General features: G+C 62.6%; 53 protein-coding genes (2 of these 53 running past the window's edge). 21 read left to right on the forward strand and 32 right to left on the reverse strand.

Going from position 1 to position 56784, the window contains the following annotated elements; genetic code table 11:
- On the reverse strand, positions 1–1917 hold the 5' portion of the coding sequence (locus NCHOL11_RS14080; protein WP_255254846.1) for a flavin-containing monooxygenase. It extends 30 nt beyond the left edge of the window; 1917 of the gene's 1947 nt are visible here — the first part of the coding sequence; the start codon lies at positions 1915–1917; its stop codon lies off the left edge, out of view.
- 88 nt (positions 1918–2005) lie between these two features.
- Entirely contained in the window at positions 2006–2149 is a 144-nt protein-coding gene (locus NCHOL11_RS18240) for a hypothetical protein (protein ID WP_176502289.1), read from the reverse strand.
- 192 nt (positions 2150–2341) lie between these two features.
- Here NCHOL11_RS18240 and NCHOL11_RS14085 point away from each other — a divergent pair, with 192 nt between their 5' ends.
- Positions 2342–3088, forward strand: a complete 747-nt coding sequence (locus NCHOL11_RS14085) for an SDR family oxidoreductase (RefSeq protein WP_097093185.1) — start codon at positions 2342–2344, stop codon at positions 3086–3088.
- Between the two features lie 100 nt (positions 3089–3188).
- On the opposite strand, the gene NCHOL11_RS14090 is transcribed toward NCHOL11_RS14085, so the two are convergent.
- Positions 3189–4484 carry a family 1 glycosylhydrolase gene (locus NCHOL11_RS14090; RefSeq protein ID WP_097093186.1) on the reverse strand — a complete coding sequence of 432 codons (1296 nt, stop codon included), beginning with the start codon at positions 4482–4484 and terminating at the stop codon, positions 3189–3191.
- 243 nt (positions 4485–4727) lie between these two features.
- Positions 4728–5051: a hypothetical protein gene (locus NCHOL11_RS14095; RefSeq protein ID WP_097093187.1), complete on the reverse strand. Its 324-nt coding sequence runs from the start codon at positions 5049–5051 to the stop codon at positions 4728–4730.
- A 142-nt stretch (positions 5052–5193) separates the two neighbouring features.
- On the opposite strand from NCHOL11_RS14095, the gene NCHOL11_RS14100 reads away from it, so the two are divergent.
- Complete coding sequence (locus NCHOL11_RS14100; RefSeq protein WP_255254847.1) at positions 5194–5775, forward strand: DNA-3-methyladenine glycosylase; 582 nt, start codon at positions 5194–5196, stop codon at positions 5773–5775.
- A 6-nt stretch (positions 5776–5781) separates the two neighbouring features.
- Here the strand turns inward: NCHOL11_RS14100 and NCHOL11_RS14105 are convergent, their stop codons facing one another.
- The 5 genes from NCHOL11_RS14105 to NCHOL11_RS14125 all read right to left on the reverse strand — a co-directional run bounded on the left by NCHOL11_RS14105 (position 5782) and on the right by NCHOL11_RS14125 (position 12002).
- A complete protein-coding gene (locus NCHOL11_RS14105) occupies positions 5782–5976 on the reverse strand; it encodes a hypothetical protein (RefSeq protein WP_097093189.1) in 195 nt (64 codons plus the stop codon).
- Positions 5977–6022: 46 nt separating this feature from the next.
- Positions 6023–9181: a DEAD/DEAH box helicase gene (locus NCHOL11_RS14110; protein ID WP_097093190.1), complete on the reverse strand. Its 3159-nt coding sequence runs from the start codon at positions 9179–9181 to the stop codon at positions 6023–6025.
- Positions 9178–9735, reverse strand: coding sequence for a PRC-barrel domain-containing protein (locus NCHOL11_RS14115; protein ID WP_097093191.1), 558 nt, complete (start codon positions 9733–9735; stop codon positions 9178–9180). The genes NCHOL11_RS14110 and NCHOL11_RS14115 overlap by 4 nt, the downstream gene beginning before the upstream one ends.
- A 189-nt stretch (positions 9736–9924) precedes the next feature.
- The gene (locus tag NCHOL11_RS14120; protein WP_097093192.1) at positions 9925–10338 is read right to left on the reverse strand and encodes a GlcG/HbpS family heme-binding protein; all 414 of its coding nucleotides are present in this window, start codon (positions 10336–10338) and stop codon (positions 9925–9927) included.
- Between the two features lie 80 nt (positions 10339–10418).
- Complete coding sequence (locus NCHOL11_RS14125; RefSeq protein WP_097093193.1) at positions 10419–12002, reverse strand: hypothetical protein; 1584 nt, start codon at positions 12000–12002, stop codon at positions 10419–10421.
- Positions 12003–12183: 181 nt separating this feature from the next.
- On the opposite strand from NCHOL11_RS14125, the gene NCHOL11_RS14130 reads away from it, so the two are divergent.
- Complete coding sequence (locus tag NCHOL11_RS14130) at positions 12184–13794, forward strand: PAS domain S-box protein (RefSeq protein WP_097093194.1); 1611 nt, start codon at positions 12184–12186, stop codon at positions 13792–13794.
- A gap of 36 nt (positions 13795–13830) precedes the next feature.
- Positions 13831–14226 (forward strand): polyketide cyclase, encoded by a 396-nt coding sequence (locus NCHOL11_RS14135; RefSeq protein ID WP_097093195.1) that lies wholly within the window; start codon positions 13831–13833, stop codon positions 14224–14226.
- Positions 14227–14240: 14 nt separating this feature from the next.
- Here the strand turns inward: NCHOL11_RS14135 and NCHOL11_RS14140 are convergent, their stop codons facing one another.
- A complete protein-coding gene (locus NCHOL11_RS14140; protein ID WP_176502290.1) occupies positions 14241–14780 on the reverse strand; it encodes a pseudouridine synthase in 540 nt (179 codons plus the stop codon).
- A gap of 4 nt (positions 14781–14784) precedes the next feature.
- The gene (locus tag NCHOL11_RS14145) at positions 14785–15933 is read right to left on the reverse strand and encodes a cupin domain-containing protein (protein ID WP_097093197.1); all 1149 of its coding nucleotides are present in this window, start codon (positions 15931–15933) and stop codon (positions 14785–14787) included.
- Between the two features lie 121 nt (positions 15934–16054).
- Here NCHOL11_RS14145 and NCHOL11_RS14150 point away from each other — a divergent pair, with 121 nt between their 5' ends.
- The gene (locus NCHOL11_RS14150) at positions 16055–18112 is read left to right on the forward strand and encodes a TonB-dependent siderophore receptor (protein WP_176502291.1); all 2058 of its coding nucleotides are present in this window, start codon (positions 16055–16057) and stop codon (positions 18110–18112) included.
- A 217-nt stretch (positions 18113–18329) separates the two neighbouring features.
- Positions 18330–19139, forward strand: a complete 810-nt coding sequence (locus NCHOL11_RS14155; RefSeq protein ID WP_097093198.1) for an SDR family NAD(P)-dependent oxidoreductase — start codon at positions 18330–18332, stop codon at positions 19137–19139.
- Between the two features lie 280 nt (positions 19140–19419).
- On the opposite strand, the gene NCHOL11_RS14160 is transcribed toward NCHOL11_RS14155, so the two are convergent.
- Positions 19420–20088 (reverse strand): TetR/AcrR family transcriptional regulator, encoded by a 669-nt coding sequence (locus NCHOL11_RS14160; RefSeq protein WP_097093199.1) that lies wholly within the window; start codon positions 20086–20088, stop codon positions 19420–19422.
- Positions 20089–20417: 329 nt separating this feature from the next.
- Between NCHOL11_RS14160 and phhA the strand changes: the two genes are divergently transcribed.
- Together phhA and maiA are read left to right on the forward strand one after the other, a co-directional pair.
- Positions 20418–21275, forward strand: a complete 858-nt coding sequence (gene phhA / locus NCHOL11_RS14165) for a phenylalanine 4-monooxygenase (RefSeq protein WP_097093200.1) — start codon at positions 20418–20420, stop codon at positions 21273–21275.
- Between the two features lie 16 nt (positions 21276–21291).
- Positions 21292–21930: a maleylacetoacetate isomerase gene (maiA, locus tag NCHOL11_RS14170; RefSeq protein WP_097093201.1), complete on the forward strand. Its 639-nt coding sequence runs from the start codon at positions 21292–21294 to the stop codon at positions 21928–21930.
- Here the strand turns inward: maiA and NCHOL11_RS14175 are convergent.
- Positions 21927–22580 (reverse strand): glutathione S-transferase family protein, encoded by a 654-nt coding sequence (locus NCHOL11_RS14175; protein ID WP_097093202.1) that lies wholly within the window; start codon positions 22578–22580, stop codon positions 21927–21929. The two genes, maiA and NCHOL11_RS14175, sit on opposite strands and share 4 nt — an antisense overlap.
- Here NCHOL11_RS14175 and NCHOL11_RS14180 point away from each other — a divergent pair.
- Positions 22570–23484, forward strand: coding sequence for a ZIP family metal transporter (locus NCHOL11_RS14180; RefSeq protein ID WP_441339507.1), 915 nt, complete (start codon positions 22570–22572; stop codon positions 23482–23484). The genes NCHOL11_RS14175 and NCHOL11_RS14180 overlap by 11 nt on opposite strands.
- A 120-nt stretch (positions 23485–23604) precedes the next feature.
- Here the strand turns inward: NCHOL11_RS14180 and NCHOL11_RS14185 are convergent, their stop codons facing one another.
- The 3 genes from NCHOL11_RS14185 to NCHOL11_RS14195 form a co-directional block, all read right to left on the reverse strand.
- Entirely contained in the window at positions 23605–24138 is a 534-nt protein-coding gene (locus NCHOL11_RS14185) for a hemerythrin domain-containing protein (protein WP_097093203.1), read from the reverse strand.
- A 148-nt stretch (positions 24139–24286) separates the two neighbouring features.
- The gene (locus tag NCHOL11_RS14190; protein WP_097093204.1) at positions 24287–25354 is read right to left on the reverse strand and encodes a cellulase family glycosylhydrolase; all 1068 of its coding nucleotides are present in this window, start codon (positions 25352–25354) and stop codon (positions 24287–24289) included.
- A 134-nt stretch (positions 25355–25488) separates the two neighbouring features.
- Positions 25489–27678: a sugar nucleotide-binding protein gene (locus NCHOL11_RS14195; RefSeq protein WP_097093205.1), complete on the reverse strand. Its 2190-nt coding sequence runs from the start codon at positions 27676–27678 to the stop codon at positions 25489–25491.
- A gap of 319 nt (positions 27679–27997) precedes the next feature.
- On the opposite strand from NCHOL11_RS14195, the gene glf reads away from it, so the two are divergent.
- Both glf and NCHOL11_RS14205 read left to right on the forward strand, forming a co-directional pair.
- Positions 27998–30238, forward strand: coding sequence for a UDP-galactopyranose mutase (glf, locus tag NCHOL11_RS14200; RefSeq protein ID WP_097093206.1), 2241 nt, complete (start codon positions 27998–28000; stop codon positions 30236–30238).
- A gap of 111 nt (positions 30239–30349) precedes the next feature.
- A complete protein-coding gene (locus NCHOL11_RS14205; RefSeq protein WP_097093334.1) occupies positions 30350–31201 on the forward strand; it encodes an MBL fold metallo-hydrolase in 852 nt (283 codons plus the stop codon).
- On the opposite strand, the gene NCHOL11_RS14210 is transcribed toward NCHOL11_RS14205, so the two are convergent.
- Positions 31198–32478 (reverse strand): L,D-transpeptidase family protein, encoded by a 1281-nt coding sequence (locus NCHOL11_RS14210; RefSeq protein WP_097093207.1) that lies wholly within the window; start codon positions 32476–32478, stop codon positions 31198–31200. The two genes, NCHOL11_RS14205 and NCHOL11_RS14210, sit on opposite strands and share 4 nt — an antisense overlap.
- 89 nt (positions 32479–32567) lie before the next feature.
- On the reverse strand, positions 32568–32933 hold the full coding sequence (locus NCHOL11_RS18090; protein WP_141397876.1) for a hypothetical protein: 366 nt from the start codon (positions 32931–32933) through the stop codon (positions 32568–32570).
- Positions 32934–33142: 209 nt separating this feature from the next.
- On the opposite strand from NCHOL11_RS18090, the gene NCHOL11_RS14220 reads away from it, so the two are divergent.
- Positions 33143–33832 carry a S8 family peptidase gene (locus NCHOL11_RS14220; RefSeq protein WP_217991092.1) on the forward strand — a complete coding sequence of 230 codons (690 nt, stop codon included), beginning with the start codon at positions 33143–33145 and terminating at the stop codon, positions 33830–33832.
- Between the two features lie 224 nt (positions 33833–34056).
- Complete coding sequence (locus tag NCHOL11_RS14225) at positions 34057–34617, forward strand: CC0125/CC1285 family lipoprotein (protein WP_236575222.1); 561 nt, start codon at positions 34057–34059, stop codon at positions 34615–34617.
- 110 nt (positions 34618–34727) lie between these two features.
- Here the strand turns inward: NCHOL11_RS14225 and NCHOL11_RS14230 are convergent, their stop codons facing one another.
- On the reverse strand, positions 34728–34997 hold the full coding sequence (locus NCHOL11_RS14230; RefSeq protein ID WP_255254848.1) for a hypothetical protein: 270 nt from the start codon (positions 34995–34997) through the stop codon (positions 34728–34730).
- Between the two features lie 97 nt (positions 34998–35094).
- Entirely contained in the window at positions 35095–36399 is a 1305-nt protein-coding gene (gene pncB, locus NCHOL11_RS14235) for a nicotinate phosphoribosyltransferase (protein ID WP_097093212.1), read from the reverse strand.
- 112 nt (positions 36400–36511) lie between these two features.
- Between pncB and NCHOL11_RS14240 the strand changes: the two genes are divergently transcribed.
- From NCHOL11_RS14240 to NCHOL11_RS14250, 3 genes are all read left to right on the forward strand, one after another.
- Positions 36512–37150, forward strand: a complete 639-nt coding sequence (locus NCHOL11_RS14240; RefSeq protein WP_097093213.1) for a TetR/AcrR family transcriptional regulator — start codon at positions 36512–36514, stop codon at positions 37148–37150.
- Between the two features lie 77 nt (positions 37151–37227).
- A complete protein-coding gene (locus NCHOL11_RS14245) occupies positions 37228–38352 on the forward strand; it encodes a Gfo/Idh/MocA family protein (RefSeq protein ID WP_176502292.1) in 1125 nt (374 codons plus the stop codon).
- On the forward strand, positions 38349–39257 hold the full coding sequence (locus NCHOL11_RS14250) for a hypothetical protein (protein WP_097093215.1): 909 nt from the start codon (positions 38349–38351) through the stop codon (positions 39255–39257). The genes NCHOL11_RS14245 and NCHOL11_RS14250 overlap by 4 nt, the downstream gene beginning before the upstream one ends.
- A gap of 118 nt (positions 39258–39375) precedes the next feature.
- Here NCHOL11_RS14250 and hsh3 read toward each other — a convergent pair whose 3' ends face one another.
- Genes hsh3 through NCHOL11_RS14265 form a run of 3 tightly spaced genes read right to left on the reverse strand, consistent with a single transcriptional unit; the run spans position 39376 to position 41707 of the window.
- Entirely contained in the window at positions 39376–40095 is a 720-nt protein-coding gene (gene hsh3, locus NCHOL11_RS14255; protein WP_097093216.1) for a 7-beta-hydroxysteroid dehydratase Hsh3, read from the reverse strand.
- Positions 40096–40121: 26 nt separating this feature from the next.
- A complete protein-coding gene (locus NCHOL11_RS14260; RefSeq protein WP_097093335.1) occupies positions 40122–40883 on the reverse strand; it encodes an SDR family NAD(P)-dependent oxidoreductase in 762 nt (253 codons plus the stop codon).
- Between the two features lie 59 nt (positions 40884–40942).
- Positions 40943–41707, reverse strand: coding sequence for an SDR family oxidoreductase (locus tag NCHOL11_RS14265; protein ID WP_097093217.1), 765 nt, complete (start codon positions 41705–41707; stop codon positions 40943–40945).
- 103 nt (positions 41708–41810) lie between these two features.
- Here NCHOL11_RS14265 and NCHOL11_RS14270 point away from each other — a divergent pair, with 103 nt between their 5' ends.
- Positions 41811–42698 (forward strand): helix-turn-helix transcriptional regulator, encoded by an 888-nt coding sequence (locus NCHOL11_RS14270; RefSeq protein ID WP_141397877.1) that lies wholly within the window; start codon positions 41811–41813, stop codon positions 42696–42698.
- A gap of 41 nt (positions 42699–42739) precedes the next feature.
- On the opposite strand, the gene NCHOL11_RS14275 is transcribed toward NCHOL11_RS14270, so the two are convergent.
- From NCHOL11_RS14275 to NCHOL11_RS14285, 3 genes are read right to left on the reverse strand one after another with little or no spacing between them, the layout of a single operon-like run.
- The gene (locus NCHOL11_RS14275; protein WP_097093219.1) at positions 42740–43681 is read right to left on the reverse strand and encodes a haloalkane dehalogenase; all 942 of its coding nucleotides are present in this window, start codon (positions 43679–43681) and stop codon (positions 42740–42742) included.
- Between the two features lie 2 nt (positions 43682–43683).
- Positions 43684–44859 carry a sulfotransferase family protein gene (locus NCHOL11_RS14280; RefSeq protein WP_097093220.1) on the reverse strand — a complete coding sequence of 392 codons (1176 nt, stop codon included), beginning with the start codon at positions 44857–44859 and terminating at the stop codon, positions 43684–43686.
- 40 nt (positions 44860–44899) lie between these two features.
- Positions 44900–45646 (reverse strand): SDR family NAD(P)-dependent oxidoreductase, encoded by a 747-nt coding sequence (locus NCHOL11_RS14285; protein ID WP_097093221.1) that lies wholly within the window; start codon positions 45644–45646, stop codon positions 44900–44902.
- Between the two features lie 141 nt (positions 45647–45787).
- Between NCHOL11_RS14285 and NCHOL11_RS14290 the strand changes: the two genes are divergently transcribed.
- Both NCHOL11_RS14290 and NCHOL11_RS14295 read left to right on the forward strand, forming a co-directional pair.
- Positions 45788–46246, forward strand: coding sequence for a nuclear transport factor 2 family protein (locus NCHOL11_RS14290; RefSeq protein ID WP_097093222.1), 459 nt, complete (start codon positions 45788–45790; stop codon positions 46244–46246).
- Between the two features lie 139 nt (positions 46247–46385).
- Positions 46386–47054 (forward strand): TetR/AcrR family transcriptional regulator, encoded by a 669-nt coding sequence (locus NCHOL11_RS14295; RefSeq protein ID WP_176502293.1) that lies wholly within the window; start codon positions 46386–46388, stop codon positions 47052–47054.
- Between the two features lie 17 nt (positions 47055–47071).
- Here NCHOL11_RS14295 and NCHOL11_RS14300 read toward each other — a convergent pair whose 3' ends face one another.
- Positions 47072–48073, reverse strand: coding sequence for a cyclase family protein (locus NCHOL11_RS14300; protein WP_097093224.1), 1002 nt, complete (start codon positions 48071–48073; stop codon positions 47072–47074).
- A 21-nt stretch (positions 48074–48094) separates the two neighbouring features.
- A complete protein-coding gene (locus NCHOL11_RS14305) occupies positions 48095–49051 on the reverse strand; it encodes an NAD-dependent epimerase/dehydratase family protein (RefSeq protein WP_097093225.1) in 957 nt (318 codons plus the stop codon).
- Positions 49052–49502: 451 nt separating this feature from the next.
- On the opposite strand from NCHOL11_RS14305, the gene NCHOL11_RS14310 reads away from it, so the two are divergent.
- Both NCHOL11_RS14310 and NCHOL11_RS14315 read left to right on the forward strand, forming a co-directional pair.
- Positions 49503–52073, forward strand: coding sequence for a TonB-dependent receptor (locus NCHOL11_RS14310; protein ID WP_097093226.1), 2571 nt, complete (start codon positions 49503–49505; stop codon positions 52071–52073).
- A 96-nt stretch (positions 52074–52169) separates the two neighbouring features.
- Positions 52170–52673, forward strand: a complete 504-nt coding sequence (locus tag NCHOL11_RS14315; protein ID WP_097093227.1) for a lipocalin-like domain-containing protein — start codon at positions 52170–52172, stop codon at positions 52671–52673.
- 16 nt (positions 52674–52689) lie between these two features.
- Here NCHOL11_RS14315 and NCHOL11_RS14320 read toward each other — a convergent pair whose 3' ends face one another.
- From NCHOL11_RS14320 to NCHOL11_RS14335, 4 genes are all read right to left on the reverse strand, one after another.
- A complete protein-coding gene (locus tag NCHOL11_RS14320) occupies positions 52690–53169 on the reverse strand; it encodes a nuclear transport factor 2 family protein (RefSeq protein WP_176502294.1) in 480 nt (159 codons plus the stop codon).
- A 27-nt stretch (positions 53170–53196) separates the two neighbouring features.
- Positions 53197–54885, reverse strand: coding sequence for an FAD-binding protein (locus NCHOL11_RS14325; protein WP_097093229.1), 1689 nt, complete (start codon positions 54883–54885; stop codon positions 53197–53199).
- 177 nt (positions 54886–55062) lie between these two features.
- On the reverse strand, positions 55063–55737 hold the full coding sequence (locus tag NCHOL11_RS14330; protein WP_097093230.1) for an SDR family NAD(P)-dependent oxidoreductase: 675 nt from the start codon (positions 55735–55737) through the stop codon (positions 55063–55065).
- Positions 55738–55772: 35 nt separating this feature from the next.
- On the reverse strand, positions 55773–56784 hold the 3' portion of the coding sequence (locus NCHOL11_RS14335; protein WP_176502295.1) for a spinster family MFS transporter. The gene runs 338 nt beyond the window's last position; only the last 1012 of its 1350 coding nucleotides appear in the window; its start codon lies beyond the right edge, outside the window — the gene reads right to left on this strand; its stop codon occupies positions 55773–55775.

Genomic DNA, 56784 nt, shown 5'->3' on the forward strand with positions numbered 1-56784 from the left:
CTTTTGCAGCTCGTTCCACATGTCGACGAGGCGGAACGGCCAGGGACCGACCGGGCGGCCCTTGCTGTTCTGATAATAGCTCTTCGACTTGGGGTGGGTCCAGATCATGTGTTTCATCTGGTCGTCGATCCGCTTGTTGTGGCGAAGGAAGGCTTCCTCCGTCACTTCAACCGTGCGCGCGCCACGGGCGATCATCTCATCGAGGCATTCGATCAGATAATGGACCTGCGACTCGCTGACGATGTTGAGGCCGCCTGCGTGGTTCGGGCCGATATTGGGGCCGGTCGACAGGAAGTAGTTGGGATAGCCGGGGATGGTCGTGCCCATATAGGCGCGTTCTTCCTCGTCTGCCCAGTCCACCGCGATATCGTGACCGTCGCGGCCCTTGATCTCCAGATCCTGCACCAGCGACGACGCGTTGAAGCCGGTCGCGCAGATGATGATGTCCAGTTCGTAGACCTTGCCGTCATTCGTGCGGATGCCGTTGGGCAGGATTTCCGCGATGCCCGCCGTTTCCAGCGTCGTGTGCGGCTGCACCAGCGCATCGTACCAGCCCGCGTCCATCACCACGCGCTTGGAAAATATCGGGAAATCGGGCGTCAGCTTCTCGATCAGGTCCGGGCGGCCCGCCAGCTTGTGATGCATGTGCGACAAGGCATATTGGCGCATGCCTTCGTTGAGCGCCGACACCGCGATGCCGTCTTCGGGGTAGGACGGGTCCTTCACCACATTGGGGTAGAGGCCATCGGCCGCGAACCAGAACACCCGGAAACGGAACCATTCCTTGTAATAGGGGATGTGCCGCATCGCCCACTTCACGGGCTCGGGCACTTCCGCCTTCACTTCGGGATTGTTGATCATCCAGTGCTTGGTGCGCATGAAGACGACCAGTTCGTCGACTTCCTTGACGATCGTGGACACGATCTGCGCGGAGCTGGCGCCGGTGCCGATGACGGCGACCTTCTTGCCCTTGAGGTCGATATTCTCGTCATAGTCGGCCGAGTGGGTGATGATGCCCTGGAAGCTTTCGATGCCCTTGATGTCGGGCAGCACCCAGCGGTCGGTGGTGCCGAACGCGTTGAACACGGCATTGGCCTTGATGACTTCGCGCTTGCCGCTGTTCAGGTCTTCGACCGTGACGTTCCACACGGCTTCGTCCTGATCGAAGACCAGGCTGTGCACCATGGTCTTGAAGCGGATGTTGCGGCGGACGTCATATTTGTCGGCCACGGCGCGGAAATATTCGCGCATGTCCGCGCCATGGGGGTGGTAGTGGTTCCACTCCGGGCTGATTTCGAAGGAATAGGAATAGAAGTGGCTGGGCGTATCCACGCCGACGCCCGGATAGCGGTTCTTCCACCAGGTGCCGCCGACTTCTTCATTCTTCTCGATGATCACATGCTCGTAACCGGCACGCTCCAGCTCGATCCCGGCGAGGATGCCGGTCAGGCCCGCGCCGATCACCAGCACCTTGAATCCAGCCGGGGGAGGGGTGCGCTCCGACAGTTCCTTGCGCACGGGGCTGCGGTGGAATCCGCCCTGTTCCATGACCATGGGAACGAACTCGTCAGTCACCGGCTCGCCGACGCCGACGCTCATCATCTTCTGCATCAGTTCGATCGGCGGATCTTCCGACTTCGCCGCGCCCGGCGTCGTCAGCACATGGACCAGCTTTTCATGCAGGTCGTCGATGCAGTCCTGCGGCATCACATAGTCGGGATTGGTGTAGGGCGGGTGAATGTGGACCTTGAAGGTTTCCAGCATCGATTCATCATGCGTCAGGTGCACATAGACCATCAGCAGCGTCTGGAGATTGGCCGCCTTCAGCGCCTCCCGCAGTTCCGGACCGTCTGCGAGGGGAAGGGGGCGGCTGCCACTGTCAAGCATGTTCGGCAAAGTCGTCGTTCTCATATCCATATGTCTCTCCATGAGAGCTGCGGGTCTTCCGGGGACGCGGGGGCCGTGCTGCCCTGCCGTTATCGCGCCGTCATCTCCACATTCTCGCTCAACCGTCCTTCAGTTCGCTGACGAACAGGACGCGCACGTCCGGTTCGGGCATTTGCGAATCGGGCTCGACATGCTTGCCGCCATGCGCCAGGACGCATTCGGCCAGCGCGTCGGGCTCCTTGGCGGTAAAGCCAGCGATCATTCCCGTTCGCAGGAAGCAGGCCTATCCAAAAAGTTGATCATCGTCAACGATTTGAATCGGTGGCTTCACCTGTTTCCAGTGCCCGCATATCCTTGTTGATCAAGGGCGCAACTGCGTCCACCTTCGCCGCCAGCTTTTCCGCCAGGCGGACGAGCCACGGATCAGAACAGTTAGCCGAACGGAGAAAAGGGCATGCAAAGGTTCAAGGATAAGGCCATCGTCATCACCGGCGGTTCCAGCGGCATCGGCCTCGCGGCGGCGCAGCGGATCATGGAGGAAGGCGGATCGGTCCTGATCACCGGATCGAACAGCGAAAGGCTGGAAAGCGCCGCCGCCGCGCTTCCCGGCGTGCATGTCCTGCAGAATGACGCCGCCCGGCCCGAAGCCGCCGAGGCCTTGGCGCAGGAAGCCGCCCGGCTGTTCGGCCAGGTCGATGGCCTTTTCCTGAACGCAGGCGTCGGCGCGGGCGCGCCGCTCGGCCATATCAGCGCGGACCTCTACCGCAACCTCATGGACCTCAACGTCGGTGGCCCCGTCTTCGGCACCCAGGCGATGGCGCCGCTGATCCGCGACGGCGGCTCTATCCTGATCACGGCCTCGGTCGCCAAGGACAAGGGGCTGCCGGCAAGCGCCCTCTATGCCGCCACCAAAGGCGCTGTCCGCTCGCTGGCCCGCGGCTTCGCCCAGGAACTCGCCCCGCGCCGCATTCGCGTGAACACCTTGAGCCCCGGGCCGATCGCCACCGACTTTTTCAACCGCCTCGGCCTGCCCCCGGAACATCTGGGCGCCATCGAACAGCAGATGGCGGGCAACAACCCCCTCGGCCGCCTTGGAACCGCGCAAGAGGCGGCGGCTGTCGCCCTGTTCCTGCTCTCGGATGAAGCAAGCTATGTGACGGGTTCTGACTATTTCGTCGACGGCGGCGAAGCGCAGATCTAGCCGCTCTCCCTTGCCCGGGGGCCGTCAGCAGCCTGGCTCCCGGGCCAATTCGCGTGCCTGCGCCTGACGATCAAGGGCTAGCCCGCGAACCGCCGTTCCATCACTCGCCATCCTGTACTGCCGGGCTTGCCGACGGCGACCTGATCATATGCTTGGCCCGCGCACGCTGCTCGACCGCATAGGCGCGCTCGGCATCGCTCGGCATCACCAGCGGCACCGCCAGGCACATGCTCTGCGTCGGCAGCACGTCGCGCCACTGCTGGATCAGCCGCTTGTACGCCTTGCCCACCGGCCGGATCTTGCGGTCGAGATCGAACAGGCCGAGCGGATTGACGTTGCCATTCTTCTCACGAAGCGCGCTGTCCCAATCCACCTGATCCGTCAGCGAATACCAGGTAAATCCGACGATCGGCACGCCGTCATTACGCACCCTCAGCACATTGGCCCATTGTTTCCACATCCAATCGACCGCTTCCGTGCCCAGCGGACCTTCGGACAGGTTGGTTTCGGTGTGCATCACCGGCAAATGATAGCGCTGATGATATTGGCGCGTGATCTCGCTATAGCCGAAAATCTCTCCCGACGCCCGCGTGGCCCCGTCCGCCGCGACGCGATGCTCGTTGGTTACATAATAGTCGTTACCCATGATGCAGTGCTGCTTCAGGCGATTGTCGAGGAAGAAATGATATTCCTCCCGCGTCATCCCGTGATCCATCAGATATTCGTACATCTCCGAATCCACGCGCCGCCCGTAATTCAGGTCCAGCGAAAGGAAGCGCTGCGAATTCATGATTTCCGCGGGCTTGATGGCGGACGGAGATTCCGCGTGAAAATATTCCGAAGACTCGCTCTGGATGAAGATCGCGTCGGGCCGCACTTCCAATATCTGCCGCATCGCCATCACATTGGCGCGCACGATGTGCTTCAGCGCCGTGACGAACGCCACGTCGCTGCTCAGCTGCTCGTTCCACCAGCCATAGCGCGCTGAAAAGGTGGCGCAGATAAACATTTCATTGACCGGCGTATAAAGCTGAACCCAGGGAAAGCGCTCCGCAAAGGCGCGGGCATAGACGCCGAACAGGTCGCAAAAATCCGGGTTCTGGAAATTGCCGATCCAATCGGGGACGCCGAAATGGCACAGGTCGACGATCGGCACGATGTTGAGCCGCTTCAGCTCGGCAAATGTCTCGTCGGCAAAATCCCAGTCGTAACGGCCGGGCCCCATCCACGTCCGGTGGATCGGCGGGCCATAGCGGAGGTAGCCGATCTCCATTTCCTGCACGAGCGCGAAGTCCTCGCGCCATCGCTCATAATGGTGGCAACTCTCCATCTCGTCGACGCGCACCCGGCCATTGTCGATGGTGGGCACACTATTCTCGACACCCGTCGCGAACATGAAATTGGCGATCGGCTCTCTCCCGGCAGCATCTGCCTGTCGAAACGCCGGGGCGGGCCATGGTTTCCCTCGATTGGCAGGGAAGCGGTCGCGGCTCTCATCCGAGCGGGTCAGCGTCGAGCTCAGGTAAAGCTTGGCTGCCCACTCTCCACCCCGTCATCCCGGCGCAGGCCGGGATCTCAGGCCGCTTTTTCAGGACCGCCGACTAGCTTCCAAAAAGATAGCCGGACCCACCGGCGCGCCTCAATTATCGCAATATTCCCAGCGCCCCGCATTGCAGGCAGCAACCGCGCGCCGCCAGGACGCCATCTTGCGCTCATAGTCCGCGCGCGCATCGGCATAGCCCGAACCACCGCTCTGCGCGCGGCGATAGCCCCGCATGATCCGTGCATCGCGGTCCCGGACATAGGCGAGCTGCTGCTGGTTCATCCGCCGGATTATCGCACGGTCCCGCTCGCGCGCCGCCGCACTGCGCATCGTCGGATCACGGGGATCATCGGCCAGCGCCACAGCCGGAAGCATCGCGGCGCCCAGCATGGCAACGCATGCGAAAATTTTGACCTTCATGGATCCTTGCCCCCTTACATTCCCTTGTCTCTGCTATTCGCGATCCGTTTCGTCCAAGGCAACGGATTTGCGACGAACGGCGGGCTGCGTCCGTAACCGGGATCGTGGGAGAGTGGCCGATGGCGGCAGGAGAGGCAGGGATTTGAACAGCTTGTCAGGCGCGAAGAGAGCCTTTCCCCCGGACTTTTTCCGTCAGGACATCGAAGCGGTAGCGCGCGGCCTGATCGGTGCGACGCTGCTGGTGAACGGCGTCGGCGGCCGCATCGTCGAAACCGAAGCCTATGACAGCGGCGACCCCGCCTCGCACAGCTTCCGGGGGCAGACGGCAGGCAATGGAGCGATGTTCGGCCCGATCGCCCACGCCTATGTCTATCGCATCTACGGCCTGCACTGGTGCCTCAATATCGTGGCCGGGCCGCCGGGCAGTGCCGTCCTCATCCGGGCGCTGGAGCCGTTGGAGGGCGTCGACCAGATGATCGTCCGGCGCGGCATCACCAATCCATTGAAGCTCTGCTCAGGCCCCGGACGCCTGTGCCAGGCGCTCTCCGTCGATGGCTCGCTGAACGGCGCCTCCTTGCACGCGCCACCTTTTGCGCTCCATCCACCGGCAGGTCCGGCGCCGATCGTCAACGGCCAACGCATCGGCATCAGCCGGGGCGTGGAAACGCCGTGGCGCTTCGGCGCAAGCGGCTCTCCATATGTGAGCCGCCCCTTTCCGGCATAGCGCCCGTCAGTCTTCGTCGGGCTCGACACCCAATGCGTCTTCTTCGTCACGGTCGAGCTGCGCATCGATCGCCTCGGCAATCAGGTCCAGCTGCTCATAGGATGCGCTCAGTTCCAGCCGTGGCCCATCCTCGGTTTCAAAGCTGATGAGATATTCCTCACCGGAGCGTGTGATTTCGAAACCGGAAATCTTGTCAGCCATGAAGGTCCTCCTGCGGGGGTCTGCCGAGCTTTTGGGGTGAGTGCCGTCAAGCGCTGGCGAGCGCCAAGGTTCCACGTGCTTCAGGCGGCGGCGCTGATCGCGCGACGGTTTCCAGCAGATCGGTAACGCAGGTGATGCGTTCCTCATCGCTTGTCTGCTGTTTCAGCAGCCAGCGCCCATCCTTTTCGGCCAATTCCGCGTCGCCCGGATCGAACGCGGCTTTGTCGCGAGGGGTGAGGGCGATCGCCGCTGGCCCTGCATCCACCCGCGCGACATGCGCCGCCCGCGCCAATATCGCGATCCTGGCGCTGGCGACCAGCGCCTCCGCCATGGGCGGCATGGGCCCGAAACGGTCGATGATCTCCTCTTCGAACCCCTGCAATTCCGTCTCATCGCTGATACGGGCCAGCCGTACGTAAAGGCCCAGCCGGATATCGTCCTCGGGTATCCATTCCGGCGGGAAAGCGCCTGCCGCGCCGATATTGACCTCCGGCAGCCACAGGCCCGGATCTTCGCCGCGCGCCTGCCGGAGCGCCGCCTCGAACAGATGCTGGTACAGGTCGACGCCGATCAGCTTCATATGCCCGGCCTGCGCATCGCTCAGCAGGTCGCCCGCGCCCCGCTGGTCGAGATCGGCGGCACTGATCTCGAACCCCGCGCCCAACTGGTCGTAGGTCGAAAGGGTGCGCAGCCGTTTCATCGTCCGTTCCGCGATGCCGGGGCCGTCCGTCACCAGCATCACCTGCCCACGCCGGTTGCCGCGCCCAACCCGGCCGCGCAGCTGGTGCAGCTGGGCCAGGCCGAAACGGTCCGCGCGCCAGACGATCATGCTGTTGGCTCTCGGCACGTCCAGCCCGGCCTCGATGATGTTGGTGGCGAGCAGTATGTCGCCCACGCCATCGGCGAAATCCACCATCGCCCGGTCGATCTCCGCCGCTGGCATCTTGCCATGGACCGTCACCAGCTTGAGCGACGGGACGATGCGCTCCAATCGCTCACACAGCGGGCCAATATCTTCGATGCGCGGCACCACGACGAAGCTTTGCCCGCCGCGTGACTTTTCGCGCAGCAGCGCCTTTCTCATCTGGTTGTCGTCCGGTTCTACCAGGCTTGTGCGGATAGGCTGGCGCCGCGCGGGCGGGGTGGCGATGATCGATATTTGCTGCAGTCCGATCATCGCGCGGTGCAGCGTGCGCGGGATCGGCGTCGCGCTCATCGCGAGCAGGTGGATGTCCGCGCGGCTGCGCAGCTTCGCCTTGTCCGCCGCGCCGAACCGCTGTTCCTCATCGATGATGACAAGGCCAAGGTTCGCATAGCGCACATCCTTGCCCATGACCGCGCCGGTGCCGATGACGATCTGCACCGATCCGTCGGCCAGGCCCGCCTTCACCGCCTTCTTCTCCGCCGCGCTCGACAGGCGGGACAGGCCGGCGACCTTGATCCCGCTGTCGGCAAAGCGCCGCTCGAACGTCTTGATATGCTGGCTGACGAGCACCGTGGTCGGCGCGGCCAGGATGACCTGATGTCCCGCCAGCGCGGCAAGCGCCGCTGCGCGCAGGGCGACCTCGGTCTTGCCATAGCCGACATCGCCGATGACCAGCCGGTCCATCGGCTTGCCCGATGCCAGGTCATCGCGCACCGCCTGGATCGCGCGCGCCTGGTCGGCGGTTTCGTTGAACGGAAAACCATGAACGAACTGCTCATATCGTGACGGATCAGGCGCGATGGCCGCCGCCTCCAACCGCGACCTCTCATCGGCCACTTCCAGCAAAATTCGCGCGCTCTCGCTAATTGCTTCATGAATTTGCGCCCGCCGCTTCTCCCAGCTTGATCCATCCAGCTTGTCCAGCCGCACCGCATCGGCATCCGCGCCATAGCGCCACATTCGCCCAGCTTCACCGACGGGCACCAATCGCCGCGCTCCATCCGCATATTCGAGCGCGATCACCTCCGAACCGGAACCGTCCGGCGCAGGCTCCAGCCCGGCGACGCGGCCAACGCCATGATCCTCATGCACGACGACATCCCCGGCCCGCACCTCTCCGCCGTTCCGCGCGAGGACATTGGAAACCGCTTCCGGCGCCTCGCCAATCAGCGCCCGGCTTCCCAGAAGATCGGCGGCCGCGATCATGACGATGCCGTCCACAACAGCGCCCCGATCGATCGGCGCGATCAGCGCCGCGCCTCCGTGCTCCGGCAGCGCTCGCGCCTCTGCAAGGCTGGCGGCCTCGGCGAGCGAGATTTTCAGCTTCCGCTCGATCCGCGGCCGCAGGAAGCGCAAGTCCCGTTCGCTGCCGACGAGCAGGAGCCGATGCCCATCCGCCAGCAGCGGGCGGGCGAAGCGCGCCATCGCGGACAAGGGCGAAGGTTGCAAGGCGAAGCGAGGAACCTCCGTCACCGGCTCATCCAATGTGACTTCTGCCCAGGACTTGGTGGTCCGCGCCCAACTATCCTCGTCAACGGCATCGTCACCTTTGGCCACTTGCGCCGCCAGCCGGACGAACCTGCGCCGCCGCTCCTCAGCCTTGGGCGACTTGACGATGGTCCCTCGGCCCAGATGAGCCAGGATGCTCACCTTCTCCGCGCATTCAGGCTCTGCCGCCCGGCCGATCTCCAGCCGCTCGCATTCCTCGGTCGTCAGCTGTGTCACCGGATCGTAGCGGCGGATGCCGCTGATCCGTCCCTCTGCTATGTCGATGCGGGCGGGTGTTCCGGCATCGGCAGGGAAAATATCGATGACATCGCCGCGCACCGCGACTTCGCCCGGCTCATCCACCCGGTCGTCGATGATGTAGCCAATCGCCTCCATTTCCGAAGCGAAACGGCCGCTGTCGATGGGATTACCTTTCGCTAAGCTTGGCGGTGCGGCGTCGTAAGCCTCTGGCGCAGCGTAAAGGCGCGCGGCGGCCTCGCCGCTCATGATCGCGGCCAGCGGTGCCCGGTCCGCATCCTCATTCAAGCGGCGCAAGCCCCGCAAGGCAGCAACGCGCTTCCCGATATTTGCTGGCGAGGCAGGTGCGTCATCCCCCGGCAACGTGTCGCTGGAAGGCAGGAAGATAACGGGCCTGTCAGGCGCCAAAGCCCCGAGCGCTGCGGCGAGCGCCTCAGCCTCCTGCTCATCGTCCGCCAGATAGAGCAGGTCTTCTTCCTGCACCAATTGCCACAATAGGAGCGCCGTTTCGCCCAAGCCGCGCGCCGCATTCATGCCGCATCGCCCTTTGGCAGTTCAGCAGGCGCGGCGGGCCAGTCCCCGTCCGCAAGAGGCGGCAGAGCCTCGAACCACGCTCTGTCTCGCTTCAGCGTGAAGCCGTCGCAGGAAAAGCGGATATCGTCTCGGGCCACGGCGCGGAGAACCTCGTTGATCCCCCCGACGCCACTGGCGCTGATGACGACATAGCTGACCTTCCCGCTTTCGCAGGTGACAAGCGCCTCCACGACCTTGCCGACTGTGTCGCCATTCGGAGCAGTGACTGGCAAACCCGCTACGCCGGTTGCGGTAAAGAGCGTAGGATAGGCGGAACGGCGGCTGGCTTGAGTGGCCGACTTGCCGCCATCCTCATAGGCGCGCTGGCGGCCGAGCCACCGCCACACGCCGACGAGGTTGACGAGCGTGAGGAAGCCGTTCGTCGCGACAAGGTTCGTCTGCCCCAACGATATACCAACGATCGACCAGGCGATCGATCCGGCGGTGAATACGACAAAGCCCCAACCCGTGACGCGCGCGCCCAGATTGGCGGCGGTCATCATCGCGGCGATCATGGTCGCAATCGGCGCGACCCACCCAGCAACATCTTCCAGAACAAGCTCCCACGATCAGCGGCATCGAACGACGCTTCAACGCGCGCCGATCCGGTTGGTGGCGGCGGACGGCAGGGCCCGAGAAAAATCTATGCTAACCTATGTGAAGGCGCGCAGCCGATCCGAGGTCAGGACCGGCTGTGGGCTCTATCAGTCTTGCGGCAGGATCGCGGCGATCCCCGCGCGCGCGATCTGCGCGTCCTGGTCCGACTTGACCCCTGACACGCCGACCGCTCCGACATAATCACCGTTGATGACGATCGGAACCGCGCCCTCCAGCATCGCAGCCATGCCGGGCGCAGACAGCATCGAAACACGCCCGCCGAGCACCAGATCTTCGTAAACCTTCGATTCCCGTCGGCCTAGCATCGACGTCGAAGCCTTGGATTCCGCCATCTTGGCCGTGCTCGCCGCCGCGCCATCCAGGCGGAGAAGCCCCAGCAGATGCGCGCCGTCATCGACCACCGCGATCGTGACTGCCCAGCCATTCGCCAGCGCCTCGGCCTCGGCTGCGGCGAGGATCGCCTTTACATCGCTTGCTTCCAGACAGTGCTTCGTCTTCATCCTGTTCATATCCGCTGTTGAAGGCGCCGGGGCGCTTGATGGAGCAGGCGCCTTATCACCCGCCGCCCATCTTGCCAGCATTATAGCGGGGCAGGCTGTTCTATGGCGGGTTGATCCGATTGCACGGGGATCGTCAGCAATTCGGGTTTGTCCGTGCCGAAGGACTGAATGGCGATCACAGCGTCGCCAGCTGCCGCTAGTTCAGCCAGGGGCATGTCGACCGCGATCATGTCGGCACCCGGCGCCTGCCATTTCACGCCGATGCTCCGTCCCCCCGGCAGCTGGACGGAGACATTCTTGACGCAGGCAGTGGTAGGTCCGCTCACCAGCAGCTTGCCGTTCTTTCCGGCGATCAGTTGCTGGCCAGCCACGGCCTGCAAGCTGCCCGCCTGTGGAAATTGCAGCGCGAACTCCGGCCCTTCGAATGCGTCAAAGCCCCAATGTCCGTGCAAGCGCCCCGTCATCGGCCCGCTCATCTTTTTGGGTTCGAAGGGAGTCCCGAATATGTAGCCGCCCTTGTCCGCCCGCGCGACGACGGGTGCTTCGACGCTGCGGCCATCCTTGCCGGTCAGCCTCAGGGTCATGTCATGAGCATAGTCGGTGGCGAAGATAAGCGGCGCTCCATCGACTCCCAGCACCACGCCGGGCCGAGATCCGCATATCGGCGCATCACTGCTGCGGCGTAGCGGCGGGGGGACATTCTTTTCGATCGCCGGTAGTGCCGCAACCAGCACGGACTTCGGTTTGCGGAAGGAGGGGGCGCTGTTCAGCAGCAGCGACAGGGACTTGCCGTTCGCGATCCCGAGCGCTGGCAGATAGTTGAATTCCGGATTGTTGAACGCGCCGAAGATGCGGGCAAGGTCGCGCACGACGCCGATATAGGGGCTGTAGAAACCATAGCCCGCTTCCCGCGTGGCGCTCAGCTGCAGGGCAAGATCGGTGGGAGCGCCGATGATGGTCTCCGTCAACGAGTTGCTGTGAATGTCGCCCAGCACAAGGCTGTCGCGGTTTTCGACCAGGCAAGCCGCCTGAAACTCGACGATCTTCGCGAGGCAATCCGGATTGAGCTTCACGGCGAGGCTGGAGGACAGGACCGGCGCCACATTCCTCAGATATTCGGGGTGGCTGTTTTCCTGTGACCGGATACCCAGGATGAAGGCGTTGAGCCGGGTGCGGTCCAGTGACGCCTTGTTGATGTCCTGAGTGACGCGAACAAATTCACCAGGGCGGCCGCGGATGGCATCGCTGATGGTGCTGAGGTCGCCGCCCGTGTCGGGAACCATGAACAGCACCAGCTGGCGAGCATGATCGGGTACGGTCAGCTTCAGGTTCCGTTTCCGCTCATTCTGCTCCCATGTTTCCGCGCTTGAAATCCATTTCTTCGGCGGCGGATTGATGGCGCCGCGCAGGAAAGCCGATATCAACCGGTAGCGGACTGATTGATCCTCAGGCAGGTTCGCGTCGATCCTGACGATGTCTCCGGTTGCAAGTGCGGGCACCTGGCCGATTGGCAAAGTCCGTCCCGCCCGCGTGACCGTGACGGACAGTTCCGGTCCGGGCAGGTCGAACGGCGCCGGGTCCGCCGCCGCGGCGACAACGGGAACCATGGCTGTAGTCAGCGCAAGAATGCAGATGCGCGTCGAACGAATCCAGCGATAGGTCATGTCTTCTTCCCTGCGCGGGAGAGCCGAACCGTCAAGAGAAACCGAGGAAATTTTTGCTCACGAAGCTCTGGAGGGAGGCAGAATGTGCGTCGCGCGCGTTGGAGTGCCTGCGACGCTGAGCCACTACCTTGGGTTACAGAAGTTGCCGATTGCCGCAGCTGCGACAATGTTGATATGATGGATGACGCATTTGGTTGATGAGAATATGTCTTCGGACGCTGCTGTAGTATTTCAGCATTTCTTCGAATTGTCCGTGGACATGCTCGCTACCGCTTCGTCCGACGACGGGACGTGGCGCAGCGTCAATCCGGCTTTTGAGCGTATCTTGGGGTGGAGCAAATCCGATCTGATCGGTCACCTTATTGCACCGTTGGTACATCCTGACGATCTGGAGCGAACACAGGCAGCAAGCGCTGACCTTGATCGCGGGGCTTCGTTGTTCGAATTTGAGCATCGGCTTCGGTGCAAGGATGGCAGCTACCGTTGGATTTCGTGGCACGCCGCGGTCCGGGAAGCGGACGGTCTCGCCTATTGCATCGGCCGCGATGTCACCGCGCGCCGCGCAGCCGAGGAGCGGCAGGCATTTTTGCTGAACCTTAGCGAAGGGCTGCGCGACCTGGCAGAGCCGGTTGAGGTTCAGGAATTCGCCCAGCGGTTGCTTGGCGAATATCTGGGCGCGGCGCGCGTGGGCTATGCCGAGGATGTCGGCGATGGCGTGCCCGCCCAAATCTCCATTATCGAGGAAACGGCCCAGCGGACGCTCATTGCCGTGGAGCGTGCCCGGGCGGAGACTGCCTTGAGGAGAAGCGAGCTAAAATATCGTGATCTCTTCAATTCGATGGATGAGGGCTATTGCATCATCCAGATCCTGTACGAAGCGGGCCGCCCGGTCGATTGGCGCTTCCTGGAAGTAAATCCGGCGTTCGAAAAGCATAACGGGCTTGGCAATGCCGTGGGCCGGACCATGCGGGAACTGCAACCGGCGATCGAACCCAAATGGGTCGATATCTACGCGCATGTCGCGGAGACGGGCGAAAGCCTCCGGTTCGAGGAAGACTCGCAGGCACTTAATGGGCGGACGTTCAATCTCTTCGCCTTTCAGGTGGGCAACCCCGACGACAAGACCGTCGCCGTGCTATTCCAGGACATCACCGAACAGCGCCGGAGCGAGAAGGAGCTGCGCGAAAGCGAGGACCGCCTGCGTGTGCTGGTCGCTGAACTCCAGCATCGGGTTCGCAACATGCTGACGGTCGTCCGCTCGATGTTCGCGAGCACTGCGGAGACGAGCGAGAATATCGATCATCTGGTCGATCATTTCGTCGGACGGCTGGACGCGCTTGCGCGTACGCAGGTGATCGTCACAAGCAGTGTCGATCAGACGGTGGACCTGGAAAATCTCATCAGGGACGAACTGCTGAGCGTCGGCGTCCACGATGGTCCGGCGGTCGAGATCGAGGGTCCGGATGTGGCCCTGAGTTCCAAGATCGGTGAGACATTGGGATTGGCATTTCACGAACTCACGACCAACGCGCTGAAATATGGAGCGCTGAAGGCTCCGAACGGGCGCCTGAATATCTCCTGGCACGTCGAAATGGATGATGGGGGGGCACCCAAGCTTCACCTGTGCTGGGCTGAAAGAGGCGTGCCCGCAATCTCCGTCAATCCTTCGCGTCAGGGATTTGGCCGCGAGTTGATCGAGGACGCGCTTGCCTATCGTCTGGGCGCTGAAACCAGGCTGGAGTTCCGCTCAGGCGGTGTGCGCTGGTCCATTTCTCTTCCTTTGGCAGGGTAGGCAGTATAGGGCGCCACTCTGTTACAGGAGACCATCGTGCTACCCGCCAGAACGTTCAGCGTGTCGATAAATCAGGAATGGCGCGCGCTCTATGAGAAGATCTGGCGACCGGAGTTTTTCCCCGAGTGGGCCTCTGGCCTGGCGGAATCGGCGCTGCGCCAGGATGGGGACAGCTGGTTGGCCGATGGCGCGGAGGGGCCTGTGCGCATCCGCTTCACCCCTCACAACGACCTTGGGGTCATGGACCATTATGTGGATTTGGGTGGCGGTGAAGAGGTTCATGTCCCCTTGCGCGTCGTGCAGAATGGCGAAGGCGCGGAAGTCATGCTGACGCTCTTTCGCCAGCCCGGTATGGATGACGAGCGATTTGCCGCCGACATCAAATGGGTCAACCGTGATCTCAAAAGCTTGAAGAGGCTGGTGGAGGCCTGATCAGGGCGGGCGCATCAGGCCTCGCGCCATTCGCCCTGCGCAATGCCATCCAACGTCCAATCGCCGATCTGCCATCGCACGAGGCGCAGTGTTGGATGCCCGACCGCGGCCGTCATCCGACGAACTTGTCGATTCCGGCCCTCCCGGATCGTGATGCGGAGCCAGCAATCGGGCACGCTCTTGCGGTAGCGGACCGGCGGATCGCGTGGCCATAGGTCTGGCGTATCGATCCGCTCGACCTCAGCAGGCAGGGTGAGCCCGTCCTTCAGCTTTACGCCCCGCCTTAACGGTTCAAGTGCCGCATCGGAAGGGTCGCCTTCGACCTGCACCAGATAGGTCTTGGGCATCTTGAAGCGCGGATTGGCGATCCGCGCCTGCAATCGCCCGTCATCGGTCAGCAGCAACAAGCCTTCGCTGTCGAGGTCGAGCCGCCCGGCAGGATAGACGCCCGGCCTGTCGATGAAGCTTGCAAGCGTCGGACGCGGCGGACCCGTGCTGTCATCCGTGAACTGGCAGAGCACGCCATAGGGCTTGTTGAAGAGGATCAGCGTCACAGGATCAATCCTCCTCATCGAAGGCGAGGCTGCCCTGGTCGATCAGTGTCTTGATAAGGGCGACCGCTCCGGCGGCTTGAGCAAGCTTTGGATTTGGCGCGACGGTGGAGACGGAGCATAGCCTTTCCGCGAGAGACGCGGTGTCTTCGCCGCAATCGAAGCAATGACCATCGACGAACAGCAGGATGGAGGGCCCTTGCCGGATGAAGGCGTAACGGCTTGCCGGATTGCGGCTGAGCGTGGCGCCTTGGGCCAGCAGCGCCTGCACTTCATCGGGAGCGATTGGTTCTTCAGGCCGCCAGTCGGCGTCGGCATATTTGGGCAGGCTGTTGTGAAGCCCGAACCAGCGGGCGAAGGCGTCGCGATCGCTCAGCGCTTCCATCACCATCGCATGCATCCGGTCGAGGGCCGCGTTGCTTATCTCCCCGCGGTTGGACTGGAGGATGAGGTCGGGATCGGCATAACGATCTTCCTCCGTCATGCCATCGGCCTGATGAGCGCTCCAGCCTTCGACGAGGTCGGCGCGGGAAGGGGCGCGAAAGCCGATAGAATAGGTCATGCAGTCATCGCCAATAGCGACGCCGTCATGCGCGAAGCCGGGAGGCACGTAGAGCATGTCGCCGGGCTCCAAAATCCATTCTTCCGCGGCCTTGAAATCCGCGATGAGGCGCAAGTCGTCATGGGGAAGCAAAGGCGTCGAAGCATCGCAGCGCGGGCCGACACGCCAGCGCCGCCGGCCGAGGCCCTGGATCAGGAAGACGTCATATTGATCATAATGAGGGCCGACGCCGCCGCCGTCAGTGGCGTAGCTCACCATGACATCGTCGATGCGCCAGCCGGGTATGAAGCGGAAGGGTTCGACCAGTGCCGCGACATCGGGGACATGATGGTCCACAGCCTGCACCAGCAATGTCCAGGGGCTGGTTCCCAGCTCGCGAAATCTGGCTTCCGGCAAGGGGCCGCTTTCCACCGTCAATTTACCGGCTGGTCCGGTGATCAGGCGCGATTCTATGCCTTCTTCGCAGGCGAGGCCGGCGAGTTCGTCCGGGTCGAGCGGGTTGTGCCAATTGTCCCACGGATTGCGGATGAGGAGGGGGCGTTTTTGCCAGAAGTCGTGAAGGAAATCGTCAATTGAAAAGATTTTGAGATGCATGGGGTGCACATGGGGGGATTGGGGGCGGGTGTCAAAAGCCACTTTGGCAATCCGTGCTATTGAAAATCGGTCGCAATGTCATTAGCAGCGCCCGCAACGAGCGATCCCTGGGGGAACAGACATGACGAATCACACCATCCTGAAGCTGAGCGTGGCGCTGTCCGCCCTGGCTCTGACTTGTCCTGCCATGGCAGAGGACGCGGCGCCCGCCGCCGGTGAGGCGAGTGCGAGCGAACAGGGCATCATCGTAACGGCCCGCGCGGGGACGAAGACCGAGACGCCGCCCCTGGAAGTGCCGCAGCCAGTCACGGTGATCAGCGAGCGCACCTATTTGTCGCAAGGCGCGATCAGCATCAGCGATACGGTCAAATATGCCGCGGGCGTTACCGCCAACGCCTATGGCCGCGACACGCGCGTCGACAATTTCGTCATCCGCGGGATCGACGCGCTGCAGTTCCGCGACGGCATGCGCGACATTTTCAGCTATTATGCCAGCATCACGTCCGACCCCTATAATTTCTCGCAAGTCGAGATCGTGCGCGGCCCGGCGTCGGTGCTGTTCGGACAAGGATCGATCGGCGGCCTCGTCAATCTGGTTTCCAAGACGCCGACCTTCCAGACCGGCGGCGAAGCGTCGATCGTCTATGGCAGCTATGACCGCAAGGAAGCCATGGGCGACGTCAATGTGGCACTGTCCGATACGCTGGCGGTGCGCGCGGTCGGCAGGGTGCGCGACGCGGACACCTATGTCGATCATGTGCGGGACGACCGGGTGATGTTCGCCCCGTCCGTCCGCTGGCAGCCGACGCCGGACACCGATCTGGTGCTGCAGGGGCTGTACCAGAAGGACAAGAGCGGATCGACGTCGCAGTTCCTGCCCGTCGTCGGCACCTTCCGGCCAAACCCGAACAACGGTGAGAGGCTGGACCCATTCCTCTTTGTCGGGAAGCCGGGGTGGGATCGCTATGATGGGCGCACGCTGCAGGGTGGTGGATCGCTTACCCAGCGTTTCGGCGACAATGTGCAGTTGAACGTCAAGGCGCGGTATATCGACAGCGACGTGACCTATTTCACCCACTACGCCGATAGCTATACCAATCCGACTAATCCTTATCTGGACCCCGCTGGCCGCACCATGACGCTGCTCAGCGACGGCAGCTATGCGCGGATGAACGTATTCTCCACCGACAACAACCTGTTGTTCAACTTCAATACCGGTGCGGATATCGAGCATAAGCTGCTCGTGGGCCTGGATTACAGCTGGAACAAGGTCAGCAAGCGGGCCGGCGGCGGGTCCGATATCATTGATATTTACGATATCGACTATGATGCCTTGACCATCCCGGCCATCTCCCCGGATTGGGCCGCGGTGTCACAAAAGCAGCTTGGCATTTATGTGCAGGACCAGATCCGCTTTTGGGACCGCGTCTCGGTGGTTCTGGGCGCGCGGCGCGACCGGGTGACGACTTCGGGAACGGCGGTCAAGGACAAGGCGACCACCTTCCGTGCGGGCATCATCGGCGAATTGGGTGCGGGCTTCTCGCCCTTCTTCAGCTATACCGAAAGCTTCCTGCCGATCGCGATGACGGTCGATGGCGGCAGCCCGGCCCGGCCGCAGCGCGGGACGCAATATGAGGTTGGCTTCAAGTGGCAGCCGGAACGCAACACGCTGATCACGGTGACGGGTTTCCATATCAAGGAAATCAACCGCATCATCTATGGCTCGGCTGGCTCCATCACGCAGTCCGGGGAGATCACCAGCAAGGGCATCGAGATCGAAGCAAGCCATCAGCTGCCCGGCAATTTCGAACTGCTGGCCAATTACGGCTATAACAAGCTGGTGTCGCACGATACGGCGACCTTCGATTATCTGCCGCGTCATACGGCGTCCTTGTGGACGACGAAGACGTTCGGCCTGGAAGATGGCGCGCAGCTGCGGCTGGGCGCGGGCGTCAACTATACCGGCAAGCGGACCTCCATCGGCTCGGCCTGGACGCTGGTGACGCCGAGCTACACCTTGGTCGATGCTCTGGCGGAAATCAGCTGGAAGGATTGGCGCTTTGCGGTCAATGCCACCAACCTGCTGAACAAGCAGTATTTCGCGTCCTGCCTGGCGCGCGGTGATTGTTTCGTGGGCGCGCCGCGCAATGTGATGGGGACGGTCAGTTATCGGTTCTAATCTCGCCTGTTCCCCTCCCGCTTGCGGGAGGGGTTAGGGGTGGGGCGAGCGGTAGCGAGCTTTTTGACCTTTGAGCGTTGTGAGCGATTGCTGGCGCAATCATGCCCACCCCCAGCCCCTCCCGCTTGCAGGAGGGGCTACTGTGCTAATCTGGCCTTGACTCATTATGGAACTCACCGATACCCATTTCGCGAAATATGGGAAAGGATGAGGAATAATGGCGCGTTTGGAAGGCAAGGTCGCGATCGTCACGGGCGCGGGGCGTCAGGGTAATATCGGCGCGGCGGTGTGCGACGCATTTCTGCGGGAAGGTGCGCGGGCGGTGATCGCCACCGATCTGCGGACCGAAGATGCAGTCAGCAGCGAGATGGACGGCAAGCATGGCGCTGGCCGGTTCAAGCTCGTCGCGCAGGATGTGACGCAGGAGGCCGACTGGGCCAAGCTGGTGTCGTCGGTCATGGCCGAATATGGCGCGATCGACGTGCTGGTGAACAATGCGGGCATTTCCATCCATGGCGGTATCGAGCACACGTCGCTGGAAGACCTGCACAAGGTCATGGCGGTCAACCATGATAGCGGTTTCCTGGGCATCAAGCATTGCGCCCCTGCACTGGCGGAAGCGGTGAAGCGCTTTCCCGGCGGCGGATCGGTGGTCAACACCGTGTCGATGGCTTCCCACATGCCCAATGCCAATAATCTGAGCTATCATGTGTCCAAGGCGGCGCAGCGCATGCTGACCATGTGCGCCGCGATCGAATTCGGCCCCAAGCGCATCCGCGTCAATTCGGTGCATCCGGGGCAGACGACGACGCCGCTGCTGAGGGAAGGCTATGAGGGCTATGCACAGATGGGCCTTTATGAATCCGCCGAGGCGGGTATTCAGGAACTGGTGAAAATGTGTCCGCTCGGCATCGAAGCCTTCCCAGAAGATGCGGCGCATGCCTTTGTCTATCTGGCATCGGATGAGTCACGCTTCGTAACTGGCGCATCGATCTATCATGACGGTGGGCTCGGGCGTCAATATTAAGCGGGATTGATGAGGGGCGGCCGAGGCTGCCCCTTGTCATGTTTCAAGATTTTTGTGCTGTTTGCTGTTGTCATAGGCGGGCGTTGGCCTGGTCGAGGCGCGACCGTCTTACACTAAGGGACTCGCGTCAGGCGTTTTGCGTCACCCTCAGGATTGACTACCCCTTGTGATGCTTGGGCAGCATCGGAGGAAGCGGGACCGCGGATCAAGTCCGGGGTGACAAACATTCAGACATTGCGATGTTGTATGCGACAGCCAGCAGCCATGCGTTTGGGAAGGCTCAGCCTGGACGCGGACGAGCGTTGTCCGCGACGGGCATCAGTCCCCGTGCGATCAGTTCCGCGACGCGAAGGGCCTTTGCATCGGCCTGTTCGTCGGTCAGGGGCTCGGCCGTGCCTGCCGAGACAGCATCGACCATGTCCTGCGACAATAGCCACAGGAACATTGATGCGACCTCTTCGCAATCAATGGCACGGATCAGGCCGCGTTCCTGAAGCCGTTCCAGATAGGCGCGGAGCGGCGCCTGCTGGCGCGCGGTTCGTGCCTCACCCATGGCATCGCGAAACTCGGGGAAGCGCAAGCCTTCGCGCATGCTGATCGCGGTCACGGCATGCGCGGCTTTGGTCCGGGTGCTGCGCATGATCATGCGGGCCCATTCATAGAGGCCCTCCACCGGATCGTCGCGGTCGAGCAGGCGCAGGTCGGCAGCCATGTGCCTATCCGCAATCCGGTCCAGCACGGCGCGCAGCAGTCCGGGCTTGCCGCCATATTTGGCATAGATGGTCTTTTTGGAAACGCTGGCGCGCTGGGCGATCAGCGTCAGCGTGGCGCGTTCATAGCCAAGTTCGGTCAGCGCTTGTTCGGCCGCCTGGAGCAGTGTTTCGGCGCGTTCTTGAAGCTCTGCCGCGCGCGGACGGCCAGCGCCGCTTCGCTTTTTCCCCTGGTGCATGGTGATGGCTTGGCTTGATCGCGGGCGGAGCGCAAGGCCCGGCTGTACGAGAAAAAGCGTCCCGCCTTGCCCCAGAAGGCGGGACGGGACGCTCCGGCGGTCGCAGGCCGCCCCCGGGAAACCGTGCGCGGGCCGCGTCCGGAAAGGGAAACCTGCTAAGCCGTTGATAGTTCCCGAGAAGATCAGCCACTGGCGGCGACGGGCCGAACCGGCGATATTGATGAGATTCTTTCATCGGCCAGGGCCAGGGCGATTTGCGCGTTTCGTTGTTCCGGTCATTGCAACCGATATTGGAACCACATCGCGCCCTTTTTGTGCGATAAGAGGCCATGACCGGACTCACTGTCGATCGCCCCGCAGGCACTGCGGAGGATTGGACGATCCCACAGGATTGGGACAGCTATTCGCCGCAGGATCATGCCGTCTGGGATGCGCTGTTCGCGCGGCAGGCCGCCCTGCTGCCGGGAAGGGCGGTGAAGGAGTTCATCGACGGGCTGGACATATTGCGCATTGCGAAGCCGGGCATTCCGAACTTGGAGGACCTGTCCGAACGGTTGATGAAGAGAACCGGCTGGCAAGTGGTCGCGGTGCCGGGATTGGTGCCCGACGATGTGTTTTTCGAGCATCTGGCGAACCGGCGCTTCGTCGCGGGGCGCTTCATCCGCAGGCCCGACCAGCTGGATTATCTTCAGGAACCGGATGTTTTCCATGATGTATTTGGTCATGTGCCGCTGCTCGCGCATCCGGTCTTCGCCGATTATATGCAGGCCTATGGCGAGGGTGGGCTGCGTGCCGACGGACTGGGCGCGATTGAAAAGCTGGCGCGGCTCTATTGGTATACGGTCGAGTTCGGGCTGATCCGGCAGGATGCGGAATTGAAGATCTACGGCGCGGGGATCGTCTCTTCCTATGGCGAGTCCCTGTTCGCGCTGGATGATCCGTCGCCTAATCGCATCGGGTTCGGCCTCAAGCGGCTGATGCGGACCAAATATCGGATCGACGATTACCAGCAGTCCTATTTCGTGATCGACAGTTTCGATGATCTTCTGCGTCAGACTGTCGAGATGGATTTCGCGCCGCTTTACGAAGAGTTGAAGCAGGAAAGCACCATAGAGGCGGACGAGATCATCGATGAGGATCGTGTCTTCAACCGGGGAACACAGGATTATGCCAGATCCGAGGCATGACGACACAGCCGTGAGCATGCGCGTAACGCTGCACGGATATTGGCGATCGTCGGCGGCCTATCGTGTTCGCATCGCGCTTAACCTCAAAGGCATCGGCTATGATCAGGTCAGCCATGACCTGCGCGCGGGGGAGCAGCGGGACGCCGACTATCTTGCGATCGCGCCGCATGGGCTGGTGCCCGCTCTGGAGGTGGGCAGCAGGACGCTCATCGAAAGTCCCGCGATATTGGAATGGATCGAGAGCAAATGGGCCGATCCGCCGTTATTGCCTGGTGATGCGGATGAGGTCGTGGTGGTGCGGTCGATGGCGGCGCTGGTCGGATGCGACATCCACCCGCTCAACAATCTGCGTGTCCTCAACCGGCTGCAGAGCCAATTCGGGGCGTCCAAGGATCAGGTGAAGCTATGGGTGCGGCATTGGATAGCGGAGGGCTTTGCGCCGCTGGAGCAGCTGGTTGCGCGGCATGGGGCCGGGTTCGCCTTTGGGCGCGCGCCGACATTGGCCGACTGCTATCTTGTGCCGCAGCTTTATAATGCGCAGCGGTTCGGCGTCGACCTGTCGCCCTATCCAAGGTTGGTGGCGGCGGGTGAGGCTGCGCTGGCGCTGCCCGCTGTGCAGGCGGCGCATCCGGATCGGCAGCCGGACGCGGGCTAGCCCGTCTGTTCGGACTTGTTGAAGACGGCGAGTTGATCGGCGAAGGCGCGCTGGTAGGCCGGGCGCTGTTCGGCGCGGGCGATATAGGGCGGGAGATTGGGGTAGAGTTCGAGAAGCCCTGACCCGGTGAGCCTGCGCAGGACGGTGACCATCAGCAGGTCTCCGGCACTGAAGTCGCCCTCCAGCCAATCGCGGTCGCCGAGCCAGTTGGAAAGTTCCGACAGGCGCTGTTTCACGCGCGCGTCGAGGAGGGGCATGCGTGCTTCATACCAGCCTTCGTCGCGTTCGAGATATTTGGGCATTTCCCGTTCAAGGATCGGCGGTTCGACCGTGTTGAGGGCGGCGAACATCCAGGCGGTGGCGCGGGCGCGGCCATGGAGGTCCGCAGGCCAGAGGCCGCCATGCCGGTCGCCGATGTGCAGGATGATCGCGCCGGATTCAAAGAGGGTGAGGCCATCTTCCTCATAGGCCGGGATCTGGCCGAAGGGCTGGGAGGAGAGGTAGCCGGGCTGTTTCATCTGCGCAAAGGAGAGGAGCCTGACCTGGTAGGGCAGGCCAGCCTCTTCCAACGCCCATCGCACCCGCATGTCGCGCGCCATGCCCCGGCCGCGATCGGGGGATCGTTCGAAGGCGGTGATGGTGATGGTCATCCTTCAACTCCGGCTGGCATCGGTGCATGGAAATTACCTCTTCGAACCGTCAAAGTCGAATGGCGCGATCGATACGCAACCGATCCGGACGGATGAGGGTTGTGCTGGTCGCATGGCACGGCGCCATCATGGGGTGCATATGAGCTGGATGGCGCTGCAGGCGGGGTTTTGGGGACTGGTTGGCGGTTCCGCGCTGCTTCTGGGAGCGATGGTCGGATATCTGGTTGCCCTGCCGCAGCGGCTGATTGCGGCGATCATGGCGGTGGGCGCGGGGGTGCTGATCTCTGCGGTCGCCTTCGACCTGATGGATGAGGCTTATTCGAAGGGGGGGTTCGATTCCGCCGCCTTGGGCTTTCTGGCTGGGGCGGCCGCTTATACCTTCGCCAACATTCTGGTCACGCGGAATGGGGCGAAGCATCGGAAGCGGTCAGGCTCCAACCCGGATCAGAGCCAGCAATCGGCCGATGCGGGATCGGGCATGGCCATCGCGATCGGCGCGCTGCTGGACGGAATACCGGAGTCCATCGTCATCGGCGTCAGCTTGCTGGAAGGAGGAGGTGTCAGCATGGCAGCGGTTGCAGCCGTGTTCCTGTCCAATGTGCCCGAGGGACTGTCGAGCGCCGCGGGCATGAAGAAGGCCGGGCGCAAGCCTGCCTATATCTTCCTGGTGTGGGGCGGGATCGCACTGGCGTCGGGGCTTGCGGCGCTGATCGGGAATGTGGTGCTGGCCGACGCGGGCAATGAGGTGATCGCGGCGACGATGGCGGTCGCCGCTGGCGCGATCCTGGCGATGCTGGTCGATACCATGATACCGGAAGCGACCGAAGAGACGCATGAATTTTCAGGGCTGATCGCGGTCGCGGGATTCCTGTTGGCGTTCGTGCTTTCGAAGATGGGCGGATGAGATATGGGAAGCATCATATCCGAGTTGCTTGTCCATCACCCCGGATCAAGTCCGGGGTGACGATTATTCGAACATGATCATGTTCAGGTGAGCGGGCGCCCGCCTTGCAGCGGAGCGCTGTCAGAGTCCGCTATCGTAGCGCGACATTTCCTCGCGATAGCGCGCGGTCATCCGATCCTGATCGGCGGGGGGTAGCTCGTCCTTCAGATGAAGGAAGCGGTCATTTTCCTCTTCATAGACATGATGAGCGACCGCGCCCTTGATATGCTCAAGCTTTTCCTGCCAGTCGTGGCTGAGCGGATCGAGTTCTTCCAGCAGCGCCAGTTGGACCTTGGCGGCCTGCTGTTCCTCATAGGCCATGGCCATATGGCTTTTATGATCTTTGGACAGCTGCGGGTAGATTACGGCTTCTTCAGCGCTGGAATGGCTCGTCAGCAGGGCGGCGAGCTTTCTTTGCGCACTCGTCCGGCTCTGCGCATCGGCGGCGGCTTCTGCTTCGGAGAAGGCGGCCTCTATCTGCTGATGATGTTGCAGTATCTGGTCGAGCCAGTCGCCGGGCGCTGCCGCGGCACGCGCTTTCTGCCGCGCTTCGGCACGATCTTCCTCGGATTCCGGCGGCGTGACTGCCGCGACGATCCTGTCGAGAACGGACATTGCATGCTCCTATTGCTGAACGGATCGGCCGTGCAAAAAGGCACGACCTGACGTTCCAGCAATCCTCGCAGGCTTCACAGGGTTCCGGGACCGGGCGGCAAAGCGCGCCGCCGCTAACCCAGATTGCGAAGGCGGATGCGCGGCCTCGTCAGGCCGCGATCTTGTCCAGTTCGCTGATCAGGCGCAGGAACTCCACCTCATTTTCGTCATGAGGCGTGCCGTCCTCATGGAAGATGTCGTGGAACCAGCGTTCCTTCAGGCCATCGATGTTGGGGTTTTCCCACTTGTCCCATGGCAGATGCGTCTGCGTCTTGCCGCGGACCAGACCCCAGCAGAAGGTGCCGACTTCATGCTCCTTCGCCACGGGCAGGATCGCCTGGAAGGTGCTGCCCGCCGGCCGCGCCATATATTCGGTGCAAAGCAGCGGACGGCCCATGGTCTTGAGCCATTTCACGCGCTGTGCGAAATCTTCGGCGATGCCGTAATTGTGGAAGGAGATGACATCCGAATTCCCGGTCTGGGCACGCTGGATCGGGCTCAGCAGGTCAGGCGCGGACCAGTCGCCAAGCCAGATGCCGCTGGTGAGCGGGTGTATCGGATTCATTTCCCGCGCCCAGCCGAATGCCTCGACCAGCAGCGGCACGACGAGGTCAGCCTTGGCCTGCAACGCGACGGGATCGCAGAGCGCGACTTCAGGACCATTGTCGGGCTCGTTCCAGATGTCCCAGGCGAGCACGCGCGGGTCCTGGCCGAAGCGGCCAACGACGCCCCGGACATAAGCTTCCAGACGATCATGTTCGTCGGCGTTCATCAGCGTCGGCATGCCGGGCGATTGCACCCAACCGCTGTTATGAACGCCTTCACGCGGTTCGGGCTGAGGCCCAAGCGCCGGTTCGGGATGCCAGCAGGAATCGAACAGCACCAGCATCGTGCGGATGCCGTGGCGGTCGGCGACGCCAAGGAAGGCCTCGATGCGGTCGAGGAAGCCTTGCGCATCCTCCAGCCAGAGCAGGTCATGCAGATAGACACGAACCGAGTTCATGCCCACCGACGCCGCCAAGGCGAGTTCGCGGTCGATGGTCGGCAGGTCGAAAGTGCTCGCCTGCCACATCTCCAGCTGATTGATCGCATTGGATGGTGTGAAATTGCAGCCAACCAACCAAGGTTGAGCCTTGAACCAAGCATGTGCCGCTTCCGGCGTCCAACGTTCACTCATAACTGTACCCGCTCACGACCCCCGTCCGATTCGACGGCTCTTTAATGGCGCGCCACTACGAACCCGGACAATCTAGAACAAGAGGGTTAACTGGATATGAGTAAGTGGAATTTTCGATCGATTCCGATCGATTTTTAAGCGGCGTTTTGCATCGATTGTTCCCGGAAATGCTGGGCAAAATGTTCCATGGCCGAAAGGAGCGAGGGAAGCTGCGGGCCTTGGGCCGTGGCGAGCGCGACGTTGGCGGGACGGGGGGCGGGCCAACCGAAAGCGTGATGAGCGACGGCATGGACGCGTGAGGGGTCATGGCCGCATATTTCAGCGATGCTTTTTGCGAAATCGGCCCAGGAAAGAGCTTGGCCATTGGTGAGGTGCCAAAGGCCCGCTTCTCCGTCGATCAGCAGGTCGAGCGATGCCGTCACCAAATGCGGCACATAGGTCGGCGAGACGACAAGATCAGACGCCGCGTGAAATTCTTCGCCCCGTGCAAGCGCCGAGACGACGGCGGTCGCGAAATTATACTGGTCGTAGGGAGAGAAGAAGGCTGCGGTGCGCGCGATCAGGTGCTGACCGGAAAGCTCCGCGATGCCCGCTTCCATCCGCGCCTTGCTGCGCCCGTAGCTGTTGCACGGCGAAACGGCATCGCTCTCGACATAGGGAGAGCCTTTCGTGCCGTCGAAAACGAGGTCGCTGGAGAAGGAGAGCGTCGGGATGCCTTCACGCTCGCAAGCCTCGGCAAGCGCGATGGCGCCCAGTGCATTGGCGAGCAGGCAGGCGGATTCCTCCGTTTCTGCTTCGTCGACCCGCACCCATCCGGCGGCGTTGACCACTGCCCAAGGGCGCAGCCTTTCCAGCGCCGCGCCGATGCTGGCGCGGTCGGAGAGGTCCAGATCCTGACGGCTTGTAAGGATGAAGGGGATGTTGCGGAGCGAACAGGCGCGGGCCATCGCCTGTCCCAAGGTGCCCGTCGCACCACAGATGAGCAGGGGTTGAGGCGATGTTGGACCGCGAGAACCGGCGATGTGCTGCGTGATCGGCGCGGGCCGTTGGACAGGCGGATGAACCATGCGGACGGGCCTATGCCACCAGCCCGCTTCTGTCGTGACAGGCGGACGAGCGGCCTTGGTCGCCAGCGCTTTTACCAGCGAAGCCATGGCGGTTGGGCGAGGTTGGCCGCTGCTCACGTCCCAGACGCCCGGTTCATAGACGCCCGGTCGAGTGAGGAGCGTGTTCCAGCCGGTGCTGCCCAGAAGGGACCAGATGGTCACCGCTTCCACCGGCACGCCCTGATCATTGAGACGGGTTGCGACGTCCCATGCCTGCGCCATCCAGCGGAGCTGTTCCTCGCGGGTGCAGCCATTATGCACTTCGGTGATGGCGACCGGCAGGCGATAGCGTTCCCACGCTTCGCGGATCGCGCCTTCGAGCCCCTGCGAGGGTGGATCGAGCACGCGCACCGCCTCCACATCCGCGTAAAGCTGCGTCTCGCTGCCGCCATGCAGATGCCGGGGATAGCGTTGCAGGCGATGATCGAGGAAGCGGTCGCTGGTGAGATAATGGTTGATGCCGATCACGTCGGGCGGGCAGGGATCGTCGAGGATCGCTTGCAGCCGATGTTCGAGCCCGAACGCCGCGATGCGTTTCCAGAAAGGGTCGCTGCGGTCGATCTTTCCGCAAAGAAGATCCCACCCGGTCCAGCGCCGCATATTGTCGAATGTGGCTTGATCCCGGAGCGCGGCGGTGGCGTAGGTGCGGCCAAGGTCGTCCGTCTGGATCAGGCGTGCAGCAGGGTTGATGCGGCGGATGGCCCGCATCGACAGGCGTGTGGCATCGACCTGATTGAGCAGCGCGAGCCAGAAATCCCCTTCTGAACGCAGGTGCGGATACCAATGCCCGTACAGCGCCGAAAAGCGCGCGGTCGTCAGGGGCTCGTTGACGGGCGTCCAGTCTTCGATCCAGGGATAGCGTTCGGCGACATGGCGGGCATGAGTGGCCAAACCTTCGGCGAAATCGTCCGAGACGAGGCTGGTGTAGCGCGGCCCACTGCCATGGTGGATCAGGCCCGCGACGACCCGGATGCCGAGTTCGCGCAGGCGGGAGAGCCTCTGGTCGCTCCACGCCCAATCGCATTGATCGGGGTCATCCGGGCTGGTCCGTTCCCAGAGCACAGGGTAGCGGATCGCCTTTATGCCGAGTTCGGCGAAGCGATCGAGATCCTCCAGCCGATCCTGATGGCCGCTCAGGCGGATCTGATCGCCATAATGTTCGTGCACCCGGTTCACGGTGCACTCAAGGCCGCCCCATAGCTGCGGATATTCGGTCATTTCGGATCCCCTCTGATGGCTTTTGGAAGAGGAAGCGGTTCTGACGGTGCCCCCGAGTAGGTCGAAACGGTCCAGCCGTTCAAGTGGATGCCTCCAAATAGCATCCTTCCGCCAACTTATATCAGCGGCAGGGCAGGAACGCGTAAGCTACTCCCGGGGTTGTGTCTGCATTCATCATCCAGAAAGGTACGCGCTTATGGTCCCGCCCCATTCGTCCACTCGGCATGGAACAGGACCAAGTCCCAAACCCGGCGCTCATACGTTAATCTGCTTCAGTCATCTTCGTTGGAATTTCGTATTCCAGCGCCCGCAGCATCTGATGAGCCGCTTCGCCGCACACTCCCAGGTGCTGTTCTGGGAGGAGCCCAACCATGTCGCTGAGTTGAAGGCGCCCGACCTGCATGTCGAAACCTGCGCCCAAACAGGGGTCACGGTGGTTACGCCGCAGCTGCCCGCCGGGCTTCCCAGGGAGCAGGAGTGCGAGGTTCTGAAGCAGCTGCTCGACCTTTATCTCGCCGGGGAACCGGGGCCGTTCATCCGCTGGTACTATACGCCGATGATGCTGCCCTTTTCCGAACATGTGATGGCGGACTGCATCATCTACGACTGCATGGATGAGCTTGCCAATTTCAAGGGTGCGCCGCCCGAATTGCTGCCGCTGGAGCAGCGGTTGCTGTCGCAGGCGGACCTTGTCTTCACGGGCGGCTACAGCCTCTATGAAGCGAAGCGGGACAAGCATCCTGCGGTCTATCCCTTCCCGTCGAGCGTCGATGCCCAGCATTTCGCGAAGGCGCGCCTTGCCCGCCCGGCCAATGACGATGGGCGCCCGCGCCTTGGCTTCTATGGCGTGGTGGATGAGCGGATGGACGTCGAGCTGCTCGCCGCACTGGCGGATGCGCGGCCGGAATGGGTGCTGGAGATCATCGGTCCGGTGGTGAAGATCAGCGAGGATGATCTGCCCCGCCGCGACAATCTGCGCTTCCTTGGCGGCCGGTCCTATGAGGATTTGCCCGCTTGCGTTGCGGGATGGGACGTTGCGCTGATGCCCTTTGCCATCAATGACGCGACGCGCTTCATCAGCCCCACGAAGACGCCCGAATATCTGGCTGCTGGCAAGCCGGTCGTGTCCACGCCGATCGCGGACGTGATCCGCCATTATGGCGACATCGAAGCGGTGAAGATCGCGCCGCGCGGGGAAGGCTTCATCGCCGCCTGTGACGAGGCGCTGGCCTTGGCGCGCGGCAATGGGCAGTGGCTGAAGGAAGCGGACCAGCTGCTGGCGGGCATGTCCTGGGACAAGAGCTTCCAGCAGATGGACAGGCTGATCAAGGATGCGCTGTCGCGCAGCGTCCACGCTCATCCGATCGTCTCCCCCACGTCCTGGAGCAGCAGCCGGTCGCATCATTATGATGTGATGGTGGTGGGCGCAGGCTTTGCCGGCGCGGTGATGGCGGAGCGGCTGGCGGTCGATGGCGGCAAGAAGGTTCTGGTGGTCGACCGGCGCCCGCATGTCGGCGGCAATGCCTTCGATGAATATGATGCCAATGGAGTGCTGATCCATCGGTACGGGCCGCACATCTTCCACACCAATAGCGAGGAGATATTCAGCTATCTGTCGCGCTTCACCAAGTGGCGGCCCTATGAGCATCGCGTGCTGGCAGCCGTCGATGGCATGCTGGTGCCGATGCCGATCAACCGCACGACGCTGAACATGCTCTATGGCCTTGACCTCAAGACCGAAGAGGATGCGGCGGCGTTCCTGGCCGCGCAGGCGGAACCCGTGTCGGTCGTCCGCACGTCGGAAGATGTGGTGATATCGGCTGTCGGCCGGGAGCTGTATGAGAAATTCTTCCAGGGCTATACGCGCAAGCAGTGGGGGCTAGACCCGTCCGAGCTCGACAAGGCGGTAACGTCGCGCGTGCCGACGCGGACCAATACCGACGATCGCTACTTCACCGACAAGTTCCAGGCAATGCCGCTGGAAGGCTATACGCGGATGTTCGAGCGCATGTTGGACCATCCCAATATCGATGTCCTGCTGGGTGTCGATTATTGCGAGGCGCGCGATGCCTATCCGCATGATCATCTGGTGTTCACCGGGCCGATCGACGAATATTTCGGCTATCGTTTCGGCAAGCTGCCCTACCGGTCCCTGCAATTCGAGCATGCACAGCTGGATCAGGAGCAGTTCCAGCCGGTCGCGGTGGTCAACTATCCGTCGCCCGCGACCGAATATACCCGGATCACGGAATATAAGCATTTGACCGGGCAGCAGTCCCCCCGGACGAGCATCACCTATGAATATCCGGCTGCGGAAGGGGACCCCTATTATCCCATCCCCCGGCCGGAGAACCAGGCGCTGTTCAAACGCTATGAAGCTTTGGCGATGGTGCAGCCCGACGTCAGCTTCGTCGGACGGCTCGCTACCTACCGCTATTATAATATGGACCAGGTCGTCGGGCAGGCGTTGGCCACCTACCGCAAGATGGCCCAGCGCCACGTCCGCGAGCAGGCTGTTCCAGCAGCCATTGAACTGAGGCCTTCATCGGGCGCGGCTTAGCTGCTCCCCGCCGCTGTTGCCGGGGATGCGGCCGGAGCGTGATCCGATTTCTCTCTGATCGGATCACGCTCCGCTCGTTCAAAAGCGCTGCGCGATGACATGGGAGCTGCGATGCGTATCCATCATCTTAATTGCGGCACCGATTGCCCGCTGGGCGGCAGTCTGTTCGACGGGACCAGCCATGGCCTGACAGGACGGCTGGTGTGCCATTGCCTGCTGGTCGAAACGGACAGCCATGGCCTGGTCCTGATCGACACGGGCTATGGATTGCGGGATGTTCATCATCCCCATGCGGGCTCCCATTCCCGTATCACTCGCACGATGCGCGCCCTTCTCAACATCAAGTTGAAGGAGGAGGAGACAGCATATCGGCAGATCGAACGGCTAGGTCTTTCCCCGTCCGACGTGCGGCACATCCTGCTCACGCATCTCGATTTCGATCATGCCGGTGGGCTGGAGGATTTCCCGCAGGCGCAGATCCATGTGATGGATACCGAATACAGGTCAGCGGCTGGCCCGCGCCGTGGCTTTGTCACGCGCAACCGTTACCGGCCAGCGCAGTGGAATGATGTCCGGCAATGGCGGCGCTACGGCGCAAGCGGAGAAAGATGGTTCGGGTTCGACGCCGTGCGCGATCTGGAAGGATTGCCGCCTGAAATATTGATGGTCCCCTTGCCCGGCCACACCTGGGGCCATGCGGGAATTGCGATCCAGTCGGGTGGCCGCTGGCTGCTGCATGCGGGAGACGCCTATTTCTACAGGGGTGAGATGCGCGGGGCGGCGAGGCATTGCACGCCGGGCCTGCGGGCTTACCAGAATATGATGGAGGTCGATCGGCGGGCGCGATTGGAAAATCAGGATCGCCTGCGCCGATTATCCATCGAGCAGCGGCATGAGCTATCCATCCTTTGCGCGCATGACCGGGTGGAGTTCGACCGTGCAACGGCGGGGCGGCTGCTCTAGCTACGCCGCGAAGGATCTCGGCCGTAGCCGTCATTCTGAAGGACCACGCTGCCGCCGTCGGGAAAGGCGGTCAGGTAGAGGATATAGACGGGCACAGGTTCAGGAAGGGGGACGCGCAGTTCGGTGGCGTTGACCGCGCCCATGGCTTTGCCGTTCATGAGCCATGTGTAGAGACGTTCCGCGTCGGCCACGCGGACGCAGCCGGAACTCAGCAGACGATCCTTGCGGGCGAAATTCTGCTTGGCGGGTGTGTCATGCAGATAGATGCCGAGCCGGTTGGGCAGCATGAACTTGACCGCGCCCATCATGTTATCCGGACCCGGCAGTTGCCGCACGCGCAGTTTGGCGGTGCCCGCCGCAACCGCCGGCCAGTCTACCTCGTTGGCCTGGAGGATGCGGGCGTCATCGCCCCATCCCGACAGCAGTTCCAACCGCTCCTGTTCCAGAAGGGCGGGGCCGTCCGAAGCGATGCGGGCTGCCCGAGCCTGGATGAGGTCAGGCGGGAGGTTCCAATAGGGGTTGCGGACAGAAAAGCGGATCAGCCCGGCAAGCGACGGCGTCTGATGCTGCTTGCGGCCAACGATGACGGGCATTTCGCCCACGTTTTGGCCATTTTCGACCATGACCAACTCGGCCGATGCGCTGTTCACCAGAATATAGCGGCGGCCCGGATCAGCGGGAAGGGCGCGGAGCCGGTCCATGTTGATGAGAAGGGCCTGCTCATAATCGGGATTCGGGAGCCTTGTCGGGTTGATGCCGGTGCGACGATAGTCGCCAAGCGCCTTGCGTAGCCGCTCATAGAGCGGGTGCATCTGCCGGACCTGGGCGAGATAGGCTGTGGCGGAAGGCGGATCGGCGGCTGCGCGGAGCAAGGTGTCGGCGCTGGTTTGCGGCGCGAGACCGGCGTCCACATAGAAAATGCGGTTGCTCTCAGAGGGCGTGCGGAGGGCGCGGATATAGTCGATCAGGGCTTGCGTCAGCAGGATTTCGCGATCCATCCCCTTCTGCCGTGTGGCGGTTATGGCCGCACTGAAGCTTTCGGGATCGAGGCCATCTTCGCCTGCATTCGCCAGCATGCGCCGGAACATGTCCGCAGCCGCATCCGTCCAGAAGGGACGGTGAGCGCGGGCGCGGTAGAATTGCTGGATTGCGGCAGCATCTGCCGCTGCGCCTTCCAATATTATCGCGGGCGTATCGGTTGTGGGCGCATGGCCGATCGCGGGGCTGTCGCTTCGAAAGCCCAGAAGCGCTGCAACCGCCAGCGCGCCGATGCACATCCCGGCGATTTGTGTCCTTGGCGTTGAAGCGGACGGGCCGCTGCCGCCTGGTCGCGGCGTTACGGCAGCGGCGTCATCCGTTCTGGCTGTCAGCCGCGTTCTCCAGCACGAGATACCGCCGAGCCGCTAGTGCTGCTGTCTGATCCCGTCGTGCCATATTGGTCGCCGCTCATCGAGCCACTGCCGGTCGTTCCGGTGCTGCTTTCAGCCTGGCCTGAACCGTAGGTGCCGCTGGTGCCGCTCGTCGAGCCGGTCGAGCTGCCGCTACCCATTGTCCCGGTCGATCCCGACGAGGTCGTGCCGCTGGTGCCGCCGCTCATCGTGCCTGAAGTTCCGGATTGCGCCGTACCGCTGCCGCTGCCACTCCCGCTAGTGGTGCCTGCATTCTGCGCCAACGCAATTCCGCCTGCGGTCAGAGCGCCGAGCGCGCCGACTATTGCAAGTCTTTTCAACATATCATAGATTCCCTCTACTTGGGTGGGGCCGGGGAAACGAGGTGGTTACACTGTCGTTCCGCGCATGAATATTTGTTCTAACTTGAGTTACGCGTTTAATTGTTACGCTTACGTTTGGGTTGGGGGGCTTCTTGACATTCCGGACATTGCTGCTCGTCGCAGCGTACGTTTGCGGGTCCGCGGCGACGCTGCCGGTTGAACGGCCGACTGTGGCGATCATCGATAGCGGTGTTGCGATGACCGCCGAACTCGCGCCGCTGCTCGTCGCGGAATATGACGTGGCGGCGCGCCCGGCGAGAGCGCCATTTCATCCGCGTTATGATCATGGCACGATGGTCGCGACGATCCTCGCACGCGCCGCTGGGCGCGATGTCGGGATCATATCCATTCGCATCGATGATCCTGAAGGATGCCCGGCGAATGTCAGCCCGCCTTGCCAGAATGATCCTGCGCCGGTCGCGACCGCAATCCGGAAGGCCACGGCGCTGAGGGTCGACGCCATCAACATCTCGCTCGCGCTGGGCCAGGATGACGGCATTACGGCAGCGGTGCGGGAGGCCGGAGCGAAGGGGATCAAGGTCGTGCTGGCTGCGGGCAATGAGGGATGGGATCATCCCGGCAATCTCGCCCCTGCGCGTGAGGCTTTTCCCGCTGCCGTGCTGGTTGGGGCGTTGGACGGCGCGGGCCATCCGTGGAGCGGCACGAACCGGCCGGGACCTACACCGCGCGACTATAATTATGTCTGGCAGCCTGGCGTCAAAGTGCCCACCGCCGCTGCCGATGGAAGCGCGGTGCGTGGCACGGGCACATCCTTCGCCGCGCCGATCGAGACTGCACGATTGTTGCGGACCATCGGGCAGGTTCGGGCTTCCTCCCGGACCGCCAATGGGATTTCCTGAAGCCATATCGGCTTCTTTTGGCCGTTATTGAGGCAAGCTTCGTCTAAATTGACTTGATCAGGAACAAAATGCTTGGGGCGCCGATTATAATCCTGTGAGATGGAATTGAGGCGGCTTGTCGATGTTGTCCTTCATCCCCTTGTTATTCGACAATGATCTGGAGGCCGGTGTTTTGCACCGGTTCGACAAGCCGCATCCTCTCATCTGCAAAAGGAGCACATGAAGTGACCCAAGGAAGAGGATGGACATTGGCGAGCGCCTGCATGCTCGCACTCACCGCATGTACGACGGCGACTCCCTATCAGCCTTTGGCGGAACGTGGATCGGTGACCGGCGGCTTTTCCGATGAACAGGTGGAAGCGAACCGGTTCAGGGTCACATTTTCCGGCAACAGCATGACTTCGCGCGACACGGTCGAGCGCTATCTGCTGTACCGGGCCGCCGAATTGACGCGGCAACAGGGATATGACTGGTTCGTCATGGCCGACCGGGCGACGGAACGGCGCAGCAGGACCTATGTGGACCGGCCGTTCAGTTCGGGCATGTACGGCTATTGGGGCCCGTCCTGGCGCTATTACGGCCGCGGGTTCGGATGGCGGACCTGGGACCCATTCTGGGGCGATCCTTTCTGGGACAACAGCATCGATGTACGCACCGTGGATCGTTATGAGGCGACGGCCGAGATCGTGATGGGCCGTGGGCGCAAGCCAATGAATGACGTCCGCGCATTCGATGCCAGTGAGGTTCTACGAAATCTCGGACCCAATATAATGCGCCCTACGTGACCAAGCTTCCCGGGTGATGGCCGCAGGGGGCGCGGCGGGATGATGAATATGGTTGAGCCTTGGACCCACCGACGGTCCAAGGCTCGACTCCGTGTATGTGGCCGCAGGCGTCAGCGGCCAGAGCCGCTTTGTCCGGGCGCGGACGTGCCGGCAGATCCCCTGGCACTGGTTGGGGCATCGGTGCCGGAGACGGCGCCCCGCGTGCTTGTCTCGCCATCGGTCATGGCGCTCCCAGCGCCTTCGCCTGGAATGCCGTCAGGGACTGTCCCAACCGTGGTGTTGCTGGGCGCGAAAGTGGAGTCGCCGGAATCGGCCTGGTCCGACGGAGCGCAGGCCGCGGCGCCCATGGCGATGATCATGATGGGAAGGGATTTGGGCACTTCATCTCTCCTGTTCTGGCATGGCAAGCAACCGGCCATGGGCGCGGCTGTTCCGGGGAACAGGCTTTGGACAATAGTGGGTTAATGCCATCGGCGTTCAGACGGTGACGGGTGCCTGTCTCCTGCCGGTGTCGCCGAAGATACGGAGATAGCGCGCGATTTCCGCCGCGTTGCCCGTCGCTTTTTCAGGATTGTCGGATAGTTTGACGGCGGGCCTTCCATTTGCCTCCACCACTTTGCAGACGAGCGAGATCGGGTCGAGTCCGTCGCCTGGAAATGGCGCGCACTGCCGGAAGTCGTTGGTGAGGTTGGTGCCCCAGCCAAAGCTCATCCGCACCTGACCTTCGAAATGCCGATAGGTCTGTTCGATCGCATCGACATCCATGCCATCGGAAAAGATCAGCAGCTTGGTGCGAGGGTCGCGCCCCTTGTCGCGCCACCAGCGGATGACCTGCTCCCCGCCCTCGATCGGGGGCATGCTGTCGGGGCGGAAGCCGGTCCAGTCCGCGACCCAGTCCGGCGCGTCGCGCAGAAAGGCAGCGGTGCCGAATGCATCGGGCAGCACGATCAGCAGGTTGCCGCCATAAAGGGCCCGCCAATCCTGAAGGACGCGATAGGGGGCCGCTGCCAATGCTTCATCACTGTCCGCCAGGGCTCCCAGCACCATCGGCAGTTCGTGCGCGTTGGTTCCGATTGCCTCAAGGTCGGCGTCCATCGCCAGTAGCACATTGGACGACCCGATGAAGCGATGCCCGAGGCCTTCCTTCAAGGCTTCCACGCACCAGCGCTGCCACAGGAAGCCGTGGCGCCGCCGGGTGCCGAAGTCCGATATGACGAGGTCGGGCAGACGGCTCAGCCTTTCCACCTTTTCCCATAGTTTGGCCTTGGCGCGGGCATAGAGCACGTCCAGGGCAAAGCGCCCGCGATCCTTCATCGCCGCGCGGGAACGCAGTTCGTTGATGATGGTGAGCGCGGGAATTTCCCACATGGTCGCATGCGTCCATGGACCGGTGAAGCGCAGCTGATATTCGCCGTCCGCCCTGCTCAGTTCATAGTCGGGCAGGCGGAAGTCGGCGAGCCATGCGATGAAGTCCGGGCTGAACATCTGCGTCTTGCCATAGAAGCTGTTGCCTGCGAGCCAGATCAGTTCCTTTTTCGCGAAACACAGCGATCGGGCATGGTTGAGCTGCGCGCGGAGTTCGCCTTCGTCGATGCTGTCGGCAAGCCTGACCGAGCGGCTGCGGTTGATGAGCTGGAAGGTGACTTCGACGTCCGGATAAAGACGCCAGATCATCTGGAGCATCAGCAGCTTGTAGAAGTCGGTGTCGAGCAGGCTGCGGACGATGGGATCCAGCCGCCAATTATGATTATAGGTGCGGGTCGCTATGTCCGTGAAAACCATGGGCCATCCTGTCGGGGGTCAACGGCCAAGGCGGTTCCGGGGATCCATTTTCTTGTGCCCATCGGCAATGTGCCGCATCATTGATCCGTGCTTGGAGGAGTGAAGTGGCAGGATGACAATTTTGGCCAAGGACATGGCGGAAAAGCCCGCTAGCGGTCGTGCGGCCTATCTGGAGCGGCGGCGAGCGGCGACGCGCGACGGGATCGTCCGGGCCGCACGGCAGGTGTTTGCCGAAGCGAGCTATGTCGATGCGAAGATCGACCACATATTGGGTGCGGCTGGAGTCAGCCGGGCCACTTTCTATTCGCATTTTGAATCGAAGCTGGAGCTTGCCAGCGCCATCTATGAGGAGACGGTGCCGCAGACGCGAGCCTTGTTCGAACGGCTGCCGCTGCTGGCGGGGCAGGATCGGTCAGCGGTCAGGGAGTGGTTGGCGGACTTTGTCGGTATCCATCTGGAACATCGCTATGTGACGCCGCTGATCGCGCAGTTGCAATTGTTCGAAACTGGCTTTCGAGCCCGAATATTGGCGGATACCGAGGTGCTGATCGACCTGGTGGCGGGATCAGGCGTCGATGCCTTTGCCAAGGCAGGCACAGACGATCGGCAGCGCATCAGGGTGCGGCTGTTGTTCAATCAGATTGCCCATGTGTGCGCGGAGGTGGCCCGGGGCGAGTTTGGCGTGCAATCCGGCATCTGCCTGGATTTGATGGCAGAGGGTATTGTCCGGTTCGTGAAACCGGCTGTCTGACGGGCCGCGAAAGCCGGTGGACTTGAAACCAGACTGAGAGTATGGTTTCAAAAATTACAGGAGTAGGAGAGGCGCCGGTGGTGATCCGGGTAGGCATGGTGGGTGCGAGCCCCGATTATGGCTGGGGTTCTGGCGTCCACCGCCGGGTGATCGAACGGTTGCCTGGCTTCACGCTGCAAGGCGTATGCACGACGCGGGAGGAAAGCGCCCGGGAGGCCGCCGCCAGGTTCGGAGCGCCGCTGTGGTTCACTGATGCCGAAGAGTTGGCGCAACATCCCGAGATTGATCTCGTCGCGATTTGCGTGAAGGTGCCGCATCATCATGCGATTGCCAGGGCAGCGCTGAACGCAGGCAAGCATATCTATTGCGAATGGCCGCTGGCGATCAGCGTGGAGCAAGCGGAGGAACTGGCGGCACTGGCGCGGCGGCGGGGCGTCAAGGCGATGATCGGCCTCCATCTGCGCGGATCGCCAGTGATGACCCATGCGGCCAACTTGGTCGCGGAAGGCTATGTGGGCAGGCTCTACAGCGTGACGCTGCACGCGCGGATATTCGGTCCGGTGATGCGGGCGATGGCGATGCGGGCAGGCGGCACGACGCTCCTGTCCATCTATGGCGGACATTTGATCGACGCCATGGACCATCATTTCGGCGCGATCGAGGATGTCGATGTGCGCGGGGCGATCCATTTGCCGCCGGTCGATGAAAATGGTGCGCCGATTGATCGGGATGCCGACGATCATTTGCTGTTCGAGGGCAGGCTGCGGGGCGGCGCGCTGTTCCAGATGAACCTTGCAGGCGTGTCGATGAGCGGCATGGGTTGCGCGTGGCGCATCGAGGGCAGCGAAGGGTCATTGCTGTTATCGACGCGCGACCCAAGCCTTCCCGCGATAGAATCCTTGGTGCTGCATGGCGTACGAGGGGGTGGCGCGATGGAGCCAATCACCATCCCCTCCGCCCTGGAATGCGCGGCGATACCTGCTGAACCAGACCGCTACAGCGCCTATCCGGGCAGCTTCGCATCTCGCGAGGCGCTGTCATCCATCGGCAATCTCTACACGCGTCTCAGCGAAGCCATAATGAACGACGCAGCGGTTGAGCCAGATTTCAGTCGGGCCGCCGCCATCCAGAACCTGCTTGCCCGTCTGGACGGCGCAAGCTCCCCCCGTGCATGTGCACAAGCTGCCGGAGTTACGCCATGAAAGCTGAATTGGAAATCGCCGATACCGCGCAGGCCGACAATGCCGAAGAGGTCACGTCGGGTAGCCCGATCTTCTACCTGAACGGCCGCCGCAAGGTGCGGACGGAAAGCAGTGTTCTGGTCAGCTCTTCGCGATGGCTGAACGATGCGCGGGTGCGCGAGTGGATCTCGACCGAAAATCTGCGGCGCAACGGTCATGACTATCCGCTGCTCTATGGTCTCCCGACGCTGATGCAGGCGGTCGATGAGGTGCGTGATGTCGAAGAGGCCGAAAGGCTGGTGGCGGAGGAACGCCGCCGTAACCCGGCATTCGATCAGTGGCTGAACGAAGCTTTTGTGTCGACCTACAGCAAGGATGATCTGAAGGAATATCCGGAGGGTTCGGTCGGCCGCCAATTGTTCGAATATATGGATGAGTTCGACCTTTCGCCTGAACTCAACTCCCGCATCTTGGACAACCCGGACTGGAAGCCAGCGAATACGCTCGACTATTGGAACCTGCGCATGGGGCAGACCCATGATGCCTATCATATATTAGGCGAAGTAGGATTTGGATCAGTCGCCGAATATTTCATCACCGGCGTGGTCACGGGCAATGTGTTCCGGCATCTGGGCGCGGAGTTGGCGGGCGCTCTGATGACGGTCAACACGTTGATCATGTTCCCTTGGATGACGCGGACGATGCTGCATTATCCGGGGGCGTGGCCGGATCTGTGGCGGAACCTGTCCTATGGCTATGAGGTGGGGCAGCAGTCGGACGCGCTGTTCACCGCGAAGTTCGAGGAGATCATGCACCTTTCACCCGCCGAGGCGCGGGCGGCGCTGGGCTGGCGCGGGCACCGTGAGGGCGTCGATAGTAGGCAGGCGTCGATGATCTTTGGCGAGGGGCGGGAGATTATTCCCTGAAGTTATGGCGCGGGTTCTTGAAACGAAGAAGAGGACTTCGACAAGCTCAGTCCGAGCGGTGCTTGTATGTTCCGGACAGAACAGAATGGGAGGAGGCGCTTAGCCCCCTCCCGATATCTTACTTCCCGTCGAGATGGGCGAAGTCGAACTGGCTCGTCGGAATGATGTCGATGCGCGAAAAGTCGATGAAGCCCGCGCAGCTGTCCGCCATATCCTTTGTATTGCGGGCGAATTTCTCATCATCGCCGACTGCGTCGAAGAAGGCGGGAGAGTTGGTCATCGCTTCTGGCGTGAAGCATTCCTCGACAAAGGCATCATAGTCGGGTGCATTGGGCGTCAGCGCGCGAACGATGATATTCTGGACATATTCGAAATTCGCCTGCGTATCGATGGCGACGCGGGTGTGGTGCCGGTGCCAGTGCGCGACGGCATCGTCCCAGCTCATGTCCGAGCGGAAGGAGATGAAGCTCGCCTGCGACCAGCCCCAGGTGCGTGACCCGGCCTGCGGCGCATGATCCCGGTTGGGAATGATGGTGGATTCAGCAACGACCCACAGTTCGAAGCGGCTGCTATATTCGGCCAGGATGTCGTCAATGGGTCCGCGGAAATGGGCATTGGCGGTGGGTAGCCAGAATTGCACCACCGCATCCTGCTGCGGCTGCTGCCATGTTTGCAGGAGCGGCGCGGCTGGTTCCACGGTCGCGTCGCGCAGGTTCAGGCGGATCGCAGTTGCGCCCGCATCCTTGAGCGCGTCGGGAAGCGCGGCTTTCAACTGTTCGGCATAGTCGGCGCGCGTGACGCCCTCGGGCGCCCAAAGAGCGCAGATCAGCTTTTCCATTCAGATCTCTCCATCAATCTTTCAGGTCAGTCGAAATTGGCCTGTCCACCGTCAAGCGGGATGGTGGCGCCCGTCAGATAGGACAGGTCCGATCCGCACAGGGCGACAATGGCGCGGCCGATATCTTCCTCCAGCCGGCCGATGCGGTCGAGCGGAATGGTGCGGAAGAAGGCCTTTGCCTCCTCGGGATTATTCTCGATCCACCATTTGAGGCCCGGCGATTCGGCGTGCGGAGCGATGGTGAGGACGCGGATATTCTGCCGTCCCCATTCCGCCGCGCCCGCGCGGGTGAGGACACGGGTCGCCTGCTTCACAGCGCCATAGCAGCCATAGCCGGTCATGTCCCAGCGGATGCCAGCGGAAGAAGCGAAGTTGAAGATGGTGCCGCCGCCGCGCGCCGCCATATGGGGACGCACCAGCTTCATCAGGCGGAACGAGGCGAGGGGGCCGGATTCAAACCCTGCCAGGAAAGCCTCGTCCGTCACTTCATCGAGCAGGCCAAGCGGCACTTCCTGCGCATTGTTGATCAGGATATCGACGCCGCCAAGATCGTTGACCGCCCGGTCGACGGCAGCGGCAAGATCGTCCGCCGCCTTTACATTACAGGCGACGGCGATGGCGCGAACGCCATGGCCTTCGGCAAGGCGAGCGGTTTCCTCAACCTTTTCGAGCGTCCGCCCTGCCAGCAGCAGATTCACGCCTTCAGCCGCAAGGGCTGTGGCGATGCCCTGCCCGATGCCCTGTCCCGCCCCGGTGATCAGGGCAACCTTGCCTTTGAGAGCCGACATCGCTCTATCCTTTCCCTTCATTTTGTTTCTGTGGCCTGCGCGTTGCCGCGCCTTGGATGTCAGACCTGGCGCGGCCGCAAGATCGCGTCGCTGCCGCCGTCGATGAAGATCAACTGACCCAGCAGATAATTATTTTCCATGTTGAGCAGGAAGTCGAGCAGTTCGGCGATCTGTTCCGGCCCGGCATATTCGTTGACGGCGATCGGATTGCTCTGGTTGATGAGCTTTACCATGTCCGGCTGGCTGAGCAGCGGTGTCGTCATCGGCGTTTTCACCACGCCAGGCCCGATGCCATTCAGCAAAATGCCTGCGCCGCCCCATTCGGGCTGCACCGCGGCGCGGCGGACCCATTGGGATAGTGCGTTTTTCGACGTGGAGTAGGCGTTGCCCCCATCATTCGCCATGGCTTCGCGCGCGGCCTCTTCCTTGCCCGCGAGGCAGAGTTCGACCACCTGGGCGTTGGACGGCAATATGGCTGCGGTGGAGCAGATGGCGACGGCGCGCGGACGGGCGGACTTCGCGAGCAGGGGCCGCAGTCCTTCCAGCGTGGCGACCGCGCCGAAATAGTTGATGCCGATGGTCTCCCGCTCCATCCCCTGAGCCGAGATGCCTGCCCCTGCCAATACCGCGTCGATGCCATCGGGGGCCAGGCGCGTGACCTGATCGACCATGCCGGTACGGCCTTCCACCGTTCCCAGATCAGCATCGATGTCGGAATTGCGCAGGTCGACGCCGATGACGCGGTGACCACTACGTTCCAGCCGGTCGCGGGTAGCGGCGCCGATTCCAGATGCGGCGCCCGTCACCACTATGGTTCTGCTCATGAAAACACTCTCCGTCTTTTGCTTTGTTGCGTTGTAGATGGCAGTTTTTTCTGCGCATAGCCAGTGCTTGTTCTCTTGCGTGCATGAGATTATCGTTGTGCATATGACGCAGCAGGTTCTGATCGGCCCCAAGGCTCCGTTGGGCAGCGCGGCTTCGCCGTGGACGGTGCTGGCCGTCGTGACGAGCAGCGCCGCGCGCGTCGAACTGCGCCGCTATGAACTGCCCCGGCCCAACGAGATGTGGGAACTGGACGAAGCGCCGATCCTGTCGATCGTCATGCCCCGCGCCGAAGGCACGCAGGGCGAGATCATGTTCGATCTGGGAGACCGGCGGCGTCACAAGGTCGGCCGGCTGATGCTGCGGCCCGGCGGCATAGCGATGCATTCGCGCGGCGATGGGGGCACGCTCGACATATTGACCTGCCGTTTCGATCCGGTGCGCTTCGCAGCGGTGACAGGCCTGTCCGATTGGGATTCGCGGCGGCTCAGCCGATGCGCGTCGATCAGTTCACCGGTGCTGATGGCGCTGGCGGAGCGGCTGAAGCAGGAAACGGTGACGCCGGGTTTCGGCGCGGAGATGGCGGTCGAGGCGCTCGTGCAGCTGGCGATGGTGGAGTTGGCGCGGTTGTTCCGGCGGCCGCGGCAGGCTGACTCCGCGCAGGGTGGACTTGCGCCATGGCAGCTTGCCCGGATCGAGGAAGCGTTGCGGTCCAGTGATGGAGAATGGCCGACGACGCAGGCGCTTGCGAGCCTGTGTGGGATCAGCCGGTCGCACCTGTCGCGATCCTTTGCCGCGACGGCGGGCCTGGCGCTGTCCGACCATGCAGCCGCGATCCGGATGGAGCGGGCGCAGGACATGATCCGGGGCGGCGTGCTGCCGATGAACCGGATCGCGGAGACGCTGGGCTTTGCGACGGCGAGTGCGTTCAGCGCCGCGTTCCGGCGCGCGACCGGACTAACCCCGCGCGCGTTCAGGCAGGAGTTTCACTAAGGCCGTTGCGCGCCCTTCGACAAGCTCAGGACGAACGGGATCTAGTTGTTGGCGCGTAGAAAGCTGATCAGCACTTTTGCGAGTGCTGCGCCCTGGTCTTCCTGGACGAAGTGGCCGCCATTGGGGATGCGCGTGTGCGGCTGCCCTTTGGTCCCAGGGATGCGGCGTTGGAAAACCTCTTCCCAGGCAATGGTGGCCGGGTCCTGATCGCTGAAGGCGGTGAGGAAAGGCTTGTCCCAGCTTTCGAGGAAGCGCCAGGCAGCGCGGTTTGCTTCCAGCCCTTCCGCACCTTCGGCGATCGGGATGCCGCAGGTGATCTGGAGCATGCCCTTCTTGTAAGAAGCGTCGGGGAAGGGCGCGGCGTAAGCGGCGAGCACGTCTGCCGGAACATCCGTTGCGCAGGCGCGTCCGACGAGCAGGTCGAGCGGCAGGTCTTCACTGGTGCGGCAGGTTTCGACCCAGGCGGCGATTTGCTCGCCGGGCCAGTTGGCAACGCCCAGCGGCGGCGGGTCGCAATTTTGCAGCAGCGTGTTCGTGGCGAGGACGGCTTTGAAGCGCTCCGGACATTCCGAAAGGACGCGCAGGCCGATGGGGCCGCCCCAATCCTGGCAGACGAGGGTGATGCCGCGCAGGTCGAGCGCCTCGACAAAGGCGCGCATCCATTGCACGAAGCGGTCGAAGCCATAGTCGGTGCGAGAGGCGGGCTTGTCGGACTTGCCGAAGCCGATCATGTCGGGCGCGATGACGCGATAGCCCGCCGCCGCTACCGGGCCGATCATGTGCCGGTAGAGATAGCTCCAGGTCGGATTGCCGTGCAACATGAGGACGATGGGAGCATCGCGGTTCCCTTCGTCCACATAATGCATGCGGAGGGGCCCAAGCCGCTCATCCGCCACCTCCACATAATGGGGAGCGAAGCCATAGCTCGGCAGTGCGTCGAAGCAGGCTTCGGGTGTGCGCAATATGCCGGGCCGGACTTCCATGGTCAGAGGATGTAGCGTTCGCGATAGGTGGCGAATTCGCGCTTGATCGCCTCTTCGTCCAACCCGAAGCGTTCGAGCGAATAGTCGTGCATCGGCCGCTGCTCGCGCTTGTTACCCGCGAGGAATTCGGCAAGCACTTCTTCCAGCTGCGCATCGACGGGGATGCCCATGCGGGAAAGGACGCGTTCGGCCTGCGCCATCGGTTCCTTGCCGACTTCGCGATAGTCGATGTCGATGAAGCGGTCTTCGCCGATCCGTTCACGCGCTGCTTCGAACAGGCGCATCCATTCGACAAGGCGCGGGAACCAGAAGGCACCGACTTCTTCGTCAGTAAGAGTGGCGCTGAGTTTGTACAGCGCCGCCTGCATGGAGACGTAGGAGGGCACGGTCTGCAACGGGTCGCGGTGCGTCATGATGAGCAGCGCGTCCGGGAAAGCCTTTGCCGCGACTTCCGCATAAGGGAGGTTGGAGGGGCTCTTCAAAATCCACTTGCGGCCCTTGCGCGAAGGGTCCTGCCACTGAAGATATTTGAGGATGGTCTTGAGGTCCTCATGCCCTTTGGACTGGTCATATGTGTTCAGCCAGCGGCTGAAGCTTGGCACATAATTCATGCCCTCAATCATGGTGCTGACGAACATCTGGCCAAGAACCAGGATTTCTTCATCCGGCGCGTCCGGTTCGAGCGGGTGGATGGACGCGAGTTCAGGCGAAAGCTGGAGCCAGCCATCGATCATCGCCTGCGCATAGGCACGGCGCTCGACCGGATTGCCGCGCTCTTCACCGGGGAAGGGTGCGAAATTCTGCGCCTCGTACCAGCGCAGGCCGGTCATGCCGGGCGCGCTGGCAAGCAGGCGCTGGAAGATGGTGCTGCCCGTGCGCGGCAGGCCCAGGATGATGCCCGCGACATCGACCTTTTCGTCGAGGATTTCCGGGTGGCGCTTGATGTCCTCCACCATGCGCAGGCGACTGACCAGGCCCTTGACGATGACCTCGGTCGTCGAAGCGCGCCCGGCAGGGGTCAGGCGCCCTTCGCGGTTCGATGCTTCGATATAGCGGTCCATCGGTTCGAAGAACCACTCGTCCCCGAAATCGGAGAGCCCTGCCCGCTCGCGCGCCTGTTGCAGCAGCGCCTCCCGTTCGAGGGGCTGGGTCTGGATCTGGTCGGGCTGGGTCGCCATGGTCGTCACTCTTCTTCAAAAGCTTAAAGGTTGGGGTAGGTCAGCCTGCGGTCTGGCCGCCGTCGACGGGGAAGGCCACGCCGGTGATGCGCTTGGCCTCCGCCGATGCAAGGAATGCGACGGTGTCGGCAATGTCGTCGGTGGTCGCCATCGCGCCGCTGTCGAGCCAGGAGGCCGAACGCATGACCATCTGCCAGTCGATATTGTCCGGCGGCGTCTGATGCAGCATCGGCGTGTCCACGCCGCCCGGGCAAACGGCGTTGACGCGCACGCCTTCCTTCGAAAACTCCAGCGCCAGCGCGCGGGTCAAGCCGACCACGCCATGCTTGGATGCGGTGTAGGCCGAATTATAGGGCACGCCGACAAGACCGGCGGCGGAAGCCATGTTGACGATATTGCCGCGCCGCGCGACCAGATGAGGCATGGCCGCACGGCACATCTGGTAGACGCCCGTCAGGTTCACCGAGATAACCCGATCCCAACGGGTGCGATCGACATCTTCGAAGCGGCCGAAGTCCAGCACGCCAGCGATGTTGCAGAGGATGTCGAGCCCGCCATGAAGCCTGACAGCGCGATCGATTATGGCTTTGCAGGATGCTTCATCCGCGACGTCGAGCGCCAATGCGGTGGCCGCCGGTCCAATGGCCTGCGCGGCGTCCTCGACACCCTGCGCATTGCGATCACCGATGACGACTTTTGCGCCGTCTGCCGCGAGCCGCCTTGCCACCGCCAAGCCGATCCCGGACGCTGCGCCGGTCACAACCGCGATCTTGCCATCCAGACGCATGTACCTCTCCTCATCTTTTAATTTGTTGATCGATGCTTGCGTCAATTTGCTACGCAATTCAAGGCTCATGCACGGAAAAACTTGACAAGCGCGAACCTCGCAGGCCTCATCTGGTTCATAAAATCAGAAGGAGGATGTCTGATGCTTTCGCTCCAGGAAATTTCGGACCGGCTTGAAATTCAGGATCTTCTGTCCCGCTACAGCTATGCCATCGATGAGCGGAACTGGGACGGACTGGACGAAGTCTTCACGCCTGACGCGGTGATCGATTATAGCGAGACGGGCGGGGCAAAGGGCAGCGTTGCGCAGATCAAGGCATGGTTGCCGGTTGCCATGGAGCGGTTCCCCCTGTTCCAGCATATGGTCGCGACGACGAAACTGGAACTGGACGGCGACACAGCCCGCAGCCGGACCATGCTGTTCAACCCGATGGTCTACAAGGGTGACGATGGCAAGGAGCAGGTGTTCTTCATCGGCCTCTGGTATCGCGACAAGCTGGTGCGGACCGGCGAGGGCTGGCGGATTGCCGAGCGGTACGAGGAAATGGGCTACGCCCATAATGTGCCCGAGATGCCGCCGATCCCGCCCGTCCCGGCTTGACGGTCTCGCGCCTGCTGGCGGGCTCCGCCGCCCGCGCTGCCTCTATCTGCTCCGGCCAAAATGTCCTATAGCTGGCGTCAGCTGCACGGCATTCGTGCAGCGTCATGGTGCCAGGCCAAGAGGGGGACGACGCCAGCCGATGATCAGCAGCGAGGCAGAAAAAATCGAAGAGGGGGCGAAGAGGCGGGTCGGCAGGCCCAATGCCCGTGAAGCCGAGCTGAAGCATGAGGCGATGTTGGAGGCGGCGCTGGAGGAGTTTTCCAGCCATGGATTTCATGGTGCGTCCGTGCGATCCATCGCCGAGCGGGCGGGCGTGTCGACGCGCACTGTCTATAACCGTTACACGGACAAGGTCGCGCTGTTCGAAGCCTGTCTGGAGATGTCGGCGATCCGCCATCATGTTCCGACAGATGGGAAAGGCACCCTGCGTGAACAGTTGATGCGATATGCGCTGCACGTCAGCAGCCGCGTCAATGAGGACCGACAGGTACGGTTGGCCCGCATCATTTTCCGGGAATGCATCAGCTTTCCTCAATTGGAGGAAGTGTCCCGCCGACAATTCGAGCGGTTTCAGCTGGAACCGCTGCAGAACATCCTGACGGCGCATGGTTTTGCCAAGACGCAGGCTACCACGCTGGCGGAATTTTATGTCGCCCTGCTGCTGCGGCGGTGGCAGAACCGCATCATCTACAATGAGAAGGCGATGACCCCGGCGCAGATCAGGGCCAATGCCGAAGCCGTGACGAACCTGTTCCTGAATGGCGCCAGCGGCATGTCCAACGAGGATCCGAGCACCCGCAAAGCATGACCGGACCTGCCGGGCCGTCAGACTGTAGCGATCGGCGTCACGGGTGAGCCCACGCTGCCGGGCAGGCGGAGCGGCGGCGCGGTGAGCAGGAAAGCATGGCGGCCCCGTTCTCCAAGCCATTGGGCCAGTTCTTCCAGATACCAGAGTTCACCCAGGAAAATGCCCTGGCGGAACAGGCAGAGGTCATGGACAGGCAGGCGGATCGGCGGCGGTTCGGGCGAGAGAATGAGGTCGAGCGCCTCGATCGCGAGATTGTCCGAGCAGATGGCGGTGATGCCGCTGTCGATGATCCATTGGAGCAGGCTTTCGTCACGCCCGTCGAGCGCGCACCCGGCCATTGCAAGCGGCACATCCTCGCCGCGCGCTTCCCGGTCGAGCAGCATGCGATCGACACCAGTGTAGAGCAGCAGGAAATCGCCTGTGCGCACCTCCACGCGCTGGGCATCCATCGCGCGCAGCAGATCGTCGCGCGTGATCGGTCGGTACTCCGTTCCATAGGCGGCCTTCAGGTTGACCATGACGCCGCGCCCTTGCACCCCGGCTGTCGCCAAGGTCTCTATGCCGAGCGCGCGGGCGCAGGGCGCGCCAGCGGCACCTTTACCACCGCTGACATGATCGCCAGCGCGGAAGCCGTTATAATAGACCAGTTCCGCCACCCCATCTCCGTCCGCGTCGAAGGTGCGGCCCCGATGCGACAACGCGTCCCACTGCGTTGAGTGCTGCGTGTATAGCAGGACCCTGTCGTCGCAGGTGGATTCTTCGCCATTGGGGTCGAGGCGGTTGTACATGTCGCCTTCCTCATCGCAGGCCGCGCTGAGCAGCGGCGGGCGGCGGAAAGGCGTGAGGGGAATGGTGGGCACGTTGAGCGGCAGGCTGAGCGTGAAGGCGATGCCTTCCCGGACCTCCGCCATCGCGGCGCGGCGGCGTTCCGGCGTGATCAGGTTCATCCGGCCGATCTGGTCATCGTCGCCGAAATCGCCCCAATTCGACCCTTCGGGCCGGTTCACCCAGCGCGGCATCTCCACTCTCCTCTCATTCGGTCATCCTTGGGATGCAGGCGCATCGTGGCTGCTCATGCGGCCGGGGTAAAGCTGCATCATGACGCGGCGCAAGCCTTCGCGCCAGTTGACCCGGCAAGGTCCGGTGATGGCGAGACGCCGTGCGTTGTCGACGCCGGAGCCGGGCTGCGAGCCCGGCGCGGGAGCAATCTCGACACGCGCAGGGAGGCCGAGCAGACTTCCGGCATAGGCGGCCATGTCCTGCACGCTCACCATGTCATCCCCTGCCCAATTGACGATGGTCGCGGGGACGCTCGCAGCATCGAGTAGGGCGGGCAGTTGGGCGAGCAGATCGTCGTCATGGATCGGATTATAGGGGCAGGGATCGGACCGCGTGATCCATGGGCGGCCTTCCGCCACCGCTTGTGCGACCAATGTCGGCAACCCGCCGCGCGGCCCATAGGACGCGCCCATCCGGGCGAGGATGACGGGTATGCCGAACTCGCGCGCGCAATAGCGGGCAACCGCTTCCTGCGCGATCTTCGCGACTGAATAGGCAGTCATGCCGGGCAGCATGGCGTCGCCGAGCGGATCGGTTTCGCTATAGGCGTGGCGCGGGTCGGGGTGCGGCTTGTAGACGGCGACCGTCGACATGATGAGCGCCGCTTCGACATTGCGGCAGTGGGACAGGAGCAGGCCGGTTCCTTCAGCATTGGTGGTGATCGCCTGATCGCAATCGCTGCCTTCGACCGAAGCGGCGAGATGCAAGAGATGCGTGAAGTCGCGGGGGAGGTCGGAAAAGTCTGGCTGCTGGAGATCGACGGCCAGCGTCCTGATTCCCGCATCCTCGACTTCCCGCCGCTGCGCAGGATCGCTGAAGCGGGCGATGCCCCAGACTTCATTGAAAAGCGCGAGGGAACGGGCAAGCGGAACGGCGATCTGGCCAGCGGGGCCGGTGACCAGGATCTTGCGTCCTTGAAGCGTGGGAGATGATGCCATGATCCGAAGCGTAGGCGAGACGCGGCGCGGACCGTAGCGAGGAGTGCGGTTCTACGCATTTCCGTAACGGAGTGGCGTAAATGTGGCTCTAATTAATGGATGAAATGGTGAATTGGCCGCAGTTAGGATATTGATTTCACATCATGGCATGTTATTAGGCCGCCCGAAGTGAGTGCTTACATAACGTTCCGGTCAACGGAGGTGGCGCTGAACCATAAAAAGGGGAGTCCAGATGTGCGGCCTGTATGACATCATGAAGATGACCGGCAGAGACGCCGCAGCAGCACCTGTCCCGAATATCGCCAGCGCGCCCGCCTAATCTTACCCTTGCCTGCATAGGCTGATCCGGTCGGATCGGTAACAAAAATCAATTCAGTAAAAAACGTCTGGAGAGGATTGGGGCTGCGGTGGACGCCGCAGGCCTCTGCACCACATGCATAGGAGAGTGTGAATGTCGTCTGTTATCCGCGCGCGGCGTCGATTGCCGTTGCTTGCCACCAGCATGATGGCTGGTGTTGCCGTGTCGATCGTGGCTCCGGCCGCGCGGGCCCAAACCGAAGCCCAGCCGCAGGGCGCGGGCGAGAATATCGGCCTCACTGACATCGTCGTGACCGCCAACCGGCGCGCGGAACGCAACCAGGATGTTCCGATCGCCATCACCGCACTGTCCGCCGATCGGCTGGAGCAACAGGGCATCGCCAAGGAGCAGGACCTTCAGGCGAGCGTGCCGTCGCTGGTCGTTGGTCCCAACGGTCAGGGATCGCGTGAATCGCAGTCCTTCACCATTCGCGGCCAAGGCGCGACGTTCCAGGCATCGCCGGGCGTCGTCGTTTACATGAACGAAGTGCCGCTGCCCGCTGGCATCACGCTCAGCCAGCAGGGCGGCCCTGGCAACTTCGTCGATCTTGAGAATCTGCAGGTACTGTCCGGCCCGCAGGGCACGCTGTTCGGTCGCAACACGACCGGTGGCGCCGTGCTGTTGGTGCCCAAGAAGCCGACGAACGAGTTCGGCGGCTGGATCAAGGGCGAGATCGGCAATTACGATCGCCGCTATGTCGAAGGCGCGGTCAATGTTCCCGTTATCGAAGACAAGCTCCTGGTTCGCGTCGTCGGCGCATTCCATGATCGCGATGGATTTACGCGCGATGTAGTATGGAACAAGGATCGCGACGACGAACATTGGTATTCAGGCCGCATCGGCATCACCTTCAAGCCGACTGAAACCATCGAAAACTACACCATGATTTATGGTGCGAAGTCCAGCAACAATGGCGCGGGCTTCGTCCACAAGGGCTTCAACATCGAAGGGCTCAAGAGCCTTGTGAACCCTGCCGATGGCTCGCCGGCACCCTTCTGCATCGAAGGGCCAACCATTCCGAACGCGGTCGCATCCTGCGACGTGTATCGCGCTGCATCGGCACAGGCCAATGCATTGGGCCCGCGCAAGACCGCACTCGGGGTCGATATCTTCTCGCGCACCAAGACGTGGGGCGTTTCCAACACGACCGATATCGAGTTGAGCGACGAACTGACGCTGCGCAACATTGTCAGCTTCCAGAAACTGAAGCTGGATTATGCCTATGACAGCGACGGCACGATCCTGCAGCAGCATGATGTTGATCCCAATCGCCTGCCCGCTCCAGGCCAGGTCCTGCTGCCAGGTGACAACACGCCGCTGACATATCTCAATGCGTCGGATCCGGGGTTCCCGCGTGACGATCTGAAGCAGTTCACGGAAGAACTTCAGCTGCAGGGATCTACCCTCGACAAGCATCTGACGTACACGGTCGGCGGTTTCTATTATGACCAGCGGCCTAGCGGCAAGCAGGTTGGCGCAGCGATCGTCTACTGCCCGGCTGCGTTCACCGGATCCAATATCGTGTGTCCGTCAAACTACAGCACTTACGGCACGACCCAGACGTCGAAGGCCCTCTACGCTCAGGCAACGTTCGATTTCGGAGCGGTGTCGCCTGCTCTGGAGAGCTTGCGTCTGACCGGCGGCTATCGCCACACCTGGGACAAGATCCGTGGTTTTTCGACGGCATTCGTACCGGAGATCAATGGAACTGACGCGACTTGCGCATCGAGTGGTCTGACCGTGCCTCTTGCGACTGCCATCGCGGATTGCACCTACACCGCGGAACTGAACAGCAAGGCTTCGACCTGGCTGATCGGACTCGATTACAAGGTGATGCGCGACGTGCTGCTGTTCGGCAAGGTGAGCCGTGGGTACAAAGCAGGCGGGTTCAACCAGCAGGCCGTGTTCACCAACACCCGAACCTTCCAGCCGGAAAAGGTCACATCCTATGAAGCTGGCTTCAAGGCCGACTTCCGGATTGCCGATGTGCCATTCCGTCTGAATACCAGCGCCTATCTGCTGGACTACAAGGACATTCAGCGGGCTGGGGCGGACTATAATCCCGCGTCGGCTGCTGGTGGCGCGGTTGTCCGCAATGCCGACGCGCGGATCAAGGGTGTCGAAGTCGAAGCTTCCATGCAGCCGTTCAAGGGCCTGGAGATCGGTGGTAACTTCAGCCACACTGACGCGAAGTACAAGACATATGAGTTCACCACGAGCACCGGAGGCTTCGGCTGTAACGGTGGCGTGGCGCCGGGTGGCACGGTGGACCTGAGCTGCCTTCCCTTCCAATATGTTTCGCCATACATCTGGAGCATTCATGCGAATGCCACGATACCAGTTGGCGATGACATGGGTGATTTGAACTTCTTCGTGAATTATTCGCACAGTTCGCGTCAGTATACTGATCCCGGCAACGTGCCTGCGCAGCAGCCGGGCGCCTATCTGGAAGCGTTCGGCTTGCTCAACATGTCGCTCGATTGGAACGGTGTCGCGGGCAGCGGGTTCGATGTGGGGCTGTTCATCACCAATGCGACCAACAAGCTTTATCGCATCAGCAACAGCAACGTGTACCAGCAGGGCGGGTTGCTGTATCAAACGAGCCTCTATGGCGAACCCCGCATGTACGGGCTGCGCCTGAAGTATCGCTTCGGCGGCGAGTGAAAGAGAGGGCCGGGGAAACCCGGCCCTTTTTCTTTGTGGACATGCCGGGCGACCAAGGCATCATCGGTATCGATAGAACGGACCGGGAGAGGGTGCATGGTTGCAAACGGATTGCCGGAGCGGCTTACCCGCCCGGAGATGAGCGCGCAGGAGGCCTTTGCCGCGTTCATTGGCGGGTGGCAGCTGGTCCTGTGGACGACCTTTCATCCCGATGGCTCGCGGGATCATCCCTTTGGCACGGATGCCCTCGGCCAGATCATGTACAGTGCCGATGGGCATATGAGCTGTCACCTGATGCAGGCGAACCGGCCCCTGTTCGGCAAGCCCAGCGTGTATCAGGTAAGCGACGAGGCACTCGGGGGATCGATCCGGGGCTATAGCGGCTATTTCGGGCGCTTTTCGATTGATGCGGAAGCCGGGATCATCATCCACCATGTCGATGGGGCGTGGTATCCCGACTGGATCGGATCAGACCAGCCGCGCCATTATGCATTCGAGGGTGATCGGCTGTTCCTGGAAGCCGCGATCGGTGATGATTTGGTGCGGATCGAGTGGCGGCGCGTGGTTACGGGCGCTGCGCGGGAGATGAGTGGCGCGTGATGCGATAACCGCCCCATCATCTGTTTTCCCGAGAGGCAGGATCAAATCCCGGCGGATATTTGCCTGGAGCATGATCGATCCTGTTTGCCCGGATCATGCTCCAGGCCGATAGGGCGGCCATCATGCGTGCAGCCAGCGCCTTGGGCACCCGAAGGGGATTGAGATGTTCAGCGACTGACGAAATGCGGTCACCATTGAAGGTGAACAGGAAAACATAGTCGTTCGTGTAGACCTGACCGACGTCGAACATTCCTTCAGACCGGGCTTCGGCGGCGGCGCGATCGCCCTCCGCAATGATCGCATCGATGTGGAAGGCAAGGCCGTCGGGAAAGATGCTTTTCAGCATGGCGGGTACAGCGCGGTATAGCCGCGCCTCCATCTTCCCTGATGCAGTAGTCCAGCAGGCCAGATCATCCGCGAAGAGATCGGCATCGAAGGCCCCGCTGGTGAGGCCGTCGAAGAAGCGGCGCACAAGCTGCCGTTGCCGGTCAGCCATGCGCGCCATTTCTCCAGCTGGTCAGGATCACGCGTTCGCGCCGGTTATGTCGCGGGCGGCGACATAGGCGAAGGTCATTGCGGGGCCGATGGTGACGCCCGCGCCCGGATAGCTTTCCCCCATGGCTGAGGCGGCATTGTTGCCGACCGCGTAAAGGCCGGGGATGGGCGCGCCTGCATCATCCAGAACCTGGGCCTTTGCATTGGTGAGCAGGCCGCCATTGGTGCCGATGTCGCCGGGATAGATGGGCATGGCGTAGAAGGGGCCCTTGTCGAGCGGACGCAGGCAGGGGTTGGGGCCGTGGCGGAAGTCGCCATACATTTTGTCATAGGCCGCTTCGCCGCGATGGAATTCGGGGTCTTCACCCTTGGTCGCATGGGTATTGAACCGGGCGATGGTGGCCGAGAGCGCCGCCGGATCGATGCCGATCTTGCCCGCCAGTTCCTCGATCGAGCGGCCCTGCTTCAGGATGCTGCGCACGCCCTTGTTATGCATGAAGGTGGGCATGAGCGGGTAGAGCGGGCCCATCGGAAACTGGTGGCGATATTTGTGGTCGAAGATCATCCAGCTGGGGCTGGCGTCGTGATGTTCCGCTTCCCGTCGCGCCATTTGCTGGCCGACGATATGGTAAGAGGCGGCTTCATTGAGATAGCGCTTGCCGCTCTGGTTGACCATGAGGCAGCCGGGCAGCGCCCGTTCGACCGTGCATAGCCGCCCGCGATCTTCGCCGGGCACGTAGAAGACCGGCGCGGCCCAGGCCGATTGCAGGTTCAGCATGTTGGCGCCGACCGCTTCGCCCGCGCGGATCGCGTCGCCGGTATTGCTGGTGACGCCGCCCGAATAGCGGGACGTGGGATAAAGGGGCGAGTTGGCGTCGCGCATCGTCTGGTTCTTGTCAAAACCACCGGCGGCGAGCACCACGCCCTTGCGCACGCCGATGCGGTAGGGCTTGCCATCCTTTTCGACCACGGCGCCAGTGACGCGGCCGTTTTCGCGGATGAGTTCGCTAAGCGGCGTGTCGAGCCAGACGGGCACGCCCGCCTTGTCGAGTGCCATGCGCAGGCCGCCGGTCAGCGCGTTGCCGAGCGTCAGGCGGCGATCCTTGCGCGAGGTCAGGCGGAAGGGAAGGTCGAGCCAGTAGCGCGACATGTTGACGACGAGGTTCTTCATCCAGCCCTTCGTGCGGTAAAGCAGTTCGCTCGTTTCGCTGAAGTGCCAGTTGAGATAGCCGAACAGGCTCGCCGCAGGAGACGCGAAGCGCAGGGTGCGGATTTCCTTGCCGAGCGGCTTGCCGTCCATGGGCATGGGCAGATGGGTGCGATAGCCCTGCGCCGACCCGCCGGGATTTTCGGCATGATAATCGGGATAGGGGAAGGCCATATACTGGACCGGCGTGTTCGCCATGACCCAGCGCAACATGGGCGCGGCATTATCGACATAGGCGCGGATATTTTCGTCCGGCACATTGTCCGCCGAAAGGCCGCGCAGATAGGTGAAGGCGTCGTCGAGATTATCTTCGAAGCCCGCCGCCTTGGCCACGTCGCTGCCCGGGATCCAGATGCCGCCGCCTGACGTGGCAGACGTGCCGCCCCAAAGATCGGCCTTTTCAACGATCAGCACATCGGCGCGGTTGTGCGCTCCGACAAGGCCCGCGAGGAGGCCGCCCGCGCCCGACCCCACCACCAGAATGTCGACTTCCTTGTCCCAATTACTCATTACAGCCCCATTCCGATCCGGGTTCCCAAGCGGACGGGTGGCGCTGCCGCGAACAGGCCGCTGCGCCAATCCCCTCCCGCAATATTCACGCGAACTGTGACCTTACCGGCTATAATGTCAACTCTTGCGTAGCTGCGGCGCGATTTTAGCATGCAAGGGCGATGGTTTGACGGTGGATCAGCAGCGGCCCGTCACCGGGATGCAGGCGCCGGTGACAGCAGCCGCGCCGTCCGACAGGAGGAAGGCAATGACGCTGGCAACCTGCGCTGGCGAGACCCAGCGGCTGAAGTCGGCGTCGCTCATGTCGGCGCGATTGGCGGGCGTGTCGATGATCGACGGCTGCACGGCGTTGACGCGGACGCCATTGTCCTTTTCTTCCTCGGCCAGCGCTTCGGTGAGCTTTGCGATGCCCGCCTTGCTGGCGGCATAGGCGCCCATGCCCGCCCCCGCCTTGATCGCGGAGGCCGCGCCGATGCTGACGATCGCGCCGCCGCCTTCACGAAGCGAGGGGAGGGCGGCGCGCACGGCGTTGACGGCGGTGCGCAGGTTGATGTCGAACAGCGTCGCCCAGGTCGCGACATCGCCATCGGCGACGGTTTCCCAGCGGAAGGTGCCCGCGACGTTGACGAGGGCTGAGAGGGGGCCGTTGGCGTCGATCGCCTGATTGACGGCGGCCGCTGTTGCGTCAGGGTCCGCCAGATCGACGCCGCCCAAATAAGTGCCCTGCGTCCCCGTGCCCGCGCTGTCGGCGCGGTCGATGCCGGTCACCTTGTAGCCTGCCTGGACCAGCGCCTGGGTGACGGCCTGGCCCAATATGCCAGCAGCGCCGGTCACGATCGCGTGAGTTTTCATGCCATCTTCTCCTGTTCGTGGCTCTGTTGCGGCGATCAGAGCGTCGATTCCTTCAATTTTCCCTCGCCGGACAGTGAGGCGGCCTCATCGGAGCGACCGACGCGGGTCAGGTCGTGGGGATAATGGACGGACGCCCGCCAGAAAAGCAGCCCGCCGAAAATTGTCAGCACCGAAAGCGAGAAGAGGCTGATGCGGAGGGATTCGGCACCGAACCGGTCGGCGAGCAAGTCGCTGACGATGCCGCCCAGGACGGGGCCGAAGGCGCTGCCGATGACGTTGATGATGACGACCAGCATAGCGGTCGCCTGGGCCCGTTGGTGCGGCAGGACGAGGCGGGCGGCTGCGCCGAAGGAAGGGCCTGCCCACATCGCGGCCATCATGCCGGTGAGGATGGAAAGCAGCGCGACGCCGGGGACGCGCAGGCCGCCGATCTGGACGGCGGCGCCGCCGGGCAGCGTGAACATGACGATGAAGAGCGGGAAGGCGAGCAGGAAGGCGATGGCCGGGACGCGCAGCTGCCATTCTTCGCCACGCACGCGCAGGCGGTCGACGATGACGCCGCTGAGCAAGCTGCCCGTGATGCCGCCGATCGCCGCGCCGATGCCGAGCCAGGAGCCAGCTTCGACAATGGTCATGCCATGGGACCGCATGAAGAAGGCGGGCTTCCATATGGCGGCGGCATAGCCGAAAATGTTGAACGTCCCGACACCCAGGCCCAGCAGGCGCAGGGAAGGGATCGACCAGCAGCGCCGGATGGCTCGCCACAAGCTTTCGGACGGCTCATCGCTGGGCGTCTGCGCGGCCTTGCTGCGGCGCGGGCCGGTGAGCCAGAGCAGGAGCGCCAAGGGAAAACCGGGGATGGCGAGCGCGAAAAAGGCCCAGCGCCAGCCCCACATCGCGGCGACGGCCGCGCCGCCGGTGAGGCCGAGCACGACGCCGATATAGGTGGAGGCGGAAAGAACGCCCATCGCGCTCGACCGGCGGCGTTCGTCATAGAGGCTGGCGAGGAGAGATTGCGCTGGCGGCAGGCCGCCCGCCTCGCCGATG

The sequence above is a fragment of the Novosphingobium sp. Chol11 genome (genome assembly GCF_900218065.1).
Lineage (GTDB): Bacteria > Pseudomonadota > Alphaproteobacteria > Sphingomonadales > Sphingomonadaceae > Sphingobium > Sphingobium agri.

Bases quoted from the DNA above. Each gene is read 5' to 3' on its own strand.
- pncB (WP_097093212.1), bottom strand. From the start codon at position 36,399: ATGGTTTTCACGGACATAGCGACCCGCACCTATAATCATAATTGGCGG.
- NCHOL11_RS14125 (WP_097093193.1), bottom strand. From the start codon at position 12,002: ATGACCTATCGCTGGATTCGTTCGACGCGCATCTGCATTCTTGCGCTG.
- NCHOL11_RS18090 (WP_141397876.1), bottom strand. From the start codon at position 32,933: ATGTTGAAAAGACTTGCAATAGTCGGCGCGCTCGGCGCTCTGACCGCA.
- NCHOL11_RS14240 (WP_097093213.1), top strand. From the start codon at position 36,512: ATGACAATTTTGGCCAAGGACATGGCGGAAAAGCCCGCTAGCGGTCGT.
- NCHOL11_RS14090 (WP_097093186.1), bottom strand. From the start codon at position 4,484: ATGTTCGCGACGGGTGTCGAGAATAGTGTGCCCACCATCGACAATGGC.
- NCHOL11_RS14115 (WP_097093191.1), bottom strand. From the start codon at position 9,735: ATGATCGCCGCGATGATGACCGCCGCCAATCTGGGCGCGCGCGTCACG.
- NCHOL11_RS14205 (WP_097093334.1), top strand. From the start codon at position 30,350: ATGCGTATCCATCATCTTAATTGCGGCACCGATTGCCCGCTGGGCGGC.
- NCHOL11_RS14330 (WP_097093230.1), bottom strand. From the start codon at position 55,737: ATGAAAACTCACGCGATCGTGACCGGCGCTGCTGGCATATTGGGCCAG.
- hsh3 (WP_097093216.1), bottom strand. From the start codon at position 40,095: ATGGAAAAGCTGATCTGCGCTCTTTGGGCGCCCGAGGGCGTCACGCGC.
- NCHOL11_RS14315 (WP_097093227.1), top strand. From the start codon at position 52,170: ATGGTTGCAAACGGATTGCCGGAGCGGCTTACCCGCCCGGAGATGAGC.
- NCHOL11_RS14260 (WP_097093335.1), bottom strand. From the start codon at position 40,883: ATGTCGGCTCTCAAAGGCAAGGTTGCCCTGATCACCGGGGCGGGACAG.
- NCHOL11_RS14190 (WP_097093204.1), bottom strand. From the start codon at position 25,354: ATGAGTGAACGTTGGACGCCGGAAGCGGCACATGCTTGGTTCAAGGCT.
- glf (WP_097093206.1), top strand. From the start codon at position 27,998: ATGAGCCGCTTCGCCGCACACTCCCAGGTGCTGTTCTGGGAGGAGCCC.
- NCHOL11_RS14105 (WP_097093189.1), bottom strand. From the start codon at position 5,976: ATGGCTGACAAGATTTCCGGTTTCGAAATCACACGCTCCGGTGAGGAA.
- NCHOL11_RS14310 (WP_097093226.1), top strand. From the start codon at position 49,503: ATGTCGTCTGTTATCCGCGCGCGGCGTCGATTGCCGTTGCTTGCCACC.
- NCHOL11_RS14130 (WP_097093194.1), top strand. From the start codon at position 12,184: ATGACGCATTTGGTTGATGAGAATATGTCTTCGGACGCTGCTGTAGTA.
- NCHOL11_RS14290 (WP_097093222.1), top strand. From the start codon at position 45,788: ATGCTTTCGCTCCAGGAAATTTCGGACCGGCTTGAAATTCAGGATCTT.
- NCHOL11_RS14250 (WP_097093215.1), top strand. From the start codon at position 38,349: ATGAAAGCTGAATTGGAAATCGCCGATACCGCGCAGGCCGACAATGCC.
- NCHOL11_RS14295 (WP_176502293.1), top strand. From the start codon at position 46,386: ATGATCAGCAGCGAGGCAGAAAAAATCGAAGAGGGGGCGAAGAGGCGG.
- NCHOL11_RS14145 (WP_097093197.1), bottom strand. From the start codon at position 15,933: ATGCATCTCAAAATCTTTTCAATTGACGATTTCCTTCACGACTTCTGG.
- NCHOL11_RS14175 (WP_097093202.1), bottom strand. From the start codon at position 22,580: ATGACCATCACCATCACCGCCTTCGAACGATCCCCCGATCGCGGCCGG.
- NCHOL11_RS14325 (WP_097093229.1), bottom strand. From the start codon at position 54,885: ATGAGTAATTGGGACAAGGAAGTCGACATTCTGGTGGTGGGGTCGGGC.
- NCHOL11_RS14280 (WP_097093220.1), bottom strand. From the start codon at position 44,859: ATGGCGACCCAGCCCGACCAGATCCAGACCCAGCCCCTCGAACGGGAG.
- NCHOL11_RS14265 (WP_097093217.1), bottom strand. From the start codon at position 41,707: ATGAGCAGAACCATAGTGGTGACGGGCGCCGCATCTGGAATCGGCGCC.
- NCHOL11_RS14275 (WP_097093219.1), bottom strand. From the start codon at position 43,681: ATGGAAGTCCGGCCCGGCATATTGCGCACACCCGAAGCCTGCTTCGAC.
- NCHOL11_RS14320 (WP_176502294.1), bottom strand. From the start codon at position 53,169: ATGGCTGACCGGCAACGGCAGCTTGTGCGCCGCTTCTTCGACGGCCTC.
- NCHOL11_RS14155 (WP_097093198.1), top strand. From the start codon at position 18,330: ATGGCGCGTTTGGAAGGCAAGGTCGCGATCGTCACGGGCGCGGGGCGT.
- NCHOL11_RS18240 (WP_176502289.1), bottom strand. From the start codon at position 2,149: ATGATCGCTGGCTTTACCGCCAAGGAGCCCGACGCGCTGGCCGAATGC.
- NCHOL11_RS14195 (WP_097093205.1), bottom strand. From the start codon at position 27,678: ATGACCGAATATCCGCAGCTATGGGGCGGCCTTGAGTGCACCGTGAAC.
- NCHOL11_RS14120 (WP_097093192.1), bottom strand. From the start codon at position 10,338: ATGAAGACGAAGCACTGTCTGGAAGCAAGCGATGTAAAGGCGATCCTC.
- NCHOL11_RS14085 (WP_097093185.1), top strand. From the start codon at position 2,342: ATGCAAAGGTTCAAGGATAAGGCCATCGTCATCACCGGCGGTTCCAGC.
- NCHOL11_RS14210 (WP_097093207.1), bottom strand. From the start codon at position 32,478: ATGTGCATCGGCGCGCTGGCGGTTGCAGCGCTTCTGGGCTTTCGAAGC.
- NCHOL11_RS14150 (WP_176502291.1), top strand. From the start codon at position 16,055: ATGACGAATCACACCATCCTGAAGCTGAGCGTGGCGCTGTCCGCCCTG.
- maiA (WP_097093201.1), top strand. From the start codon at position 21,292: ATGCGCGTAACGCTGCACGGATATTGGCGATCGTCGGCGGCCTATCGT.
- NCHOL11_RS14285 (WP_097093221.1), bottom strand. From the start codon at position 45,646: ATGCGTCTGGATGGCAAGATCGCGGTTGTGACCGGCGCAGCGTCCGGG.
- NCHOL11_RS14110 (WP_097093190.1), bottom strand. From the start codon at position 9,181: ATGAATGCGGCGCGCGGCTTGGGCGAAACGGCGCTCCTATTGTGGCAA.
- NCHOL11_RS14160 (WP_097093199.1), bottom strand. From the start codon at position 20,088: ATGCACCAGGGGAAAAAGCGAAGCGGCGCTGGCCGTCCGCGCGCGGCA.
- NCHOL11_RS14095 (WP_097093187.1), bottom strand. From the start codon at position 5,051: ATGAAGGTCAAAATTTTCGCATGCGTTGCCATGCTGGGCGCCGCGATG.
- NCHOL11_RS14185 (WP_097093203.1), bottom strand. From the start codon at position 24,138: ATGTCCGTTCTCGACAGGATCGTCGCGGCAGTCACGCCGCCGGAATCC.
- NCHOL11_RS14270 (WP_141397877.1), top strand. From the start codon at position 41,811: ATGACGCAGCAGGTTCTGATCGGCCCCAAGGCTCCGTTGGGCAGCGCG.
- phhA (WP_097093200.1), top strand. From the start codon at position 20,418: ATGACCGGACTCACTGTCGATCGCCCCGCAGGCACTGCGGAGGATTGG.
- NCHOL11_RS14300 (WP_097093224.1), bottom strand. From the start codon at position 48,073: ATGCCGCGCTGGGTGAACCGGCCCGAAGGGTCGAATTGGGGCGATTTC.
- NCHOL11_RS14305 (WP_097093225.1), bottom strand. From the start codon at position 49,051: ATGGCATCATCTCCCACGCTTCAAGGACGCAAGATCCTGGTCACCGGC.